Source organism: Ectopseudomonas guguanensis, assembly GCF_900104265.1.
Taxonomy (GTDB): domain Bacteria; phylum Pseudomonadota; class Gammaproteobacteria; order Pseudomonadales; family Pseudomonadaceae; genus Aquipseudomonas; species Aquipseudomonas guguanensis.
On the sequence record NZ_FNJJ01000007.1, the window covers coordinates 177,474 to 233,801 of the forward strand.

53 protein-coding genes (2 of these 53 running past the window's edge) are annotated in these 56,328 nt (G+C 63.8%); 39 read left to right on the forward strand and 14 right to left on the reverse strand.

All coding sequences use genetic code 11. From position 1 onward, the window contains the following. Together BLS61_RS12200 and BLS61_RS12205 are read left to right on the forward strand one after the other, a co-directional pair. On the forward strand, nt 1-320 hold the 3' end of the coding sequence (locus BLS61_RS12200) for a DUF4340 domain-containing protein (protein WP_090431184.1). 673 nt of this gene lie to the left of the window's left edge; only the last 320 of its 993 coding nucleotides appear in the window; the start codon falls outside the window, past its left edge; the stop codon is at nt 318-320. A gap of 229 nt (nt 321-549) precedes the next feature. Next, entirely contained in the window at nt 550-759 is a 210-nt protein-coding gene (locus BLS61_RS12205) for a cold-shock protein (RefSeq protein WP_013716441.1), read from the forward strand. Nucleotides 760-1,328: 569 nt separating this feature from the next. Here BLS61_RS12205 and BLS61_RS12210 read toward each other — a convergent pair. From BLS61_RS12210 to dapE, 3 genes are read right to left on the reverse strand one after another with little or no spacing between them, the layout of a single operon-like run. Next, complete coding sequence (locus BLS61_RS12210; protein WP_090431186.1) at nt 1,329-1,700, reverse strand: hypothetical protein; 372 nt, start codon at nt 1,698-1,700, stop codon at nt 1,329-1,331. A gap of 5 nt (nt 1,701-1,705) precedes the next feature. Further along, nucleotides 1,706-2,518, reverse strand: coding sequence for a putative RNA methyltransferase (locus BLS61_RS12215; protein WP_090431188.1), 813 nt, complete (start codon nt 2,516-2,518; stop codon nt 1,706-1,708). After that, a complete protein-coding gene (dapE, locus tag BLS61_RS12220; protein ID WP_090431190.1) occupies nt 2,515-3,657 on the reverse strand; it encodes a succinyl-diaminopimelate desuccinylase in 1,143 nt (380 codons plus the stop codon). Before dapE ends, BLS61_RS12215 begins: the two co-directional genes overlap by 4 nt. A 197-nt stretch (nt 3,658-3,854) precedes the next feature. Here dapE and tcdA point away from each other — a divergent pair, with 197 nt between their 5' ends. From tcdA to BLS61_RS12235, 3 genes are all read left to right on the forward strand, one after another. Next, entirely contained in the window at nt 3,855-4,664 is an 810-nt protein-coding gene (gene tcdA, locus BLS61_RS12225) for a tRNA cyclic N6-threonylcarbamoyladenosine(37) synthase TcdA (RefSeq protein WP_090431192.1), read from the forward strand. Nucleotides 4,665-4,812: 148 nt separating this feature from the next. Continuing rightward, nucleotides 4,813-5,607 carry a substrate-binding periplasmic protein gene (locus tag BLS61_RS12230; protein WP_090431194.1) on the forward strand — a complete coding sequence of 265 codons (795 nt, stop codon included), beginning with the start codon at nt 4,813-4,815 and terminating at the stop codon, nt 5,605-5,607. A gap of 37 nt (nt 5,608-5,644) precedes the next feature. Then, nucleotides 5,645-6,115 (forward strand): YehS family protein, encoded by a 471-nt coding sequence (locus BLS61_RS12235; RefSeq protein WP_090431196.1) that lies wholly within the window; start codon nt 5,645-5,647, stop codon nt 6,113-6,115. Between the two features lie 223 nt (nt 6,116-6,338). Here the strand turns inward: BLS61_RS12235 and BLS61_RS12240 are convergent, their stop codons facing one another. The 4 genes from BLS61_RS12240 to BLS61_RS12255 all read right to left on the reverse strand — a co-directional run bounded on the left by BLS61_RS12240 (nt 6,339) and on the right by BLS61_RS12255 (nt 9,571). Beyond that, nucleotides 6,339-6,746, reverse strand: coding sequence for a SufE family protein (locus BLS61_RS12240; RefSeq protein WP_090431198.1), 408 nt, complete (start codon nt 6,744-6,746; stop codon nt 6,339-6,341). Between the two features lie 118 nt (nt 6,747-6,864). Next, nucleotides 6,865-8,070 carry an aminotransferase class V-fold PLP-dependent enzyme gene (locus BLS61_RS12245; protein ID WP_090431199.1) on the reverse strand — a complete coding sequence of 402 codons (1,206 nt, stop codon included), beginning with the start codon at nt 8,068-8,070 and terminating at the stop codon, nt 6,865-6,867. A gap of 79 nt (nt 8,071-8,149) precedes the next feature. Then, nucleotides 8,150-9,184 carry a 2,3,4,5-tetrahydropyridine-2,6-dicarboxylate N-succinyltransferase gene (dapD, locus tag BLS61_RS12250; RefSeq protein ID WP_090431201.1) on the reverse strand — a complete coding sequence of 345 codons (1,035 nt, stop codon included), beginning with the start codon at nt 9,182-9,184 and terminating at the stop codon, nt 8,150-8,152. 36 nt (nt 9,185-9,220) lie between these two features. After that, nucleotides 9,221-9,571: an ArsC family reductase gene (locus BLS61_RS12255; protein ID WP_090431203.1), complete on the reverse strand. Its 351-nt coding sequence runs from the start codon at nt 9,569-9,571 to the stop codon at nt 9,221-9,223. 239 nt (nt 9,572-9,810) lie between these two features. Here BLS61_RS12255 and BLS61_RS12260 point away from each other — a divergent pair, with 239 nt between their 5' ends. After that, entirely contained in the window at nt 9,811-10,473 is a 663-nt protein-coding gene (locus tag BLS61_RS12260) for a polysaccharide lyase family 7 protein (RefSeq protein WP_244157944.1), read from the forward strand. Nucleotides 10,474-10,506: 33 nt separating this feature from the next. Here BLS61_RS12260 and dapC read toward each other — a convergent pair whose 3' ends face one another. After that, entirely contained in the window at nt 10,507-11,703 is a 1,197-nt protein-coding gene (dapC, locus tag BLS61_RS12265; RefSeq protein ID WP_090431207.1) for a succinyldiaminopimelate transaminase, read from the reverse strand. Nucleotides 11,704-11,902: 199 nt separating this feature from the next. Between dapC and BLS61_RS12270 the strand changes: the two genes are divergently transcribed. Then, nucleotides 11,903-13,795 (forward strand): methyl-accepting chemotaxis protein, encoded by a 1,893-nt coding sequence (locus tag BLS61_RS12270; RefSeq protein ID WP_090431209.1) that lies wholly within the window; start codon nt 11,903-11,905, stop codon nt 13,793-13,795. Nucleotides 13,796-13,834: 39 nt separating this feature from the next. Here the strand turns inward: BLS61_RS12270 and BLS61_RS12275 are convergent, their stop codons facing one another. Continuing rightward, on the reverse strand, nt 13,835-16,531 hold the full coding sequence (locus tag BLS61_RS12275; protein WP_090431212.1) for a [protein-PII] uridylyltransferase: 2,697 nt from the start codon (nt 16,529-16,531) through the stop codon (nt 13,835-13,837). Between the two features lie 88 nt (nt 16,532-16,619). Next, on the reverse strand, nt 16,620-17,402 hold the full coding sequence (gene map / locus BLS61_RS12280; protein WP_090431214.1) for a type I methionyl aminopeptidase: 783 nt from the start codon (nt 17,400-17,402) through the stop codon (nt 16,620-16,622). A 272-nt stretch (nt 17,403-17,674) separates the two neighbouring features. On the opposite strand from map, the gene rpsB reads away from it, so the two are divergent. The 23 genes from rpsB to ispD all read left to right on the forward strand — a co-directional run bounded on the left by rpsB (nt 17,675) and on the right by ispD (nt 43,739). Then, nucleotides 17,675-18,418: a 30S ribosomal protein S2 gene (gene rpsB, locus BLS61_RS12285; protein ID WP_003244198.1), complete on the forward strand. Its 744-nt coding sequence runs from the start codon at nt 17,675-17,677 to the stop codon at nt 18,416-18,418. A 111-nt stretch (nt 18,419-18,529) separates the two neighbouring features. Beyond that, nucleotides 18,530-19,393 carry a translation elongation factor Ts gene (gene tsf, locus BLS61_RS12290; RefSeq protein ID WP_090431217.1) on the forward strand — a complete coding sequence of 288 codons (864 nt, stop codon included), beginning with the start codon at nt 18,530-18,532 and terminating at the stop codon, nt 19,391-19,393. A gap of 183 nt (nt 19,394-19,576) precedes the next feature. Continuing rightward, nucleotides 19,577-20,320, forward strand: coding sequence for a UMP kinase (gene pyrH, locus BLS61_RS12295; protein ID WP_004424012.1), 744 nt, complete (start codon nt 19,577-19,579; stop codon nt 20,318-20,320). After that, entirely contained in the window at nt 20,317-20,874 is a 558-nt protein-coding gene (gene frr / locus BLS61_RS12300) for a ribosome recycling factor (RefSeq protein ID WP_024308909.1), read from the forward strand. The genes pyrH and frr overlap by 4 nt, the downstream gene beginning before the upstream one ends. 17 nt (nt 20,875-20,891) lie before the next feature. Beyond that, nucleotides 20,892-21,638 (forward strand): polyprenyl diphosphate synthase, encoded by a 747-nt coding sequence (gene uppS, locus BLS61_RS12305; protein ID WP_090431219.1) that lies wholly within the window; start codon nt 20,892-20,894, stop codon nt 21,636-21,638. Beyond that, nucleotides 21,638-22,453 (forward strand): phosphatidate cytidylyltransferase, encoded by an 816-nt coding sequence (locus tag BLS61_RS12310; protein WP_090431220.1) that lies wholly within the window; start codon nt 21,638-21,640, stop codon nt 22,451-22,453. Before uppS ends, BLS61_RS12310 begins: the two co-directional genes overlap by 1 nt. After that, nucleotides 22,450-23,634, forward strand: coding sequence for a 1-deoxy-D-xylulose-5-phosphate reductoisomerase (gene ispC, locus BLS61_RS12315; RefSeq protein ID WP_090431222.1), 1,185 nt, complete (start codon nt 22,450-22,452; stop codon nt 23,632-23,634). Before BLS61_RS12310 ends, ispC begins: the two co-directional genes overlap by 4 nt. A 54-nt stretch (nt 23,635-23,688) precedes the next feature. After that, nucleotides 23,689-25,041 carry a sigma E protease regulator RseP gene (rseP, locus tag BLS61_RS12320; RefSeq protein ID WP_090431224.1) on the forward strand — a complete coding sequence of 451 codons (1,353 nt, stop codon included), beginning with the start codon at nt 23,689-23,691 and terminating at the stop codon, nt 25,039-25,041. Nucleotides 25,042-25,126: 85 nt separating this feature from the next. Further along, on the forward strand, nt 25,127-27,487 hold the full coding sequence (bamA, locus tag BLS61_RS12325) for an outer membrane protein assembly factor BamA (RefSeq protein ID WP_090431226.1): 2,361 nt from the start codon (nt 25,127-25,129) through the stop codon (nt 27,485-27,487). Nucleotides 27,488-27,532: 45 nt separating this feature from the next. After that, nucleotides 27,533-28,036 (forward strand): OmpH/Skp family outer membrane protein, encoded by a 504-nt coding sequence (locus BLS61_RS12330; RefSeq protein ID WP_024308903.1) that lies wholly within the window; start codon nt 27,533-27,535, stop codon nt 28,034-28,036. Then, entirely contained in the window at nt 28,033-29,094 is a 1,062-nt protein-coding gene (lpxD, locus tag BLS61_RS12335) for a UDP-3-O-(3-hydroxymyristoyl)glucosamine N-acyltransferase (RefSeq protein ID WP_090431228.1), read from the forward strand. The genes BLS61_RS12330 and lpxD overlap by 4 nt, the downstream gene beginning before the upstream one ends. 47 nt (nt 29,095-29,141) lie before the next feature. Further along, on the forward strand, nt 29,142-29,582 hold the full coding sequence (gene fabZ, locus BLS61_RS12340) for a 3-hydroxyacyl-ACP dehydratase FabZ (RefSeq protein WP_003244215.1): 441 nt from the start codon (nt 29,142-29,144) through the stop codon (nt 29,580-29,582). Continuing rightward, nucleotides 29,579-30,355: an acyl-ACP--UDP-N-acetylglucosamine O-acyltransferase gene (gene lpxA / locus BLS61_RS12345; protein WP_090431230.1), complete on the forward strand. Its 777-nt coding sequence runs from the start codon at nt 29,579-29,581 to the stop codon at nt 30,353-30,355. Before fabZ ends, lpxA begins: the two co-directional genes overlap by 4 nt. Before the next feature lie 5 nt (nt 30,356-30,360). After that, nucleotides 30,361-31,494, forward strand: coding sequence for a lipid-A-disaccharide synthase (gene lpxB / locus BLS61_RS12350; protein ID WP_090431232.1), 1,134 nt, complete (start codon nt 30,361-30,363; stop codon nt 31,492-31,494). Further along, nucleotides 31,494-32,120: a ribonuclease HII gene (gene rnhB, locus BLS61_RS12355; protein ID WP_090431234.1), complete on the forward strand. Its 627-nt coding sequence runs from the start codon at nt 31,494-31,496 to the stop codon at nt 32,118-32,120. The genes lpxB and rnhB overlap by 1 nt, the downstream gene beginning before the upstream one ends. Before the next feature lie 71 nt (nt 32,121-32,191). Further along, nucleotides 32,192-35,722 carry a DNA polymerase III subunit alpha gene (dnaE, locus tag BLS61_RS12360; protein WP_090431236.1) on the forward strand — a complete coding sequence of 1,177 codons (3,531 nt, stop codon included), beginning with the start codon at nt 32,192-32,194 and terminating at the stop codon, nt 35,720-35,722. Between the two features lie 126 nt (nt 35,723-35,848). Next, nucleotides 35,849-36,799: an acetyl-CoA carboxylase carboxyltransferase subunit alpha gene (locus tag BLS61_RS12365; protein ID WP_090431238.1), complete on the forward strand. Its 951-nt coding sequence runs from the start codon at nt 35,849-35,851 to the stop codon at nt 36,797-36,799. A 141-nt stretch (nt 36,800-36,940) separates the two neighbouring features. Then, the gene (gene tilS, locus BLS61_RS12370) at nt 36,941-38,263 is read left to right on the forward strand and encodes a tRNA lysidine(34) synthetase TilS (RefSeq protein WP_090431240.1); all 1,323 of its coding nucleotides are present in this window, start codon (nt 36,941-36,943) and stop codon (nt 38,261-38,263) included. Nucleotides 38,264-38,413: 150 nt separating this feature from the next. Then, entirely contained in the window at nt 38,414-40,045 is a 1,632-nt protein-coding gene (gene pyrG / locus BLS61_RS12375; protein WP_090431242.1) for a CTP synthase, read from the forward strand. A 3-nt stretch (nt 40,046-40,048) separates the two neighbouring features. Next, a complete protein-coding gene (gene kdsA, locus BLS61_RS12380) occupies nt 40,049-40,894 on the forward strand; it encodes a 3-deoxy-8-phosphooctulonate synthase (protein WP_090431244.1) in 846 nt (281 codons plus the stop codon). A 288-nt stretch (nt 40,895-41,182) separates the two neighbouring features. Continuing rightward, complete coding sequence (gene eno, locus BLS61_RS12385) at nt 41,183-42,472, forward strand: phosphopyruvate hydratase (protein ID WP_003244233.1); 1,290 nt, start codon at nt 41,183-41,185, stop codon at nt 42,470-42,472. Between the two features lie 284 nt (nt 42,473-42,756). Beyond that, nucleotides 42,757-43,035, forward strand: a complete 279-nt coding sequence (locus BLS61_RS12390; RefSeq protein WP_003244235.1) for a septum formation initiator family protein — start codon at nt 42,757-42,759, stop codon at nt 43,033-43,035. After that, nucleotides 43,032-43,739, forward strand: a complete 708-nt coding sequence (ispD, locus tag BLS61_RS12395) for a 2-C-methyl-D-erythritol 4-phosphate cytidylyltransferase (protein WP_090431246.1) — start codon at nt 43,032-43,034, stop codon at nt 43,737-43,739. The genes BLS61_RS12390 and ispD overlap by 4 nt, the downstream gene beginning before the upstream one ends. A gap of 2 nt (nt 43,740-43,741) precedes the next feature. Here ispD and BLS61_RS12400 read toward each other — a convergent pair whose 3' ends face one another. Then, on the reverse strand, nt 43,742-44,056 hold the full coding sequence (locus BLS61_RS12400; RefSeq protein WP_090431247.1) for an HPF/RaiA family ribosome-associated protein: 315 nt from the start codon (nt 44,054-44,056) through the stop codon (nt 43,742-43,744). Between the two features lie 88 nt (nt 44,057-44,144). After that, complete coding sequence (locus BLS61_RS12405; RefSeq protein ID WP_090431249.1) at nt 44,145-45,059, reverse strand: LysR substrate-binding domain-containing protein; 915 nt, start codon at nt 45,057-45,059, stop codon at nt 44,145-44,147. Between the two features lie 134 nt (nt 45,060-45,193). On the opposite strand from BLS61_RS12405, the gene BLS61_RS12410 reads away from it, so the two are divergent. From BLS61_RS12410 to rpoS, 9 genes are all read left to right on the forward strand, one after another. Next, complete coding sequence (locus BLS61_RS12410; RefSeq protein ID WP_024308891.1) at nt 45,194-46,306, forward strand: S-(hydroxymethyl)glutathione dehydrogenase/class III alcohol dehydrogenase; 1,113 nt, start codon at nt 45,194-45,196, stop codon at nt 46,304-46,306. Between the two features lie 112 nt (nt 46,307-46,418). Then, nucleotides 46,419-47,261, forward strand: a complete 843-nt coding sequence (gene fghA / locus BLS61_RS12415; RefSeq protein ID WP_090431252.1) for an S-formylglutathione hydrolase — start codon at nt 46,419-46,421, stop codon at nt 47,259-47,261. Nucleotides 47,262-47,435: 174 nt separating this feature from the next. Next, complete coding sequence (ispF, locus tag BLS61_RS12420) at nt 47,436-47,909, forward strand: 2-C-methyl-D-erythritol 2,4-cyclodiphosphate synthase (protein WP_090431254.1); 474 nt, start codon at nt 47,436-47,438, stop codon at nt 47,907-47,909. Further along, a complete protein-coding gene (gene truD, locus BLS61_RS12425) occupies nt 47,906-48,964 on the forward strand; it encodes a tRNA pseudouridine(13) synthase TruD (RefSeq protein ID WP_090431256.1) in 1,059 nt (352 codons plus the stop codon). The genes ispF and truD overlap by 4 nt, the downstream gene beginning before the upstream one ends. Then, nucleotides 48,952-49,701 (forward strand): 5'/3'-nucleotidase SurE, encoded by a 750-nt coding sequence (gene surE / locus BLS61_RS12430; protein WP_090431257.1) that lies wholly within the window; start codon nt 48,952-48,954, stop codon nt 49,699-49,701. Before truD ends, surE begins: the two co-directional genes overlap by 13 nt. Next, nucleotides 49,701-50,375 carry a protein-L-isoaspartate(D-aspartate) O-methyltransferase gene (locus tag BLS61_RS12435; protein ID WP_090431259.1) on the forward strand — a complete coding sequence of 225 codons (675 nt, stop codon included), beginning with the start codon at nt 49,701-49,703 and terminating at the stop codon, nt 50,373-50,375. Before surE ends, BLS61_RS12435 begins: the two co-directional genes overlap by 1 nt. 25 nt (nt 50,376-50,400) lie before the next feature. Then, nucleotides 50,401-51,339 (forward strand): polyprenyl-phosphate transporter, encoded by a 939-nt coding sequence (locus BLS61_RS12440; RefSeq protein ID WP_090431261.1) that lies wholly within the window; start codon nt 50,401-50,403, stop codon nt 51,337-51,339. Between the two features lie 48 nt (nt 51,340-51,387). Beyond that, the gene (locus tag BLS61_RS12445) at nt 51,388-52,269 is read left to right on the forward strand and encodes a peptidoglycan DD-metalloendopeptidase family protein (RefSeq protein ID WP_090431263.1); all 882 of its coding nucleotides are present in this window, start codon (nt 51,388-51,390) and stop codon (nt 52,267-52,269) included. A gap of 101 nt (nt 52,270-52,370) precedes the next feature. Next, a complete protein-coding gene (rpoS, locus tag BLS61_RS12450) occupies nt 52,371-53,378 on the forward strand; it encodes an RNA polymerase sigma factor RpoS (protein ID WP_090431265.1) in 1,008 nt (335 codons plus the stop codon). 483 nt (nt 53,379-53,861) lie between these two features. Here the strand turns inward: rpoS and fdxA are convergent, their stop codons facing one another. Next, entirely contained in the window at nt 53,862-54,185 is a 324-nt protein-coding gene (fdxA, locus tag BLS61_RS12455) for a ferredoxin FdxA (protein ID WP_012019164.1), read from the reverse strand. 139 nt (nt 54,186-54,324) lie between these two features. Beyond that, nucleotides 54,325-56,328, reverse strand: the 3' portion of a protein-coding gene (gene mutS, locus BLS61_RS12460; protein ID WP_090431267.1) for a DNA mismatch repair protein MutS. Its footprint extends 564 nt past the window's final position; 2,004 of the gene's 2,568 nt are visible here — the last part of the coding sequence; its start codon lies beyond the right edge, outside the window — the gene reads right to left on this strand; the stop codon is at nt 54,325-54,327.

The following is a 56,328-nucleotide window of genomic DNA, read 5'->3' on the forward strand; positions in this document are numbered from 1 at the left end:
AGAAACTCAGCTTCGAGGGTGCAGCCAATAGCGTTGCGCTGGTGTTCTCCAACCTGCAGTTCGCCGATGCCGCGCCGCTGGCGCAGGTGGGTTTCAAGCAGTCGCCGATGCTGCAGTTCAGCCTTGCCGGTTTCGATGGACAGAGGCTCGAGGGCGCGCTCTACAAGCAGGGTGAGCAGTATTGGCTGGTGCTTGGCGAGCATGAAGGTTTCGCGGTGGGCGAGGTCAGTGCACGCAGCGACTGGGCCTACCGGCTGGAGCCCGAACAGGTTCAGCGGCTGGCGAAGAAGTTGCGCGATCTGTTGGCCAAAAGCTCGTAAAACAGGCTCTAAGCCGGGTATTTTCCGGGTTCGTGTCGCTTCTCAAAAAGTGCTTTTCAGTCACAATCCATGCTTTATACTCGGCCTTCGGCTGCTGCAAGAACGCGGATCGCTTGACCTGCTCCAAGCTCGATTGCCGGGGGTGGCGAATGCTGAGAAGAACGTTTTTACCGAGCCGTCAAAGCGCCTTCGGGACAATAAAAACATAGCGAGTTTGGAGAAGTTGGTAATGGCAGATCGTGAGACCGGAACCGTCAAATGGTTCAATGATTCCAAGGGTTACGGGTTCATTCAGCGCGAAAGCGGCCCGGACGTATTCGTTCACTACCGCGCCATCCGCGGCGAAGGCCACCGCACCCTGGTCGAAGGCCAGAAGGTCGAGTTCGGCGTGACTCAGGGCCAGAAAGGCCTGCAGGCGGAAGACGTCTCGGCGCTCTGAACGCCAAGCTCGCACTACCACGAGGCCCGTCGATGACGGGCCTTGTTGTTTGTGGGCGCTGTATTTAGTAGGGCGGGTGAAACCCGCCGAAAGGCATGGCGGGTTGCACCCGCCCTACGCTTGAAGGCGCGGTGCGCACGGCGCACCCTAGGTCGACGTAGCGGTTCTGTAGCCCGGATGCAATCCGGGGAAATGCGTGGGCCAGGCCCCGGATTTCATCCGGCTACGGACGACTACCACGAGGCCCGTCGATGACGGGCCTTGTTGTTTGTGGCGCTGTATTTAGTAGGGCGGGTGAAACCCGCCGAAATGCATGGCGGGTTGCACCCGCCCTACGCTTGAAGGCGCGGTGCGCACGGCGCACCCTAGGTCGACGTAGCGGTTCCGTAGCCCGGATGCAATCCGGGGACATGCGTCGGCCAGGCCCCGGATTTCATCCGGGCTACGGGCGAAAATGATGACCTCACGCAGCCTTGCGTAGGAGCCCCGCCTCGGGGCGAAGCTTGTTGGCCTGATTCGCGGCGGGGCGCCGCTCCTACAGATTTGGCGCTTGCGCCAAGTGGCCGCTTTTATTCAGTACGCCAGACGATCTCGGTTTCGCCATCGGCATCGACCTTGATCCAGCGGTCGGCTTCTTCTTCGCTCTCATCCTCGACCCAGGTGCCGGGGGCGCAGCGGATCTGCACGCCAAGCGCGGCATGCGCGGCGCGGGCGCAGGCCAGATCGTCGGCCCAGGGCGTGGCGTCGCTTTCCAGGTACAGGCTGTGCCATTTGCCCACGGCTTTTGGTAGCCAGGTCACCGGCACGTCACCGGCCTTGCACTTGAAGGTCTGGCCCTTTTGCTGCCATTCGCTGCACGGGCCGAGGGCTTCACCCAGCCATTGCGCCACGGCGTCGCGTTCGGCGTCTTTGAGGTAGATCTCGATGTCCGGTTGGCGCATTGGGTTCATTCCTGAGTTTTGACGATCCAATCGTAGCGGATGGCGACGGTAACTTCGAAGGGCGCGGCGATCACTGCATCGCGGCGTTCGGCGCTGGCGCGCCAGCCGTGCGGGGTCATGGCCAGCAGGTCGGCGCGGGCCTGGGCGTCGGTCAGCTGCAGCGCAAACTGCAGGGTTTCGCTATGCGCCAGGTGCATGCCCGGCGGAATCAGCGCCAGGTGCTTCTCGTCGTCGTAGTCGCGCACTTCGTCATACAGCTTCTGCCGCAGCTCCATCAGGTGCACGCGGGTCGGACCCATGCGCAGCAGGCCGCCGCCAGGGGCGAGCAGGCGCTTGGCCTCGGCCCAGTCCAGCGGGCTGAATACGCTGGCCAGCAGCTCGCAGCTGGCGTCTGCCAGCGGCACGCGGGCCATGCTCGCCACCAGCCAGCTCAGCTGCGGCGCGCGCTTGCAGGCGCGTTTGACCGCCTCGCGGGAGATGTCCAGGGCGTAACCATCGGCGTGGGGCAGGGCGCGGGCGATCTGCTCGGTGTAGTAGCCCTCGCCACAGCCGATATCCAGCCAGCGCGCCGGTTTGTACTCGGCCGCCAGTGCCGCCAGGCGCACGGCCAGCGGCGCGTAGTGACCGCCTTCGAGAAAGCGTCGGCGCGCCTCGACCATGGCGGCGTTGTCGCCGGGGTCGCGGCTGTTCTTGTGCTGCACCGGCAGCAGGTTGTAGTACCCCTGGCGTGCGCGGTCGAAGCTGTGCCGGTTGGCGCAGACCAGGCCGCTGCCGTTGGGCTCGAGCGGCGTCTGGCAGATGGGACAGATCAGGCTCATGCGAGGAGTTTTACCATCGTCTGATAGTAAACCTCGGTCAGCAGGTCCAGATCGCTGGCCAGCACGCGCTCGTTGATCTGGTGGATGGTGGCGTTGACCGGGCCGAGCTCGACCACCTGGGTGCCCAGGGTGGCGATGAAGCGACCGTCGGAGGTGCCGCCGCTGGTGGACGGCCTGGTGTCGCGACCGGTGACGTGCTTGATGCTGGCGGCGACGGCGTCGAGCAGTTCGCCCGGCTGGGTGAGGAAGGGCAGGCCGGACAGCGCCCATTCCAGGTGGTAGTCCAGGCCGTGCTTGTCGAGGATGGCGGTGACGCGCTGCTGCAGGCCCTCGACGGTGGATTCGGTGGAGAAGCGGAAGTTGAACACCGCCTTCAGTTCGCCGGGGATGACGTTGGTGGCACCGGTGCCGGCGTTGAGGTTGGACACCTGGAAGCTGGTCGGCGGGAAGTAGTCGTTGCCGTGGTCCCAGTGCTCGGCGGCCAGTTCGGCCAGGGCCGGGGCGGCCAGGTGAATCGGGTTCTTCGCCAGGTGCGGGTAGGCCACGTGGCCCTGCTTGCCGTACACGGTCAGGGTGCAGCCGAGGGAGCCGCGGCGGCCGTTCTTCACCACGTCACCGAGCAGAGTGGTGCTCGACGGTTCGCCGACGATGCACCAGTCCAGGCGCTCGCCTCGTTCGCGCAGGCGCTCGACCACGGCCTTGGTACCGTGCTGGGCCGGGCCTTCCTCGTCGCTGGTGATCAGGAAGCTGATGGCCCCCTTGTGGTTCGGGTAGTCGGCGACGAAGCGCTCCACCGCGATGATCATGCTCGCCAGGCTGCCTTTCATGTCCGCCGCGCCACGGCCGCAGAGCATGCCTTCGTCATCGACGCGTACGTCGAACGGCTGGTATTGCCAGGCTTCCAGCGGGCCGGTGGGCACCACGTCGGTGTGGCCGGCGAAGCACAGTACCGGACCGTCGCCACCGCGTTTGGCCCAGAAGTTCTCCACCTCTTCGATGCGCATGCGCTCCACCTCGAAACCGCAGGCGGCCAGGCGGCGCATCATCAGTTCCTGACAGCCTTCGTCGACCGGGGTGACGGACGGGCGGCGGATCAGGTCGAAGGCGAGTTCCAGGGTCGGGGTGAGGGTGGCGGTCATTGCGGCTCCGGTACGGCGGCTGGCGTGAAGGCTGGCCATCTTAAAGCAAAAGTCGTTACCGATCAGGTCATCAGACGCGCCGCGTGGCGCATTCACCACCATGCAGCCTGTTCTCCGGCCCGACGGCTGACCTGTATCGCAGGCTTGGGTGGGCAGGGTGCTATCTCTATAATGCGCGCCTTCCTGCAGGGGGTGAGATGAACACAGACGATCAGCGATTCGGCGGCATAGCCCGGCTTTACGGCCAGGAGGGCTATCAGCGCCTGGCTGCGGCGCACGTGGCGGTGGTCGGCATCGGCGGTGTCGGCTCCTGGGCGGCCGAGGCCCTGGCGCGCAGCGGTGTAGGCGAGATATCGCTGTTCGATCTGGATGACGTGTGCATCACCAATACCAATCGCCAGGTACACGCGGTCGAAGGGGCGGTGGGCAAGGCCAAGGTTGACGAGATGGCTGCGCGTATCCGCGCCATCAACCCGGCCTGTGTGGTGCATGCGGTGGCCGATTTCGTCACCCGCGAGACCATGGCCGAGTACATCACCGAACAGCTCGACGGCGTGATCGACTGCATCGACAGCGTGCCGGCCAAGGCCGCGCTGATCGCCTGGTGCAAGCGGCGCAAGATCCAGATCGTCACCACCGGCGGTGCCGGTGGCCAGGTCGACCCGACGCAGATTCAGGTCACCGACCTGAACAAGACCTTCAACGACCCACTGGCGGCCAAGGTGCGCTCGATGTTGCGCCGGGACTACGGCTTCTCCCGCACGCCGGGGCGCACCTACAGCGTGCCCTGCGTGTTCTCCACCGAGCAGCTGCGCTATCCCAAGCCTGACGGCACGGTGTGCCAGGCCAAGGGCTTCGTCGGTGAAGGGGTGAAGCTCGACTGCGCCGGCGGCTTCGGCGCGGTGATGATGGTCACTGCCAGCTTCGGCATGGCCGCTGCGGCCAAGCTGGTGGACAAGCTGGTAGCGGGCGCCCGTCGCCCCGCGGAGCGTCAGGCGAAAACCTGAGAAACGCCCATGCGCGCAGCATTTGACTATGCTGGGCGAAGGCAGAGGTTGCAGTAATCGACAGGGACGCGTCGAACATGATCCGTATCAGAGGTGATTTGTGTCGTACCTGTTTTTCTGCGTCTCGCTGAGAAGACGCTGGGCACGGATGCTCGCCTCCCTGACGCTGCCCGTTCTGCTGGCAGCCCTGACGCCCGCTCAGGCCGAACCGCAGACTTTGCGTATCGGTACCGGCGACTGGGCTCCCTATGTCGACACGGAACGCAGCGACGGCGGTGCTCTGGCGCGGCTGATCAGCGCGGTTTTTGCCGAAGCCGACTACCGCGTCGAGTTCATCTTCCACCCCTGGGACCGCAACGTGCGAATGCTGCAACAGGGCCAGCTGCACGCGATCATGCCCTACAGCTGCGGGCCGAGCCGGCTCAATTACGGTATCTGCAGCGACCCGCTGGTGCGCGGCGAGATCGTGCTGTTCCACCGCCGCGACCAGGCATTCGACTGGACGAAGGTCGAAGACCTGCTCAAATACCGCATCGGCACCACGCTCGGCTATTCCTACGGCCAGGCCTTCGACGAGGCGCTGCAGGCCGGCCGGCTGAATGTCGTGCAGAGCGGCAAGGAGGACACCAGCTTTCGCCTGCTGGAGCTGGGACGCATTGACCTGCACCCACAGGATCGTGCGGTGGGCTATGCCATGCTGCGGCGCCTGTTCCCGCAAGATGGCGGCAACATCGTTCACCATCCGCGGCAACTGAATACCGAGCCGCTACGCTTGCTGTTCCGCAAGAACGACCCGGAGAGCGCCAGGCTGCTGCACCTGTTCAACGCCAGGCTGCGCGATTTCGCCGAGCGTGGCGACCTGAAGCGTCTGCAGCAGGCGCTCAATTCCGGTAACGCCGATGACTGGAAACCCAGCACCTCGGCCCGTGCCGTGCGAGACTGAGCGGCATCTGCCGACCTTCTCCCTCAAGAGTTTTCCCATGCTTAATAACGATGTGCTGCGCAGCCTGCGCTATCTGCTGGATGTCGGCGATGGCACGCTGGAGGCGTTCTGCCAACTGGCGGACTATCCCGTCGAACCGGGGCTGATCTCGGCCTGCCTGCTGCGTGAGGACGAGCCCGGTTATCGCGCCTGCAGCGATGTGCTGTTGGCGCATGTACTCGAGGGCCTGGTGTTCTACAAGCGCGGCAAGGATGACAGCCGGCCACGCCTGCCGGTGGGAAGGCGCCTGAGCAACAACCTGATCCTGAAGAAGCTGCGCGTGGCCCTCGAGCTGCGTGATGAGGATATCCAGGCGATTCTGCAATCGGCCGACCTGCCGATGACCAAGACCGAACTGGGGGCCTTGTTCCGCGCGCCGGGCCACAAGCACTACCGTGAGTGTGGCGACCAGATTCTGCGCAACTTCCTGCGCGGCTTGACGCTGCGCGAGCGGGGCAAGAGCGACTAGTGGCGTGACACTGCCGAAATGGTGAGGATCGTTCGTGATCTTCGTAGGGTGGGTTAGCGGCGCCAAACCTCACACTATCAGACATCGCCATCGTCGTGCGCCGCGTAACCCACCAGAGGTCATCCCTGCGTTGTACCCATGGTGGGGTACGGCGCAGCGTGTCCTGCGGGCTTCATCTCTATCGGCAGCAGGCGCCTGACCCACCCTGCGGTGATCCGGCACTTCAGGATTCAGCCAGTTCGCGCATACGTTGCAACACGGCATTGAGGCCGTTGCTGCGAGATGGCGACAGTTGTCTCTGCAGTCCCAGTTGCTCGAACCAGTCGACCAGATCGACGCTGGCGAGCTCGGCACGAGGCAGGCCCTCCACTCGGACCAGCAGCACGGCCAGCAAGCCACGCAGCAGGCGGGCATCGCTGCCAGCGCGAAAGTGCAGACGCCCGTCGCGGCGCTCGGCAACGAGCCAGACCAGGCTTTCGCAGCCGTGCACACGGTTTTCATCTATGCGTTCGGCATCGCTCAGGGGCTCCAGGCGCTCGCCCCATTGCATCAGCAGGCGCGCACGCTGTTCCCAGCCGGAGCAGGCGGTAAAGGCTTCCAGTGCTTCCTGAGCGGCGACTGGCAGGCTCATGGCGAGAGGCTCTCGGAGCATGTAGGAGCGACTTCAGCCGCGAAGGTCCGGGCGCCGATATTCGCGGCTGAAACGGAATGCCGCCCAGCCGCTCCTACGAAGGGCCGTTGGTGGCGTTTCATCGCAACAGCTCCAGGGCGTTATCCAGGGCGCTGAAAAACCGCTGCAGATCCTCGCCATCGTTGTACAGCCCGAGCGAGACTCGAATCGCACCGCTCAGCCCCAGGCCTTTCATCAGTGGCATGGCGCAGTGGTGACCGGCCCGTACGGCGATGCCCTGTTCGGTCAGCAGGTGCGCCAGGTCGGCGTTATGCACGCCGTCGATGCAGAAGCTGGCCAGTGCCAACTGTGGTTTGCCAAGCAGACGCACGCCGTCACGTGCCAGCAGGCCGGCCAGCAGTTCGGCATGCAGGGCTGCTTCATGCCGGGCCACGGCTGCGTGATCCAGGGCGCTCAGCCAATCCAGCGCAGCGCCCAGCGCTATCACGGCGGACACGGCCGGTGTGCCGGCCTCGAAGCCCAGCGGAGCAGGGCGGAAGCGCGCTTGCTGGTAGTCGGCGTCGAGCACCATCTCGCCGCCGAATTGCCAATGCTGCAGCCGGCGCAGCACTTCGCCGCGCCCGTAAAGCAGGCCGACGCCATCGGGGCCGTAGAACTTGTGCGACGAGCACACGTAGAAGTCGCAGCCCAGCGCCTGCATGTCATGACGACCATGCACCGCACCCTGTGCCCCATCCACCACAGTGAACGCGCCTTGCGCACGGGCCAGTGCCAGCAGTTCGGCGAGCGGTTGCCAGCGCCCGAGCACGTTGGACAGCTGCGAAACCGCCAGCAGGCGAGTGCGTGGGCCGATCAGTCGGGCGGCCTGGTCCAGGTCGACCGTGCCCGCATCATTCAGCGGCAGGACCACCAGCTCCAGACCATGGCGCCTGGCCAGTTGCTGCCAGGGCAGCAGGTTGGCGTGGTGTTCCAGCGCGCTGATGACGATCTGCTCGCCCGGCTGCAGCAGGTACTCCAGGCCATAGGCCAGCAGGTTGAGTGATTCGGTGCTGCCGCGGGTGAAGATGATCTCCTCGGCGCTTGCCGCATTCAGCCACTGCGCGGCCTTGCTGCGTGTCGCCTCGAAGGCGCGGGTGGCGCGTTCGCCCGGCAGGTGCTGGGCGCGATGCACGTTGGCCACACCGCCGGCGTAGTAGCCGAGCAGGGCGTCGAGCACCGCCTGCGGTTTCTGCGCGGTGGCGGCGCTGTCCAGGTAGGTCTGGCCTTCGGCTTGGAGGGCAAGAATGCCGGGAAAGTCGGCGCGCCAGGGGGAGATCAGTGACATGAGGAGCCTATCCCGTAGGGTGCGCCATGCGCACCAGGTCGCATGGCTGAGCGGTGCGCACGGCGCACCCTACGTGGGATTAGTTGTGGGCGTGCAGGGCTTCGTTAAGCTCGATGGCCGACTTGTGGGTCTTGCATTCCACGGCGCCGGTCAGCGAGTTGCGACGGAACAGCAGGTCCGGCTGGCCAGCCAGGTCGCGCGCCTTGGCCACCTTGACCAGGGCGTTGCCCTCGTCGAGCAGGTTCACCTTGGTGCCGGCGGTGATGTACAGGCCGGCTTCGACGGTGTTGCGGTCGCCCAGCGGGATGCCGATGCCGGCGTTGGCGCCGATCAGGCAGCCTTCGCCGACGCTGATGACGATGTTGCCGCCACCGGACAGGGTGCCCATGGTCGAACAGCCGCCGCCCAGGTCCGAACCCTTGCCGACGAATACGCCCGCGGAAACGCGGCCTTCGATCATGCCCGGGCCTTCGGTGCCGCCATTGAAGTTGACGAAGCCTTCGTGCATCACCGTGGTGCCTTCACCGATGTAGGCACCCAGGCGCACGCGGGCGCTGTCAGCGATGCGCACACCGGCCGGTACCACGTAGTCGGTCATTTTCGGGAACTTGTCCACCGAGAACACTTCCAGCAGCTCGCCCTTCAGGCGCGCTTCCAGTTGGCGCTCGGCCAGCTCGGCGAGGTCGACGGCGCCCTGGCTGGTCCAGGCTACGTTGGGCAGCAGCGGGAAGATGCCGGCCAGGCTCAGGCCGTGCGGCTTGACCAGACGATGCGACAGCAGGTGCAGCTTGAGGTAGGCCTCCGGGGTGCTGGTCAGCGCGCTGTCTTCGGCCAGGAAGGTGGCGACCAGCGGATTGTGGCTTTCGGCCAGGCGGGTCAGCAGCGCCGATTGCGCGGCGTCCACGCCTTTCAGGGCTTCGGCCAGGTCGGCGGCTTGCGCGTTGGTGAAGGCGATGGCCTGGTTGCCACCCTGGTAGCCGAGTTTCTCGGCTGCCTTGGCCACGAGTTCGCTGGCCGGGTTGAGCAGCGGCAGGGCGTAGAAGACTTCCAGCCAGTTGCCCTGGCGGTTCTGGGTACCAACGCCAAAGGCGATGCTGAAGAGGGAGGTGCTCATAGATGGGTTCCTTGCAACGAAATCGGGTGAGGTGGATCAGGCCAGCGCGGCTTGGTAGTTGTCCGGTTTGAAGCCGACCAGGGTCCTGTCGCCCAGATCGAGTATCGGGCGCTTGATCATCGAGGGCTGGGCCAGCATCAGCTCGATGGCCCTGGCCTGGTCGAGATCGGCTTTCTGTGCGTCATCGAGCTTGCGGAAGGTGGTGCCGGCGCGGTTGAGAATGGTCTCCCAGCCGTGCTCGTCGCACCATTTCTGCAGGCTCGCGCGGTCGATGCCGGCCGTCTTGTAATCGTGGAAGTCGTAGGCGATGCCCTGCTCGTCAAGCCAGCTGCGGGCTTTCTTCATGGTGTCGCAGGCCTTGATGCCGTAGAGGTGGATCGCGCTCAAGTGATGCTCCGGTTCATCGGTTGTGGTCGCAGAGAAGGGCGATTATGCCACGACATTGTGCTGGGCGAGGGTTTCCCACCGAGCCGTTGCCGTCCGTCGCCGGGTAGTCAAGAAAGGCGCGCCGCTACCGTTAAGCCTGATAGTCGAATTCGCTTCGCCGGGTTGGTGGGGCGCTCTCCGTTGGCTTGCACGTTTTACCTGGATGCAAGGTGCGCAAGCTGCCTCTGGTTGTCATCAGCATGATCGATCTGAATACCTGGAATCTGACCATTCCCGAGCAAGTCCCTGCCCGCACCATCGAAACCCGCCTGGTAAAAGCCGACTATCGCAGCCCGTACTTCCAGCGTTCCGGACAGACGCTGATATTCTGGGCGCCGGTGACCGGTACCAGCACTGCCAACAGCCCCTACCCACGCACCGAGCTGCGTGAAACCTTTGCCGATGGCAAGTTGCGCAACTGGCTGTACAAGGAGGGCAGCCATCACCTGTCGGCGTCCCTGGCGGTCACCCAGGTGCCGTCCAGCGGCAAGGTGGTGATCGGCCAGGTGCATTCCAAGGACAATCCCACCCCCTTCATCAAGCTGCAGTACCAGTTCGAGCGGGGTGTCGGCTATGTGAACCTGGAGCTGCGCAGAAAGCCGGGCGACATCAAGAGCCCCGTGGTGATGACCTACCGCAGCATGCCGCTCGACACCCGCTTCAACTATGCGATCGACATTTCCCGCAACGGCGACCTGCGGGTGACGATAGACGGCCTGACCTACACGGACAGGATCGACCCGGCCTGGGCCGACAAGCGTTTCTACTTCAAGGCCGGCGTCTACACCCTGGATAACCAGGGGCCGTCCAGCGAAGGCGGCCGCGCGGTATTCCACCAGCTGCGCGCGACCCACGGCAAATAATGAGGGGGCGGCCGCTCACTCGGCCGCGTGCACTCAGGCGTTCTCGATGAAGCGGCGAATGCGCTCGGCGGCCTCGATGCATTCGCCAAGCGGCGCGACCAGCGCCATGCGCACGCGGCCAGCGCCGGGGTTGACGCCATTGACCTCGCGCGACAGGTACGAGCCCGGCACCACGGTCACGTGTTCGGCGGCGAACAGGTCGCGGGTGAACAGGGTGTCGTCACCCGGCGTACGTGCCCACAGGTAGAAGCCGCCGTCCGGGCGCTGCACGTCCATGACCGGCGCCAGAATCTTCAGCACGGCGTCGAACTTCTCGCGGTACAGATCGCGGTTGGCGCGCACGTGCGCCTCGTCGTTCCAGGCCGCGACGCTGGCCAGCTGGGTTTGTACCGGCATGGCGCAACCGTGGTAGGTGCGGTACAGCAAGAATTGCTTGAGGATCTCGGCGTCGCCGGCGACGAAGCCCGAGCGCAGGCCCGGCAGGTTGGAGCGCTTGGACAGGCTGTGGAACACCACGCAGCGTTTGAAATCGCTGCGCCCCAGCTCGGCGCAGGCGCTGAGCAGGCCGGGTGGCGGTGCGTCCTCGTCGAAGTACAGCTCGCTGTAGCACTCGTCGGCGGCGATGACGAAGTCATGCTCGTCGGCCAGGGCGATCAGCTTCTTCAGCGTTGTCACCGGGATCAGCGCGCCGGTGGGGTTGCCCGGCGAGCAGAGGAACAGGATCTGGCAGCGCTGCCAGACTTCTGCCGGCACCGCGTCGAAGTCCGGGTTGAAGCCGTGATCTTCCAGGCAGGGCAGGTAATGCGGCTCGGCACCGGCAAGGAACGCAGCACCCTCGTAGATCTGATAGAAGGGGTTGGGGCTGACCACCAGGCCCCTGGCGTTACGCTCGACCACCGTCTGGGTAAAGGCGAACAGCGCCTCGCGCGTGCCATTGACCGGCAGCACGTGGCGCGCGGCGTCCAGCCAGCCGGTCGGTACGCCGAAGCGACGCTCGCACCAGGCCGTGATGCTCTGGCGCAGCTCGGGCAGACCCAGGGTGGTTGGATACACCGCCAGCTTGTCGAGGTTGGCGGTCAGCGCCTGGCCGACGAAGTCCGGCGAGCGATGCTTGGGTTCGCCGATCGACAGGGCGATGGGCGAGCGGTCGGCGGCAGGTTGCACGCCGCCGAGCAGGGCGCGGAGTTTTTCGAACGGGTAGGGCTGCAGCTGGGCGAGGGCGTGGTTCATGATGATCCGACGGGTCCTTTGTGAGGCGGCGACAAAGCTCGCGACACTAGCACGGCAGGGCCTGCGGGGAAATTCCCTGTCCGTCCGTTTTCCATCCGTTTAGGTCGCCAAACCGATGCCGCTGCGGCTCAAGACGGCATCCTTGCAGCCGATAACCGCGGGTCACACTTTCATCCCCCTCTTTCGGCGAGCTTCCTCAATGCGCACCCTCAAGTTCAGTCACAAGATCATGCTGGCTGCTTCCCTGGTGGTCATCGCGGCTTTTGCGTCGTTCGCGCTGTACAACGATTATCTGCAGCGCAACGCGATCCGCGACAACCTGACGAACTACCTCAACGACGTCGGCCAGGTGTCCACCGGCAACATTCAGCACTGGCTCGATGGGCGCATGCAGTTGCTGGACAACCTGGCCGAGTCGGTGCAGGACGACAGTTCGGCCGAATCACTGCGCCGCAACCTGCAGCACCGCAGCATCGCCTCGGCCTTTCTCTATGCCTACTTCGGCCAGGCCGACGGCACCTATACCCAGTTTCCGCCCAGCGAGCTGCCGGCCGGCTACGATCCGCGTCAGCGCCCCTGGTACAAGAGCGCCCAGGGCAGCAGCGGTCCGGGCCTGACCGCACCCTATCTGGCGGCCGACCCACGTGACGGTCTGCTGATCACCATCACTCGACCGGTCAGCGTCGGCGGTACGCTGCGGGGCGTGGTCGGCGGCGACCTGAAGCTGCAGACGATCGACGACATTCTCAATTCCTTCGACCTCGGCGGCATGGGCTACGCCTTCCTGGTCGACGAGCAGGGCAAGGTGCTGGTGCATCCGGACAAGAGCCTGGTGCTCAAGACCCTTGCCGATCTGTTCCCCGGCGGCGCACCGCGTCTGCAGTCCGGCCTGCAGGGCGCCTCGTCCAGCGATGGCAGCGCCCGTCTGGTCACCTTCCTGCCGGTGCAGGGGCTGGCCGGGGTGCGCTGGTACGTCGGCCTGTCCGTCGACCAGGGCAAGGCCTTCGCTGCGCTGCACGAGTTTCGCGTCTCGGCGCTGATGGTCACGATCATCGGCGTGATCGCCATCCTCATCCTGCTCGGTGCGCTGATCCGCATTCTGCTGCGCCCGCTGCACCTGATGAGCCACGCCATGGGCGGCATCGCCGAAGGCGAGGGGGATCTGACCCAGCGCCTGACGATCGCTTCCGGCGACGAGTTCGGTGAGCTGGCCGGAGCCTTCAACCGCTTCGTCGAGCGTATTCACGAGTCCATCCGCGAAGTGGCCTCGGCGACCCGTGAGGTGCATGCGCGGGTGAGTACCGTGGTGCAGGCGTCCAACGCCTCCATGGGCAACTCCAGCGAACAGGCGGCGCGTACCGACAGCGTTGCGGCGGCGATCAACGAGCTCGGTGCAGCCGCCCAGGAGATCGCGCGCAATGCCGCCGATGCCTCGGTGCAGGCCAGTGACGCACGCCGCGACGCCGAGGAGGGCCAGGGCATGGTGGAGCGCACCCTGGGTTCGATGGGCGAGCTGTCGGAAAAGATTCAGGCGTCCGGCCGGCATATCGAACTGCTCAGCGAGAAGAGCAACGACATCGGCCAGATTCTCGACGTGATCAAGGGCATTTCCGAGCAGACCAACCTGCTGGCGCTCAACGCCGCCATCGAAGCCGCACGTGCCGGTGAGGCCGGGCGCGGTTTCGCCGTGGTCGCCGATGAGGTGCGCAACCTGGCTCAGCGTACGCAGAGCTCGGCGCTGGAAATTCAGCAGATGATCGAGCAGTTGCAGGCGGGCGCCCGTGACGCCGTGGCGACCATGGCCGAGAGCCGCCGCTTCAGCGATGACAGCGTGCGTATCGGTGGGCAGGCCGGCGAGAACCTGCGTGGCGTGACCCGGCGCATCGGCGAGATCGACGGCATGAACCAGTCGGTGGCCACTGCCACCGAGGAGCAGACCTCGGTGATCGAGAGCCTGAACATGGACATCATCGAAATCAACACGCTGAACCAGGACGGCGTGCGCAACCTGCAGGCCAGCCTCAGCGCTTGTACCGAGCTGGATCAGCAGGTCGGGCGCCTCAAGCAACTGGTGGACAGCTTCAGGATCTGACCCTGCCCGGGGATGCGGCGCCCGCCGCATCCTTGCGGCTCAGAAGGTGATCTGCGTCGTGCTCGGGGCGCTTGGCTCGGCGAGCTTGGCGATGATCGCCTCCTGCAGGCGGGCGCAGAACTCGGGGTCGGACAACGGTTGGCCATTGGCGTCGGTGATGAAGAACACATCTTCGACGCGCTCGCCGAGGGTGGCGATCTTGGCGTTCTGCAGCGACAGATCGTATTCGAGGAAGATGCGTCCGATGCGTGCCAGCAGGCCGGGGCGATCCGGGGCGGTCAGCTCGAGGATGGTCACCGGCCGCTGCGCGTCATTGTGAATGGTCACCTGCGGGGCGAAGGCGAAGTGCTTGAGCTGGCGCGGCACCCGGCGCTGGATGATGGTCGGGTAGTCGTCGGGGTTCTTCAGCGCTTCGATCAGGCCTTCGCGAATCTGCTGGATGCGCGCCGGGTTGTCGCCGATCGAGCCGCCGTCGGCATCCAGTACCACGTAGGTGTCCAGGGTGAACTGGCTGGTGGAGGTGATGATCCGTGCATCGTGAATGTTCAGGTTGAGCTGGCTCATCGCCGCCACTGTCACGGCGAAGAAGTCGTGCTGGTCCGGCGCATAGATGAAGATCTGCGTGCCGCCCTCGAATTCGCGCTGGGTGGTTTCCTTCATCAGCACCAGCGGGCCGCCATCGTCGGGATGCTGAAGGATGGCATCGGTGTGCCAGGCCACGTCGTTGGCGGTATGGCGCAGAAAGTAGTCGTCGCCGAGCTGGCTCCACAGCTGTTCGGCGTCGTCCGGATCGGTGCCACCGCGCACCAGGATGTCCAGTGCCGCACTCTGCGTCTGGCGAATCTGCTCTTCGCGATCCAGCGGGTTTTCCAGGCCGCGGCGCAGGGCACGCTTGGTCTCGGTGTAGAGCTGGCGCAGCAGGCTGGCACGCCAGGAGTTCCACAGGCTGGGGTTGGTGGCGTTGATGTCGGCCACGGTCAGCACGTAGAGGTAGTCCAGATGGGTCTGGTCGCCGACGAACTGGGCGAAATCGTGGATCACCTGCGGGTCGGAGAGGTCCTTGCGCTGCGCGGTGGTGGACATCACCAGGTGGTGCTGCACCAGCCAGACGATCAGCGCGCTGTCCCAGGCCGGCAACTGGTGGCGGCGGGCGAAGGCTTCGGCATCCACTGCGCCGAGCTCGGAGTGGTCGCCGCCGCGGCCCTTGCCGATGTCATGGTAGAGACCGGCGAGGTAGATCAGCTCGGGCTTGGGCAGTCTGTCGATGAGCTTGCTGGCCAGCGGGAACTTCTCGGCCAGCTCCGGCCAGCGGAACTTGCGCAGGTGCTTGATCAGGTTGAGGGTGTGCGCATCGACCGTATAGATGTGGAACAGGTCGTGCTGCATCTGCCCGACGATATGGCCGAACTCCGGCAGGTAGCGGCCGAGAATGCCGTAGCGGTTCATCCGACGCAGGTTGCGGTGGATGCCTTCCTTGCACTTGAACAGCTCGATGAACAGGCTGGTGTTGCGGATGTCCTTGCGAAAGTCATCGTCGATCAGGTGGCGGCCGTCGCGCAGCAGGCGGATGCTGTCGGCGCGCACGCCCTTGATCTCGGGGTTCTGCGCCATCAGCACGAAAACTTCGAGGAGGGCGAACGGCGTGCGCTTGAAGACGTTGGGATGGGTCACCTCGATATAGCCGTCGCGCACCTGGAAGCGGCTGTTGAGCGGCGTGGCCGGCCCGCTTTCGCCAGCGCGCAGGATGACTTCCTCGAAATGCTGGTTGATCAGGTCCGACAGCTCGGAAATGCCCATCACCACGCGGTAGTACTTCTGCATGAAGTGCTCGATGCCGCGCTTGCCGTCGCCGTCCTGATAGCCGAACAGGGCGGCGATCCTGGCCTGGTAGTCGAACAGCAGGCGGTCCTCGGCGCGTCCGGCGAGCATGTGCAGGGCGTAGCGCACCTTCCACAGGAACTCCTGGCTGGAGGAGAGCAGGGCGTACTCGCTTTCCAGCAGGAAGCCCTGGCCGACCAGGGCCTGCAGGTTGAGCGTGTCGAACTGACGGCGGGCGACCCAGAGCACGGTCTGGATGTCGCGAAGGCCGCCGGGCGAGCCCTTGACGTTGGGCTCGAGGTTGTATTCGGTGTCGTTGTACTTGGCGTGGCGCGCCCTGCGCTCCTCGCGCTTGGCTTGGTAGAAATCCTTGCTCGGCCACATGGCCTCGGTGCTGGTGACCTGCTGCATGCGCTGGCGCAGGCGTTCCGGGCCGGCGATGGTGCGGCTTTCCATCAGGTTGGTGATCACCGTCAGGTCGGCGCGTGCCTCTTCGGCGCATTCCTCGACCGAACGTACGCTCTGGCCCACTTCCAGGCCGATGTCCCAGAGCAGGGTGAGAAAGCCTTCGATGGGCTCGCGGAAGATTTCGTGATCGTCGCTGCCCAGCAGGATCAGCAGGTCGATATCCGAGTAGGGATGCAGCTCGCCGCGGCCGTAACCGCCGACGGCGAGCAGGGCGATGTCGGCGTCCTCGCTCCAGGCGAAGCGCTTCCAGGCTTCCTGCAGGATCTGGTCGACGAACCAGGCGCGATCCTCGACCAGGCGACGAATGCCGCGGCCAGCGCGAAAGCGCGCATCCAGCACCTCACGCGCGCTGCGAATGGCCTTCTTGAATGCCGCGATGGGGCTGGATTTGAGCGCCAGCTCGGCCTGGAACTGACCACGGTCAAACAGTTCGGGGTCCATCTGCGGCATTCAGTTGCCTTCCTCTTAAAGGTTCGTAGGGTGCGCCGGGCGCACCACAAGCTTCAATGGTGCGCACGGCGCACCCTGCGGAGCGCGGTCATGCCGAAGTGCGCGGCAGGGTGTCGTCGCTGCGCAGGGTCAGGATCTCGTAGCCGTCGGCGGTGACCAGCACGGTGTGTTCCCATTGCGCGGAAAGCTTGCGGTCCTTGGTGATGGCGGTCCAGCCGTCGCCGAGCAGACGGGTTTCCGGGCGGCCCTGATTGATCATCGGTTCGATGGTGAAGGTCATGCCTTCCTTGAGTTCCATGCCGGTGCCGGCCTTGCCGTAGTGCAGCACCTGCGGCTCTTCATGGAACACGGCGCCGATGCCATGGCCGCAGTATTCGCGGACCACGGAAAAGCCGTTCTTCTCGGCGTGCTTCTGAATCACCTCGCCGATGTCGCCCAGGCGGGTGCCCGGCTTGACCAGTTCGATACCTTTATACATGCACTCCTGAGTCACCTTGGCCAGGCGTTCGGCCCACTCGGCGACCTTGCCGACCATGAACATCTTGCTGGTATCGCCGTGGTAGCCGTCCTTGATCACGGTGACGTCGATGTTCAGCACGTCGCCGTCCTTGAGCGGCTTGTCGTTGGGGATGCCATGACACACCACGTGGTTGATCGAGGTGCAGATCGACTTGGGGAAGCCCTTGTAGTTGAGCGGGGCGGGAATGGCTTTCTGCACGTTGACGATATAGTCGTGGCAGATACGGTCCAGCTCGTCGGTGGTGACGCCCGGCTTGACGTGTTCGCCGATCATCTCCAGCACCTCGGCGGCCAGGCGGCCGGCGACGCGCATTTTCTCGATTTCTTCGGGGGATTTGATGGTGACGGTCATGACAGGCTCTCGCGGGCGTACAGATAAAAGGAGGCCATATTAGCAGCTACGGGCTTTGGGCTACAGGTTGCGGGCCTGGGCTCAGCTTGCAGCGTGAAGCTTGTAGCTTGCGGCCGCTTTCTGTGATATAAAACGCGCCGCTTTACGGGCACTGAGCCCGAAAGCTCAAACCCACACACGTATCGACACGGTTTCCTGGGTGCCTTTCGACAGGTTCGAGGGTTGGAAACTGGGATGCGTGGAGGCCTAACCCGACTTATCAAGGAACTATCATGTCCCAAGTCAACATGCGCGATATGCTGAAGGCCGGTGTGCACTTCGGCCACCAGACCCGTTACTGGAACCCGAAAATGGGCAAGTACATTTTCGGTGCGCGCAACAAAATTCACATCATCAACCTGGAAAAAACCCTGCCGATGTTCAACGACGCCCTGTCGTTCGTTGAAAAGCTGGCTGCTGGCAAGAACAAGATCCTGTTCGTCGGCACCAAGCGTTCCGCTGGCAAGATCGTTCGCGAAGAAGCTGCCCGTTGCGGCTCGCCGTTCGTCGATCACCGCTGGCTGGGCGGCATGCTGACCAACTACAAGACCATCCGTGCTTCGATCAAGCGCCTGCGCGAGCTGGAAACCCAGTCCCAGGACGGCACCTTCGCCAAGCTGACCAAGAAAGAAGCCCTGATGCGCTCCCGCGATCTGGAAAAACTGGATCGCAGCCTGGGCGGTATCAAGGACATGGGCGGTCTGCCGGACGCGCTGTTCGTGATCGACGTCGACCACGAGCGCATCGCCATCACCGAAGCCAACAAGCTGGGCATCCCGGTCATCGGCGTTGTCGATACCAACAGCAGCCCGGAAGGCGTTGACTACATCATCCCGGGTAACGACGACGCCATCCGCGCCATCCAGCTGTACATGGGTGCCATGGCCGACGCCGTGATCCGTGGTCGCAGCAACGCTGGCGGTGCGACTGAAGAGTTCGTCGAAGAAGCTCCGGCTGCCGAGAGCGCCGAAGGCTAAGCGGTAACGCCAAGCATTTAGCGTTATGCGCTGTGCAAGAAGGGGGCTAAGCCCCCTTTTTGCCACTCAAAGATTTGATTTGGTTGAAGACCTACCGAGAGGATTTTCAAGATGGCAGAGATTACTGCAGCCCTGGTTAAAGAACTGCGCGAGCGTACCGGCCAAGGCATGATGGAGTGCAAGAAGGCCCTGGTAGCCGCTGGTGGCGACATCGAGAAAGCCATTGATGACATGCGCGCTTCCGGTGCCATCAAGGCTGCCAAGAAGGCCGGCAACATCGCCGCCGAAGGCTCCATCGCCGTTCGCGTCGAAGGCGGCCGTGGCGTGATCATCGAAGTCAACTCGCAGACCGACTTCCTGGCCCTGCAGGACGACTTCAAGGCCTTCGTCAAGGAAAGCATCGACGAAGCCTTCGAGAAGAACCTGACCGACGCTGCTCCGCTGATCGCTTCCCGCGAGTCGGCTCGTGAAGCTCTGGTTGCCAAGTGCGGCGAGAACGTCAACATCCGTCGCCTGACCGCCGTTTCCGGCGATACCGTCGGTGCCTACCTGCACGGCCACCGCATCGGTGTTCTGGTTGTCCTGAAAGGCGGCAACGACGAACTGGCCAAGCACGTTGCCATGCACGTGGCAGCGAGCAACCCGGCCGTGGTATCGCCGGACCAGGTTTCCGAAGAGCTGGTTGCCAAGGAAAAGGAAATCTTCCTGCAGCTGAACGCCGAGAAGATCGCCGGCAAGCCGGAAAACATCGTCGAGAACATGGTCAAGGGCCGTATCGCCAAGTTCCTGGCTGAAGCCAGCCTGGTCGAGCAAGCCTTCATCATGGATCCGGAAGTCAAGGTCGGTGACCTGGTCAAGAAAGCCGGTGCTGAAGTCGTCTCCTTCGTGCGTTACGAAGTGGGCGAAGGCATCGAGAAGGTCGAGACCGACTTCGCTGCCGAAGTCGCCGCTCAGGTTGCTGCCAGCAAGCAGTAATCGGCGGTTCGGCCAGTTGTCCCCGAGAGGCTGCCCGCTTGCGCGTGCAGCCTCTTTGCCGAATAAGGGGGGCAAAAGCAGTAGCGGCCCTGCACGCAGCGGTCGTTGGCACCTTGAAAGTGCCGGATAATCGCGATGCCTGGCATCGCCACAGAATTCATATCGCCGCAGGAGAGACTTGCAATGGCTCAGCAGACGACGGGTCGCCAACCTCGCTATAAACGCATTCTGCTCAAACTTAGCGGCGAAGCCCTGATGGGTTCAGAAGATTTCGGCATCGATCCCAAGGTGCTCGATCGCATGGCGCTGGAAGTAGGCCAACTGGTCGGCATCGGCGTGCAGGTCGGCCTGGTGATCGGTGGCGGCAACCTGTTCCGTGGCGCGGCGCTGTCCGCTGCCGGCATGGATCGCGTCACCGGTGACCACATGGGCATGCTGGCCACGGTGATGAACGCCCTGGCCATGCGCGATGCGCTGGAGCGCTCGAACATCCCGGCCATCGTCATGTCGGCGATTTCCATGGTCGGCGTGACCGACCATTACGACCGCCGAAAGGCCATGCGCCACCTGAAGACGGGTGAAGTGGTGATCTTCGCCGCCGGCACCGGCAACCCGTTCTTCACCACCGATTCGGCTGCCTGCCTGCGCGCCATCGAGATCGATGCCGACGTGGTTCTGAAGGCGACCAAGGTCGATGGCGTGTACACTGCCGACCCGTTCAAGGACCCGCATGCCGAGAAATTCGAGCGGCTGACCTATGACGAAGTGCTCGATCGCAAGCTGGGCGTGATGGATCTGACCGCCATCTGCCTGTGCCGCGATCACAACATGCCGCTGCGGGTCTTCAACATGAACAAGCCCGGCGCCCTGCTGAACGTTGTAGTGGGCGGCGCTGAAGGAACTCTGATCGAGGAGGATGCACAATGATCAACGACATCAAGAAAGACGCTCAGGAACGCATGAGCAAGTCCCTGGAAGCCCTGGGGCGCAACCTGGCTTCCATTCGTACCGGTCGTGCTCATCCGAGCATTCTCGACAGCATCAAGGTCCCGGCCTGGGGCAGCGACATGCCGCTGAACCAGGTTGCCGCGATCACCGTCGAGGACGCGCGCACCCTGAAGATCGTCGCTCACGACAAGAACCTCAGTGCCGCCATCGAGAAGGCCATCCTGACTTCCGACCTGGGTCTGAATCCGTCCAGTGCCGGCACCACCATTCGTGTGCCAATGCCGGCCCTGACCGAGGAAACCCGCAAGGGCTACACCAAGCAGGCGCGTGGCGTGGCCGAAGATGCCAAGGTCGCCGTGCGCAACGTGCGTCGTGATGCCCTGGCCGAGCTGAAGAAGTTGTCCAAGGCCAAGGAAATCAGCGAGGACGAAGAGCGTCGCGCCGCTGACGAGCTGCAGAAGATCACCGACAAGTTCATTGCCGAGGTGGACAAGGCCCTCGAGGTCAAGGAAGCGGACCTGATGGCCGTTTGACGGCTGGGCGCTCATACATGGACAAGAACAAGCAGGGGGCGGTGCCGAGGCATGTCGCCATCATCATGGATGGCAACAACCGCTGGGCGAAGAAGCGCCTGTTGCCGGGTGTGGCGGGGCACAAGGCCGGGGTCGACGCGGTTCGCGCGGTGATCGAGGTCTGTGCCGAGTCGGGCGTCGAGGTGCTGACCCTGTTCGCCTTCTCCAGTGAAAACTGGCAGCGCCCGGCCGAAGAAGTCGGCGCGCTGATGGAGCTGTTCCTCGGCGCGCTGCGTCGTGAGGCGAAGAAGCTGCTGGACAACGACATCAGCCTGCGCATCATCGGTGATCGCTCGCGTTTCCACCCCGAGTTGCAGGCTGCCATGCGCGAAGCCGAGCTGCTGACCGCCGGCAGTCGCCGCTTCACCCTGCAGATCGCCGCCAATTATGGCGGTCAGTGGGATATCGCCCAGGCTGCTCAGCGCCTGGCGCGTGAGGTGCAGGCCGGGCATCTGCAGCCCGAGGACATCACCCCGCACTTGCTACAGGGTTGTCTGGCCACCGGTGATCTGCCTTTGCCCGACCTGTGCATTCGCACCGGGGGCGAGCACCGCATCAGCAATTTCCTGCTCTGGCAGTTGGCATACAGCGAACTGTACTTCTCCGACCTCTACTGGCCGGACTTCAAGCACGAGGCCATGCGCAAGGCGCTGGCCGATTTCGCTACCCGCCAGCGTCGCTTCGGCAAGACCAGCGAGCAGGTGGAAGCCGAGGCGCGTTCCTAATGCTCAAGCAACGAATCATCACGGCGCTGGTGCTGTTGCCCATCGCCCTGGGTGGGTTTTTCCTGCTCGACGGTGGCGCCTTTGCGCTGTTCATCGGTGCGGTGGTCACGCTCGGGGCCTGGGAGTGGGCGCGACTGGCCGGGTTCGAATCGCAGGCGTTGCGTGTGGCCTATGCCGCTGCCGTCGCCGCGTTGCTCGGTTTGCTGTATCTGGTTCCGGCCGTCGCGCCGGCGCTGCTGGTGGCGGCGCTGCTCTGGTGGCTGGTCGCGACCCTGCTCGTGCTCGGCTATCCCGACAGCAGTCGCTACTGGGGCGGGTTGCCCGGCAAGCTGCTGATCGGTCTGCTGATTCTTCTGCCGGCTTGGCAGGGGCTGGTGCTGCTCAAGCAATGGCCGCAGGCCAACGCGCTGATCATTGCAGTGATGGTGCTGGTCTGGGGCGCGGACATCGGTGCCTACTTCTCCGGCAAGACCTTCGGCAAGCGCAAGCTGGCGCCCAAGGTCAGCCCGGGCAAGAGCTGGGAAGGGCTGTATGGCGGCCTTGCCGCCAGTCTGCTGATCACCCTGCTGGTGGGGCTGCAGCAGGGCTGGTCGGCCTCCGGGCTGCTGCTGGCCATGGCCGGTGCGGCTGTGGTGGTGCTGATTTCCGTGGTTGGCGATCTGACCGAGAGCATGTTCAAGCGCCAGTCCGGGATCAAGGACAGCAGTAACCTGCTGCCGGGCCACGGTGGCGTGCTGGATCGCATCGACAGCCTGACGGCCGCCATTCCCGTGTTCGCCGCCTTGCTCTGGCTGTCGGGCTGGGGTTCGCTGTGAGCGCAGTGCAGCAGATCACCGTGCTGGGGGCGACCGGTTCCATAGGGCTCAGCACGCTGGATGTGATCGCTCGTCATCCAGAGCGCTACAAGGTGTTCGCCCTGACCGGTTTTTCCCGCCTGGCGCAGTTGCAGGCGTTGTGCCTGCAGCACCGGCCGCGCTTCGCGGTCGTGCCGGACGCCGACTCGGCTCGGGCGCTGCAGGGCGAGCTGCGCGCAGCCGGGCTCGCCACCGAGGTGCTGGTGGGCGAAGAGGGGTTGTGCGCGGTGTCTGCCGATGCGCAGGTCGATTGCGTGATGGCTGCCATCGTCGGGGCGGCGGGGCTCAAGCCGACGCTGGCGGCGGTGCAGGCCGGCAAGAAGGTGCTGTTGGCCAACAAGGAGGCGCTGGTGATGTCCGGCGCTCTGTTCATGCAGGCAGTCAGGCAGAGCGGGGCGCTGCTGTTGCCGATCGATAGCGAGCACAACGCCATCTTCCAGTGCCTGCCCGGCGACTACTCGCGCGGTCTGCAGGCAGTCGGCGTGCGCCGCGTGCTGCTCACCGCTTCCGGCGGTCCCTTTCGCGAAACACCGCTGGCCGAGCTGGAGCGCGTCACGCCGGAGCAGGCTTGCGCCCATCCGAACTGGTCGATGGGTCGCAAGATCTCCGTGGACTCTGCCAGCATGATGAACAAGGGCCTGGAACTGATCGAGGCCTGCTGGTTGTTCGACGCCCGTCCCGAGCAGATCGAGGTGGTCATTCACCGCCAGAGCGTGATCCATTCGCTGGTCGATTATGTCGACGGTTCGGTCCTGGCCCAAATGGGCAACCCGGACATGCGCACGCCCATCGCCCATGCCCTGGCCTGGCCGGAGCGCATCGATTCGGGAGTATCGCCCCTGGATCTGTTTGCCATCGGTCGCCTGGATTTCGAGCGCCCCGACGAGCAGCGCTTTCCCTGTCTGCGCCTGGCGCGCGAGGCCGCACAGGCCGGCGGCAGTGCACCGGCGATGCTCAACGCGGCCAATGAGGTGGCGGTCGAGGCTTTCCTGCAGCGGCGCATCCGTTTCACCGATATCGCGCGTATGATTGAGTCCGTGCTGAACGCGCTGCCGGTCCGTGCGGTCGAAGCGCTCGACACGGTATTCGAGGCGGATACGCGTGCGCGAGAGTTGGCCGGGCAGTGGCTCGCGAGCCGTTGATCAACGCTGTGCAGGGTCGTTGCGTATCGGCGCCTGAACACCTGGAGAAGTGAAATGAGTGGGCTGTACATGCTGGTTGGCACCCTGATCGCCCTGGGTGTCCTGGTGACCTTTCACGAATACGGGCATTTCTGGGTGGCCCGGCGCTGCGGCGTCAAGGTGCTGCGTTTCTCCGTCGGCTTCGGTACGCCGCTGGTGCGCTGGCATGATCGCCACGGCACCGAATTCGTCGTGGCCGCCATTCCCCTGGGTGGCTACGTCAAGATGCTCGATGAGCGCGAGGGCGATGTTCCGCCCGAGCAGCTCGAGCAGTCCTTCAATCGCAAGAGCGTGCATCAGCGTATCGCCATCGTTGCCGCAGGCCCCCTGGCCAACTTCCTTCTGGCCCTGCTGTTCTTCTGGTTCGTCGCCATGCTTGGCAGTCAGCAGGTGCGCCCGGTCATCGGCGCGGTGCAGGAAGGTAGCTTGGCCGACGTGGCGGGGCTGCGCGCGGGGCAGGAGATCGTTGCGGTCAATGGCGAGGCCACCAGTGGCTGGGCGGCGGTCAACCTGCAGCTGGTAAGGCGTCTGGGCGAGAGCGGTGTACTCGACCTGCGAGTGACCGAGCCGGGCTCCACGCTGGAAACACCCAAGCAGGTGCAACTGGACAACTGGCTGCGTGGCGTCGACGAGCCCGATCCCATCGGTTCGCTGGGTATTCGTCCCTGGCGTCCGGCTCTGGAGCCGGTGCTGGCCGAGATCGACCCCAAGGGGCCAGCTTACGCCGCAGGGCTGCGTACGGGCGACAGGCTGCTGGCGCTCGATGGCGAGTCGCTGGCCGACTGGCAGGATCTGGTCGACCGCGTGCGGGCGCTGCCGGGCGAGGCGGTCACGCTGCGCTTCGAGCGCGACGGGCAGGCGCAGGACCTGCAACTGACCCTGGCATCGCGCGGGGAGGGCGAGGCGCGCAGTGGCTATCTGGGAGCGGGCGTTCAGGGCGTCGAATGGCCGCCGGAGATGCTTCGCGAGGTGCGCTACGGGCCCATCGAAGGCATTGCCGAAGGCATGCGTCAGACCTGGGCGATGAGCCTGCTGACCCTCGATTCGCTGAAGAAAATGCTGTTCGGGGAGCTCTCGGTAAAAAACTTGAGTGGGCCGATAACCATTGCTAAAGTGGCGGGCGCTTCGGCTGAGTCAGGGCTCGGGGATTTCCTGAAATTCCTTGCATATCTGAGTATTAGCCTGGGGGTTCTCAATCTGCTGCCCATCCCCGTACTGGATGGTGGGCATCTGCTGTTTTATCTGGTCGAGTGGGTGCGTGGTCGCCCCTTGTCTGAGCGGGTTCAGGGTTGGGGGATGCAGATCGGCATCAGTCTGGTCATCGGGGTCATGTTGCTCGCCCTGGTCAACGACCTCAGCCGCCTGTGAGCATTACTGAATACGTTCTTGAGATTTTGAAGAAGTGTCGCTTGTGCGGCAGTTTTTATCGTCAGTTGGAATAAGAAAGGACTTCATGAAACGTCTGCTGCTACCTGCGGTGCTGTCCGCATTGATGATCGCCGAAGTTCACGCCGAGTCCTTCACCATCTCCGATATACGCGTCAACGGCCTGCAGCGGGTATCCGCAGGTAGCGTGTTCGGCGCGCTGCCGCTCAACGTCGGCGAACAGGTCGATGATCGCCAGCTGGTCGATGCCACTCGCTCCCTGTTCCGCACCGGCTTCTTCCAGGATATCCAGCTCGGTCGCGATGGCGACGTGCTGGTGGTTACCGTGGTCGAGCGTCCTTCCATCTCCGGCATCGAGATCGAAGGCAACAAGGCCATCACTACCGAGGATCTGCTCAAGGGCCTGAACCAGTCCGGCCTGGCCGAGGGCGAGATCTTCCAGCGTGCGACGCTCGAAGGCGTGCGCAACGAGCTGCAGCGCCAGTACGTGGCGCAGGGCCGTTACTCCGCTGAGATCCAGGCCGAGGTGATTCCCCAGCCGCGTAACCGCGTGGCGCTGAAGATCACCATCAACGAGGGTACCGTTGCTGCCATTTCCCACATCAACGTGGTGGGCAACACCGTATTCTCCGACGAAGACCTGGTCGATCTGTTCGAACTGAAGACCACCAACTGGCTGTCGTTCTTCAAGAACGACGACAAGTACGCGCGCGAAAAGCTGTCCGGCGACCTGGAGCGTCTGCGCTCCTACTATCTGGATCGCGGCTACATCAACATGGATATCAGCTCCACCCAGGTATCCATCACCCCGGACAAGAAGCACGTCTACATCACCGTCAACGTCGAAGAGGGCGAGAAGTACAGCGTTCGCGACGTGAAGCTGTCCGGTGACCTCAAGGTGCCGGAAGAAGACGTGCGTGCACTGCTGCTGGTCAAGGAAGGGCAGGTCTTCTCGCGCAAGATCATGACCACCACCAGCGAGCTGATCACTCGTCGCCTGGGTAACGAGGGCTACACCTTCGCCAACGTCAACGGCGTGCCGGAAGCGCACGACGAGGACAACACCGTATCGATCACCTTCTTCGTCGATCCGGGCAAGCGCGCCTACGTCAACCGCATCAACTTCCGCGGCAACACCAAGTCCGAAGACGAAGTGCTGCGTCGCGAGATGCGCCAGATGGAAGGCGGCTGGGCCTCGACCTATCTGATCGACCAGTCCAAGACCCGCCTCGAGCGCCTTGGCTTCTTCAAGGAAGTCAACGTCGAAACCCCGCAGGTGCCGGGCACCGATGACCAGATCGACGTCAACTACAGCGTCGAAGAGCAGCCGTCCGGCTCGATCACCGCCAGCGTCGGTTTCGCCCAGAACGCCGGCCTGATCCTGGGTGGCTCGATCAGTCAGAACAACTTCCTGGGTACCGGTAACCGCGTCAGCATCGGCCTGACCCGCAGCGAATACCAGACCCGCTACAGCTTCGGCTTCGTCGACCCCTACTGGACCGTCGATGGCGTCAGCCTGGGTTACAACGCCTTCTACCGTACCACCGACTACGACGAGCTCGATGTCGACGTATCCAGCTACTCGGTGGACAGCCTGGGTGCCGGTATCAATATCGGTTATCCGATCAGCGAGACCGCGCGCCTGACCTACGGTCTGACCGTGCAGCAGGACACCATCGATACCGGTCGCTATACCGTCGACGAGATCTTCGATTTCATCGAGGCCGAGGGTGACAACTACCTGAACTTCAAGGGCTCGATCGGCTGGTCCGAGTCGACCCTGAACCGCGGCGTGCTGGCCAACCGTGGCCATTCGCAGAGCCTGGTGCTGGAAACCACCATCCCGGGTAGCGACCTGTCGTTCTACAAGCTCGACTACCGCGGCCAGGTGTTCAAGCCGATCAGCGACAATTACACCCTGCGCTTCCATACCCAGCTGGGCTATGGCGACAGCTACGGCAGCACCGCGGAGCTGCCGTTCTACGAACACTATTACGCAGGTGGCTTCAACTCGGTACGTGGCTTCAAGGACAGCAGCCTGGGTCCGCGCAGTACGCCGAGCTCCGGCAACAAGCCGGGCACGCTCCGCGACCCGGATCAGGATCCGCTGCCGTTCGGTGGCAACGTGCTGGTGCAGGGCGGCGTCGAGATGCTTTTCCCGCTGCCGTTCGTCAAGGATCAGCGTTCGCTGCGTACCGCACTGTTCTGGGACGTGGGTAACGTGTTCGACACCAACTGCTCGTCCAGTCAGAAGAAGCTCAGCGACAGCTGCGACATCGATTTCAGCAACTTGGCCAGCTCCGTGGGTGTCGGCCTGACCTGGATCACCGCGCTGGGCCCGCTGAGCTTCAGCCTGGCCATGCCGATCAAGAAGCCGGATGATGCCGATACTCAGGTCTTCCAGTTCTCCCTGGGTCAGACCTTCTAAAAAGTCATTCACCGAAAGCCAACAGTTTTGTTGCAGGAGTGCATTGTGCGTAAGTTGACTCAACTGGTTCTGTTCACCGCCGCCCTGATCGCCACTCCGGCGTTCGCCGAGATGAAGGTGGCCGTGCTGAACTATCAGATGGCCCTGCTCGAGTCGGATGCGGCCAAGCGCTACGCGGTCGATGCCGAGAAGAAGTTCGGCCCGCAGCTGAACAAGCTCAAGGCCCTGGAGAGCGACGCCAAGCGCATTCAGGATCGTATGGTCAAGGAAGGCGAGAAGATGCAGCAGGCCGAGCGCGAGCGCCTCGAACTCGAATTCAAGCAGAAGGCCCGTGACTTCCAGTTCCAGTCCAAGGAGCTGAACGAAGCCAAGGCCATCGCCGACCGCGAAATGCTGGCCAAGCTCAAGCCGAACCTGGACAAGGCCGTGGAGGAAGTGATCAAGAACGGTAACTTCGACCTGGTGCTCGAGCGCGGTGCGGTGATCGATGTCAAGCCTCAGTACGACATCACCCGCCAGGTCATCGAGCGCATGAATCAGATGCGCTGAGCATGACTGCGACAATTACCCTCGGCCAGTTGGCCGAGCGCCTGGGCGCCACCTTGCGTGGCGCCGAAGCTAGGGTCATCACGGGCCTGGCCACCTTGCAGGAGGCCAGGCCCGAACAGTTGAGCTTCCTGGCCAATGCCCAGTACCGCAAGTACCTGGCCCAGACCCAGGCCGGTGCCGTGTTGCTGACCGCGGCTGATGCCGAAGGCTACGCCGGCGATGCCCTGATCGTTGCCAATCCCTACCTGGCCTACGCCCAGCTCTCGCACCTGTTCGATCGCAAGCCCAAGGCCGCAGCCGGCATTCATGCCACCGCCCAGGTGGCCGAGGATGCCTGGATCGACCCGAGCGCCAGTGTCGGCCCCTATGCCGTGATCGAAAGTGGCGCCCGTATCGGCGCCGAGGTCAGTATCGGCGCGCATTGCGTGGTCGGTGCGCGCAGCGTGATCGGTGACGGAGGCTGGCTGGCACCGCGAGTGACGCTGTACCACGACGTGCAGATCGGCAAACGCGTGGTCATTCAATCCGGCGCGGTGATCGGTGGCGAAGGCTTCGGTTTCGCCAACGAGAAGGGCGTCTGGCAGAAGATCGCGCAGATAGGCGGAGTGACCATTGGCGATGACGTCGAGATCGGCGCCAATACCACCATCGATCGGGGTGCGCTCTCCGACACCCTGATCGGCAATGGCGTGAAGCTGGACAACCAGATCATGATCGCGCACAACGTCCAGGTTGGCGACAACACCGCCATGGCCGGCTGCTGCGGGATTTCCGGCAGCACCAAGATCGGCAGGAACTGCATGATCGCCGGCGGCGTCGGCATGGTTGGCCATATCGAGGTGTGCGACAACGTGTTCGTTACCGGCATGACCATGGTGACCCGTTCGATCACCGAGCCGGGCGCCTATTCTTCCGGTACCGCCATGCAGCCGGCGGGTGAATGGAAGAAGAGCGCAGCGCGTATTCGTCAGTTGGACGAGATGGCCAGGCGTTTGCGTGAGCTGGAAAAACAGCTGGCCGCCGTGACCCAGACGGCAAACGTCTCATCTGATGCCTGAGCACGGCGTGACCGTGCTCTTTTCTTTTCTTACAGGCTTAACCGGACATGATGGACATCAACGAAATTCGTGAATATTTGCCGCACCGCTATCCTTTCCTGCTGGTGGATCGTGTGGTGGACCTGGACGTCGAAGGCAAGCAGATTCGCGCCTATAAGAATGTCAGCATCAATGAGCCGTTCTTCAACGGTCACTTCCCCGAGCATCCGATCATGCCAGGCGTGCTGATCATCGAGGCCATGGCCCAGGCCGCCGGTATCCTCGGTTTCAAGATGATGGGTGTGAAGCCGGCCGACGGCACGCTTTACTACTTCGTCGGCTCGGACAAGCTGCGTTTTCGTTCGCCGGTGCTGCCGGGCGATCAGCTAACGCTGGAAGCCAAGTACCTGAGCGACCGTCGCAGCATCTGGAAATTCGAGTGCCGCGCCACCGTCGATGGCAAGGAAGTCTGCTCCGCTGAAATCATTTGTGCGGAACGCAAACTATGAGTTCGATTGACCCCCGCGCCATCATCGACCCCAGTGCCAGATTGGCCGACGACGTTGTCGTCGGCCCGTGGAGCATTGTCGGGCCCGATGTGGAAATAGGCGAGGGTACGGTCATCGGCCCGCATGTGGTGCTCAAGGGGCCGACCGTGATCGGCAAGCACAACCGCATCTACCAGTTCTCTTCGGTAGGTGAGGACACCCCTGATCTGAAATACAAGGGCGAAGCCACGCGCCTGGTGATCGGCGATCACAACACCATTCGTGAAGGTGTCACCATCCACCGTGGTACCGTGCAGGATCGCAGCGAAACCACCATTGGTGACCACAACCTGATCATGGCCTATGCCCATATCGGCCATGACAGCGTGATCGGCAATCACTGCATTCTGGTCAACAACACGGCGCTGGCCGGGCATGTCTGGGTCGACGACTGGGCGATCCTCTCCGGTTATACCTTGGTGCATCAGTTCTGCCGCATCGGTGCGCACAGCTTTTCCGGCATGGGCACCGCCATCGGCAAGGACGTACCGGCATTCGTCACCGTGTTCGGCAACCCGGCCGAAGCACGCAGCATGAATTTCGAAGGCATGCGCCGCCGTGGCTTCTCGGCCGAGGCCATCGCCGCCTTGCGCAAGGCCTACAAGCTGGTCTATCGCCAGGGGCTGACCGTCGAGCAGGCGCTGACCGAGCTGGCCGAATCCGCTGCGCAGTTCCCGGAGGTGGCGATCTTCCGCGACTCCATCCAGGCCTCTACCCGCGGCATCACGCGCTGATCCCTATGAGCAGACCCCTTCGCGTCGCACTGGTCGCCGGTGAGGCGTCCGGTGACATTCTCGGTTCCGGCCTGATGCAGGCCATCAAGGCGCGCCATCCGGATGCCGAATTCATCGGTGTCGGCGGTGCGCGCATGGAAGCCGAAGGCCTGAAATCCTACTTCCCCATGGAGCGCCTGGCGGTCATGGGCCTGGTCGAGGTGCTCGGCCGTCTGTTCGAACTGCTCGGCCGCCGCCGGCAGCTGGCCCGCGATCTGATCGCAGCGCAGCCGGACGTGTTCATCGGTATCGATGCCCCGGATTTCAATCTGGGCCTGGAGCTCAAGCTGCGCCGCGCCGGGATCAAGACGGTGCACTACGTCAGCCCGTCGGTCTGGGCCTGGCGGCAGAAGCGCGTGCTGAAGATTCGCGAGGCCTGTGATCTGATGCTGACTCTGTTCCCTTTCGAGGCGCAGTTCTACGACGCCCATCAGGTGCCGGTGCGTTTCGTCGGCCATCCGCTGGCCGATGCCATACCGCAACAGGCCGACCGCGCCGCCGCCCGCGAAGCGCTGGACCTGCCGCAGGACGAGCCGGTGGTGGCCCTGATGCCGGGCAGCCGAGGCGGGGAGGTGGCGCGTCTCGGCGAGCTGTTTCTCGACGCGGCCATTCGCCTGCGCTCACTTCGCCCGGGTGTTCGCTTCCTCCTGCCTTGCGCCACCCCGGAACGTCGCGAGCAACTGGAGCAGATGCTGGCCGGGCGTGATCTGCCGCTGACCCTGCTCAATGGCCGCTCCCACGAGGCGCTGGCCGCCTGCGATGCGGTGCTGATCGCCTCAGGTACCGCGACCCTGGAGGCGCTGCTGTACAAGCGCCCGATGGTGGTGGCCTACCGCGTGGCGCCGCTGACTTATCGCATCCTCAAGCGCCTGGTCAAAAGCCCCTATATCTCGCTGCCCAATCTGCTGGCCGAGCGTCTGCTGGTGCCCGAGCTGATCCAGGAGGCGGCGACCGCCGAGGCCCTGGCCCAGGCCGTGGCGCCGCTGATCGACGGTGGTCAGGTACAGACCGAAGGCTTCGACGTGATTCACCGTGCGCTGCGTCGCGACGCCTCGGTGTCGGCGGCGGACGCCGTGCTCAAGCTGGCGGGGCGCGACTGATGCAGCTGGGCCTCGACTTCACCCTGGTCGAAGAGCTGGTCGCCGGCGTCGACGAAGTCGGCCGTGGCCCGCTCTGCGGCGCGGTGGTCACGGCGGCGGTGATTCTCGATCCCCTGCGGCCGATCATCGGTCTGAACGATTCGAAGAAGCTCACCGAGGCGCGTCGCGAAGTGCTGTTCGACGAAATTCGCGAGAAGGCCCTGGCCTGGTGCATCGCCCGCGCCGAGGTGGAGGAGATCGACCGCCTGAACATCCTGCATGCCACCATGCTGGCCATGCAGCGCGCTGTCGAAGGCCTGAGCGTGACGCCGAAACTGGCGCTGATCGATGGCAACCGCTGCCCCAGGCTGGCGGTACCCAGTGCACCGGTGGTCAAGGGTGACAGTCGAGTACCGGCGATCGCCGCGGCTTCGATTCTGGCCAAGGTCAGCCGCGACCGCGAGATGCTCGAGATGGATCGCCGCTATCCCGGCTACGGCATCGCCGGTCACAAGGGTTATCCGACGCCCGTTCATCTCGAGGCGCTGCAGCGCCTGGGGCCGACCCCCATCCATCGGCGCTCCTTCGCCCCGGTGCGGGCGCTGCTCGAGCCGGTAGCCGTCGATTGCATCGCCGCCACGGTCTGAACCTCTGGCCCTAAGTCAGACCCGCTTAGGCTACAATCCGCGCTTTGTCGTTTTCACCTGCAAGGCCGCCCATGACCCAAGCTTTCGTCCACCTGCGTCTGCACACCGAATACTCCCTGGTCGATGGCCTGGTGCGGGTCAAACCGCTGATCAAGGCCGTGGCCGGGGCCGGCATGCCGGCGGTTGCGGTCACCGACATGAGCAACATGTGCTCGCTGGTGAAGTTCTACAAGACGGCCATGGGCGCCGGGGTCAAGCCGATCTGCGGCGCCGATATCTGGATGGCCAGCGCCGAGGAAGACGGCCCGCTGACGCGCCTGACCCTGCTGGCGATGAACCCCAAGGGCTATCGCAACCTCACCGAGCTGATTTCCCGCGGCTGGGCCGAGGGGCAGAGCAACGACCTGGTGATCATCCAGCGTGAGTGGGTCAAGGACGCGGCCGAAGGCCTGATCGCGCTGTCCGGCGCGCGCGAAGGCGAAGTCGGCCTGGCGTTGCTGGCCGGTGACGAAGCCCTGGCGGAAACGCGCCTGCGCGAGTGGATGGCGGTGTTCCCGGATCGCTTCTATCTGGAGGTGCAGCGCACCAGCCGTGTCGGCGACGAGGAATACCTGCACGCCGCGGTGGCCCTGGCCGACCGCGTCGAGGCGCCGCTGGTGGCGACCAACGACGTGCGCTTCATCAAGCAGGACGACTTCGAGGCGCACGAAACCCGCGTCTGCATCGGCGAGGGCCGTACCCTGGATGACCCGCGCCGGCCGCGGCATTACTCCGACCAGCAGTACCTCAAGACCCCGGCGGAAATGTGGGAGCTGTTCTCCGATTTGCCGGAAGCCCTGGAAAACACCGTCGAGATCGCCAAGCGCTGCAATATCGATGTGCAGCTGGGCAAGTATTTCCTGCCGGACTTCCCCACGCCCAACGGCATGGGCATCGACGACTACCTGCGTCATGCCTCCTTCGAGGGCCTGGAGGAGCGCCTGCAGGTCCTGCTGCCCAAGGACACGCCGGATTACGAGGCGAAGAAGCAGGTCTACGTCGACCGCCTCAACTTCGAGCTGGACATCATCATCCAGATGGGTTTCCCCGGTTACTTCCTGATCGTGATGGACTTCATCCAGTGGGCCAAGAACAACGGCGTGCCGGTCGGTCCGGGCCGTGGTTCGGGTGCCGGCTCGCTGGTGGCCTATGTGCTGAAGATCACCGACCTGGATCCCCTGGCCTACGATCTGCTGTTCGAGCGTTTCCTCAACCCCGAGCGGATTTCCATGCCCGACTTCGACGTCGACTTCTGCATGGACGGCCGCGACCGGGTGATCGACTACGTGGCCGAGAAATACGGGCGTAACGCGGTCAGCCAGATCATCACCTTCGGCTCGATGGCGGCCAAGGCGGTGGTGCGCGACGTGGCGCGGGCGCAGGGCAAGTCCTACGGCCTGGCCGATCGCCTGTCGAAGATGATCCCCTTCGAAGTGGGCATGACCCTGGAGAAGGCCTACGAGATGGAGGAGCCGCTGCGCGAGTTCCTCAAGAACGACGAGGAAGCCCAGGAAATCTGGGACATGTCGCTCAAGCTCGAAGGCATCGTGCGCGGCACCGGCAAGCACGCCGGGGGCGTGGTGATCGCACCGACCAAGCTCACCGACTTCTCGCCGATCGCCTGTGACGAGGAGGGCGGCGGCCTGGTGACCCAGTTCGACAAGGACGATGTCGAGCAGGCCGGCCTGGTCAAGTTCGACTTCCTCGGCCTGCGCACCCTGACCATCATCAAGTGGGCGATGGAAACCATCCACCGCATCCAGAAGCGCGACGGCGCCTCGGACGAGGAACTGGTCAACATCGACTTCATCCCGCTGGATGACAAGAAAACCTACGACATGCTGCAGAAGGCGGAGACTACCGCGGTCTTCCAGCTCGAATCACGCGGCATGAAGGAGCTGATCAAGAAGCTCAAGCCCGACTGCCTGGAAGACATGATCGCACTGGTGGCGCTGTTCCGCCCCGGCCCGCTGCAGTCCGGCATGGTGGATGACTTCATCAACCGCAAGCACGGCCGCGCCGAGCTGTCCTATCCGCACCCGGATTACCAGTACGCCGGCCTGGAGCCGGTGCTCAAGCCCACCTATGGCGTCATCCTGTACCAGGAACAGGTGATGCAGATCGCTCAGGTGATGGCTGGCTACACCCTCGGCGGTGCGGACATGCTGCGCCGCGCCATGGGCAAGAAGAAGCCCGAGGAGATGGCCAAGCAGCGCGGCGGCTTCATCGAAGGTTGTGCCAACAACGGCATCGATGCCGACCTGGCGGGCAACATCTTCGACCTGGTGGAAAAGTTCGCCGGTTACGGTTTCAACAAGTCGCACTCCGCCGCCTACGGCCTGGTGTCCTACCAGACCGCCTGGCTCAAGGCGCATTACCCGGCGCCGTTCATGGCCGCGGTGCTGTCGGCGGATATGCACAACACCGACAAGGTGGTGATTCTGGTGGAAGAGTGCCGCAACATGAAGTTGCGCATCGATCCGCCGGACGTCAACGTCTCCGAGTTCAAGTTCACCGTCAACGACGACGGTCGCATCGTCTACGGCCTCGGCGCGGTCAAGGGAGTGGGTGAGGGTCCGGTAGAGGCCATCGTCGAGTGCAGAGCCGAAGGCGGGCCGTTCAAGGACCTGTTCGACTTCTGCAACCGCGTCGACCTCAAGCGCATCAACAAGCGTACCCTCGAAGCGCTGATCCGCAGCGGCGCGCTGGATCGCCTCGGCCCCTACTATCAGGACGAGCTCAAGGCCTACCAGGCCAGCGTGGACAAGAACCGCGCCGTGCTGCTGGCATCCATGGAGGAGGCCGTGCAGTCCGCCGAGCAGACCGCGCGCAGCGCCGAGAGCGGCCATATGGACCTGTTCGGCGGTCTGTTCGCCGAGCCCGAGGCGGACGTCTATGCCAACCACCGCAAGGCCCGCGAGCTGCCGATCAAGGAACGCCTGAAAGGCGAGAAGGACACCCTGGGCATCTACCTGTCCGGCCACCCCATCGACGAATACGAAGGCGAGATCCGCCGTTTCGCCCGCCAGCGCATCGTCGAGCTCAAGCCCGCGCGCGATACCCAGACCATCGCCGGGATGATCGTCAACCTGCGGGTGATGAAGAACAAGAAGGGCGACAAGATGGGCTTCATTACCCTCGATGACCGCTCCGGGCGCATCGAGGCCTCGTTGTTCGCCGACGCCTTCGCCAGCAACCAGGCGCTGCTGCAGAACGATGCGCTGGTGGTGGTCGAAGGTGAAGTAAGCAACGACGACTTCTCCGGCGGTTTGCGTCTGCGCGCCAAGCGCGTGATGAGCCTGGAAGAGGCGCGTACCGGCCTGGCCGACAGCCTGCGCGTGAGGGTCGCCAGCGAAGCGCTCAAGGGCGATCGCCTGCGCTGGCTGGCCGAGTTGTGCAGCAAGCACAGGGGCGCCTGCCCGGTCACCGTCGACTACAGTGGCGAGGAGGCACGCGCCCTGCTTCAATTCGGCGATGCCTGGCGAATCGACCCGGCCGACACTTTGATTCAGGCATTGCGTGACCAGTTCGGGCGCGACAACGTCTTTTTGCACTACCGCTGATGCGAGAGGGGGCTGGCCTCCCTCTTCGCGCAGCAGACTCGACCCGCAGCGCCCCATCCCTTAAGGTAGGGCGCCACATGGATAAAGCTCCCCGGCCACTTGGCCGTCGACGCAAGACGGATGACTATGAACCCGAATTTCCTCGATTTCGAACAGCCGATCGCCGACCTGCAAGCCAAGATCGAAGAGCTACGCCTGGTTGGCAATGACAACGCGCTGAATATCGGCGACGAGATCGCCCGCCTGCAGGACAAGAGCAGCGCCCTGACCGAAAGCATCTTCGGCAACCTGACCAGCTGGCAGATCGCTCAGCTCGCGCGCCATCCGCGCCGCCCCTACACCCTGGATTACATCCAGCACATCTTCACCGAATTCGACGAGCTGCATGGCGACCGTCACTTCTCCGATGACGCCGCCATCGTCGGTGGTGTCGCCCGTCTCGGCGAGCAGCCGGTGATGGTCATCGGTCACCAGAAGGGCCGCGAAGTGCGCGAGAAGGTGCGCCGCAACTTCGGCATGCCGCGCCCGGAAGGCTATCGCAAGGCCTGCCGCCTGATGGAAATGGCCGAGCGCTTCAAGATGCCGATCCTCACCTTCATCGACACCCCCGGCGCCTACCCGGGTATCGATGCCGAGGAGCGCGGCCAGAGCGAGGCCATCGCCTGGAACCTGCGCGTGATGGCGCGCCTGAAGACGCCGATCATCGCCACCGTCATTGGTGAGGGTGGCTCCGGCGGTGCGCTGGCCATCGGCGTCTGCGATCAGCTGAACATGCTGCAGTACTCCACCTATTCGGTGATCTCACCGGAAGGTTGCGCCTCCATTCTCTGGCGTACCGCCGAGAAGGCGCCGGACGCTGCCGAGGCCATGGGTATCACCGCCGAGCGCCTGAAGGACCTGGGTATCGTCGACCAGGTGATCGCCGAGCCGCTGGGCGGCGCGCACCGTGATCCGGTCGCGGCATCCGAGTCGATCCGCCAGGAACTGACCAAGCAGCTCGCCAGCCTGCAGAAGCACGATACCGATGCGCTGCTCAAGCGCCGTTACGACCGCCTGATGAGCTACGGCATCGCCTGAGTTTCTCAACGGCTGTTGTAGGGTGCGCTGTGCGCTCCAATGGCTGTAGCGCCGGTATTCCTGGTGCGCACGGCGCACCCTACGTAATTTCATCGCACACCACCACGGGCCTTCGGGCCCGTTGTTGTTTAAGCTTGGCCGATGACCGATCTCACCATTCGCCTGCGTCAGGCCATGCAGCCGTGGCGCACGGCTCCTGCCTGGCGCATTGCCTTCTCCGGTGGCCTGGATTCCAGCGTGCTGCTGCATCTGCTCGCCGCCTGGGCGAGACGCGAGGAGCTGCCTGCGCTGTCCGCCATTCATATCCATCATGGCCTGCAGCCGGCGGCCGATGCCTGGCCGGAGCATTGCGCGAAGCTTTGCGCACGGCTGGATATTCCACTGGACATCGTCAGGGTGCAGGTGGCACCGGGGGCCAGCCTGGAACAGGCCGCGCGGCGGGCGCGATATGCGGCGTTCGCTGAGCGGCTGGGCCCAGGCGAGATTTTGCTCGGCGCCCAGCATCGCGACGACCAGGCCGAAACCCTGCTGTTTCGCCTGCTGCGCGGGGCTGGCGTGCGCGGCCTGGCGGCCATGCCGGCCAGTCGGCCGCTGGGTCGCGGCACTCTGCTTCGGCCTTTGCTCGGCTGCTCGCGGGCCGAATTGCATGCCTATGCGCAGAGCCATGGGCTTGCCTGGGTCGAGGATCCGAGCAATGCCGACGAGCGCTTCAGTCGCAATTTCCTGCGCAGGCAGGTGATGCCGTTGCTGGCCGAGCGCTGGCCGCAGGTGACGGCAAGCCTTGCGCGCAGCGCCGGCTATCTTGGCGAGGCCCAGCAGCTGCTGGAAGAGCTGGCCGAGATGGACCTGCTGGCTGCTCGTGGCGTTTGCGCTTTGCCCTGGCTGCCGTTGCCTTCCCTGGATTTGTCGGGCGTGGCCGCGCTGAGCGATGCGCGTCAGTGCAATCTGCTGCGGCATTGGCTGGCGCCCCTGAGCCGAATGCCCGACAGCGGCCATTGGGCCGGTTGGTATGACCTGCGTGATGCGGCTGTGGATGCGACGCCGATCTGGAAACTGGCCGATGGCGAGCTGCGCAGGGCGGAGGGTCGGCTCTGGTGGCTCAGCGGTGACTGGCTGAAGCCGCCGCAACCGCTGGGTTTGCTCAACGCTGCCCTTACCGATTCGGTCGAGCTCCCCGGCAATGGTCGTGTGAACCTGTCTGGCGAACTGCCTCAAGGTCACTGGCATCTGCGTTACCGCGTCGGCGGCGAGTCGCTGCAGGTGCCGGGACGTGGTCGGCGTGATCTCAAACGCTTGCTGAACGAGATGCGCGTGCCTCCATTCGTGCGCTCGCGTCTGCCGCTGTTGTTCGATGGCGATGAGCTGATGGCGGTGGCGAACCTGACGCAAGCGCCAGGAATCGAGGCGAGCGGGGTGCGTCTGCACTGGTCGCCGCCTATCGGTGATCGAGGTTTGAGCTGGTAAGGCCTTTCGGGTAGACTACGCTCCCGTCTTACTACAGCTTTTGCCGACTCCCTCAGGGAGCTTGGCGAGCTTGCCATTGTGTTGTCGATGGCGCTCCTTCGCTTTCCCCGGCGGCACTGACCGCTTAAACGCAGACTTCTAGGGTTTTTCATGACGCGCTACATCTTCGTCACGGGTGGTGTTGTTTCTTCATTGGGGAAAGGCATCGCCTCGGCTTCACTGGCGGCCATCCTGGAGGCGCGGGGCCTGAAGGTCACCATGCTCAAGCTGGACCCTTACATCAACGTCGATCCGGGCACCATGAGCCCGTTCCAGCACGGTGAGGTGTTCGTCACCCACGACGGCGCCGAGACCGACCTCGATCTGGGTCATTACGAGCGCTTCATCCGCACCACGATGACCAAGAGCAACAACTTCACCACCGGCCGCGTGTACGAAGACGTGCTGCGCAAGGAGCGCCGTGGTGACTACCTTGGCGCGACCATCCAGGTGATTCCGCACATCACCGACGAAATCAAGCGTCGCATCATCAAGGGCGCCGGCGATGCCGACGTGGCCCTGGTGGAAATCGGCGGCACCGTTGGCGACATCGAGTCGCAGCCGTTTCTCGAAGCCATCCGCCAGCTGCGCGTGGAAGTGGGCGCCAAGCGCGCCATGCTGATGCACCTGACCCTGGTGCCTTACATCGCCACCGCCGGCGAGACCAAGACCAAGCCGACCCAGCATTCGGTCAAGGAGCTGCGCTCCATCGGCCTGCAGCCGGATGTGCTGGTGTGCCGCTCCGACCACCCGATCGACGTGTCCTCGCGCCGCAAGATCGCCCTGTTCACCAACGTCGAAGAGCGTGCGGTGATCAGCCTGGAAGACGTCGACACCATCTACAAGATTCCGGGCGTGCTGCACGCTCAGGGGCTGGATGACTTCGTCGTCGAGCGTTTCGGTCTGGAGTGCGGCGGTGCCGACCTGTCCGAGTGGGATCGTGTGGTCGACGCCAAGCTCCACCCGGAAAAGGAAGTCACCATCGCCATGGTCGGCAAGTACATGGAGCTGCTCGATGCGTACAAGTCGCTGATCGAAGCGATGAGCCACGCCGGCATCCAGAACCGCACCAAGGTCAACCTGCGTTATATCGATTCCGAAGACATCGAGAACCAGGGCACCGGCCTGCTCGAAGGCGCCGATGCCATCCTGGTACCGGGCGGCTTCGGTCTGCGCGGCGTGGAAGGCAAGATCAAGACCGTACAGTACGCGCGCGAGAACAAGATCCCTTACTTGGGCATCTGCCTCGGCATGCAGGTCGCGGTCATCGAATACGCACGTAACGTGGTGGGCTGGACCGATGCCAACTCCACCGAGTTCGACATGGCCAGCCAGCACCCGGTGGTCGGCCTGATCACCGAATGGCAGGACGCTGCAGGCAGCGTCGAGCAGCGCAGCGAGAACTCCGACCTGGGCGGTACCATGCGCCTGGGGGCGCAGGACTGCCAGCTGCAGCCGGGCTCGCTGGTACACGCCTGCTATGGCAAGGATGTGATCGTCGAGCGTCACCGTCACCGTTACGAAGTGAACAACAACCTGCTGCCGCAGCTGACCGAGGCTGGTCTGAAGATCACCGGTCGTTCCGGCGATGGCGCGCTGGTCGAAGTGGTCGAGGCGCCGAACCACCCCTGGTTCGTCGCCTGCCAGTTCCACCCTGAATTCACCTCCACGCCGCGTGACGGTCATCCGCTGTTCAGCGGTTTCGTCAACGCCGCGCTGGCGCAGAAAGCGAAGAAGGTCTGACCCATGGCGCAGAAGATCATCAAGGTTCGCGATATCGAGATCGCCAACGACAAGCCGTTCGTGCTGTTCGGCGGCATCAACGTGCTCGAGTCGCGCGACCTGGCCATGCAGGCCTGCGAGGAATACGTGCGTGTGACCGAGAAGCTCGGCATCCCCTACGTGTTCAAGGCCAGCTTCGACAAGGCCAACCGTTCCTCCATCACCTCCTTCCGCGGCCCGGGCCTGGAAGAGGGCATGAAGATCTTCGAAGAGGTGAAGAAGACCTTCGACGTGCCGGTGATCACCGACGTGCACGAGCCGCATCAGGCCGCGGCCGTGGCCGAAGTGTGCGACATCATCCAGCTGCCGGCCTTCCTCTCGCGGCAGACCGATCTGGTGGTGGCCATGGCCAAGACCGGTGCGGTGATCAACATCAAGAAGGCGCAGTTCCTCGCCCCGCAGGAAATGAAGCACATCCTCACCAAGTGCGAAGAGGCCGGTAACGATCAGCTGATCCTCTGCGAGCGCGGTTCCTCCTTCGGTTACAACAACCTGGTGGTGGACATGCTCGGCTTCGGCATCATGAAGCAGTTCGAGTACCCGGTGTTCTTCGACGTGACCCACGCCCTGCAGATGCCGGGTGGTCGCGCCGACTCCGCTGGTGGTCGTCGTGCCCAGGTCACCGACCTGGCCAAGGCCGGCATGAGCCAGGGTCTGGCCGGTCTGTTCCTCGAAGCGCATCCGGACCCGGAAAACGCCAAGTGCGATGGCCCGTGCGCCCTGCGCCTGAACAAGCTGGAGCCGTTCCTCAGCCAGCTCAAGCAGCTTGACGATCTGGTGAAGAGTTTTCCGCCAATCGAGACTGCCTGAAGCCGACGCAATCCGGTAAAGTGCCGCCCGAGAAAAATCCCCCTGACCCGTGAGTCAGAGTGAGCCGTCGATCTACCCTCGGGTAGCGGCGGCCCAACGCAGCCTGCTGCTGCTGTGAGAGCCGGCTAAAAGGCTGGCGAGCTAGAGGAATGCAAGGCGAAAACAGGCGAGGAAGCGGAGTTTACTGAAGTAAATGAGCATTCCGAGCCTGTTTTTAACGCAGCAAGCCCGACGCGCAGCAGACTTTTAGCCGGTTCTTAATCGTCAACCTTTGGAGCGTTAACAACAATGGCAAAGATCGTCGACATCAAGGGTCGTGAGGTTCTCGACTCCCGTGGCAACCCCACCGTGGAAGCCGATGTAATTCTGGAAGGTGGCATTGTCGGCAGCGCGTGCGCTCCGTCCGGCGCCTCCACCGGCTCGCGCGAGGCGCTGGAGCTGCGTGACGGCGACAAGAGCCGTTACCTGGGCAAGGGCGTGCTGAAAGCCGTCGCCAACATCAACGGCCCGATTCGCGACCTGCTGCTGGGCAAGGACGCGACCGATCAGCAGGCGCTGGACCGCGCGATGATCGAGCTCGATGGTACCGAGAACAAGGCCAAGCTGGGCGCCAACGCCATCCTCGCCGTGTCCCTGGCTGCCGCCAAGGCCGCTGCCCAGGCCAAGGGCGTGCCGCTGTACGCGCACATCGCCGATCTGAACGGCACCCCGGGCGTCTACTCCATGCCGGTGCCGATGATGAACATCATCAACGGCGGCGAGCATGCCGATAACAACGTCGACATCCAGGAATTCATGGTCCAGCCGGTCGGCGCCAAGAATTTCGCCGATGCCCTGCGCATGGGCGCCGAAATCTTCCATCACCTCAAAGCCGTACTGAAGGCCCGTGGCCTGAACACTGCCGTGGGTGACGAAGGCGGCTTCGCGCCGAACCTGGCCTCCAACGAAGACGCCCTGGCCGCCATCGCCGAGGCCGTGGCCAACGCCGGCTACAAGCTGGGTGACGATGTGACCCTGGCGCTGGACTGCGCTTCCAGCGAATTCTTCAAGGACGGCAAGTACGACCTGGAAGGCGAGGGCAAGGTATTCGACGCCGCCGGTTTCGCCGACTACCTGGCTGGCCTGACCCAGCGCTACCCGATCATCTCCATCGAAGACGGCATGGACGAGTCCGACTGGGCTGGCTGGAAAGTCCTGACCGACAAGATCGGCGCCAAGGTGCAGCTGGTTGGCGACGACCTGTTTGTAACGAATACCAAAATTCTCAAGCGCGGCATCGACGAGAAGATCGGCAACTCGATCCTGATCAAGTTCAATCAGATCGGCTCGCTGACCGAGACCCTGGAAGCCATCCAGATGGCCAAGGCCGCCGGCTTCACCGCGGTGATCTCGCATCGCAGCGGCGAAACCGAAGACAGCACCATCGCCGACCTGGCCGTGGGTACTGCCGCGGGTCAGATCAAGACCGGTTCGCTGTGCCGTTCCGACCGCGTTTCCAAGTACAACCAACTGCTGCGCATCGAAGAGCAGCTGGGCGGTAAGGCGCCATACAAGGGCCGTGCCGAGTTCCGCGGCTGATTACTGCGTGGTAGAAAAGGGCGACGCAAGTCGCCCTTTTTTGTGGTGGCTTAGCGCTGGTGCGGCATGTAGGAGCGGATTTATCCGCGAATTTTCGCGGCTGAAGCCGCTCCCACAAAGGCTGCGCGATTGCGAGCATGGCCTTTTTCGTGGACGCTTCGTCGATCCTTGGGAACCATTGCACGGATGCAGGTACCGAAACCCCATGTCACTCATCAGTCGGCTTCTTTTCAAGCATGAACGCAGCCCCTACCATGCCGATGACTCAATCTGCGAGCCGCTCCATGCGTAGTCCGTATTGGCTGTTCATCGTGCTGATCCTTTTGCTGGCCGGTCTGCAGTATCGACTGTGGATAGGCGATGGCAGCCTGGCTGCGGCCAGCCGTCTGCAGCAACAGATCGCCGAGCAGCAGGGCGAGAACGAGCGCCTGCTGGAGCGCAATCGCATCCTCGAGGCCGAGGTGATGGAACTCAAGCGCGGCATGGAAACCGTGGAAGAGCGGGCGCGTCATGAGCTGGGCATGCTCAAAGAGGGCGAAACCCTCTATCTGCTGACCGAATGAGCACGAAATTCTGGCTGGTGGTTCCGGCCGCCGGCGTCGGTGCGCGAATGGCCGCCGACCGGCCCAAGCAGTACCTGCAAGTCGCCGGGCGCTGCATTATCGAACACACCCTCGACTGTTTTCTCGATCATCCCGACCTGTTGGGCGCCGTGGTGTGCCTGGCTGTGGACGATCCTTACTGGCCGCAACTGGCCTTGGCCAGTGATCCGCGGGTGAGGCGCGCGCCAGGCGGGCGTGAGCGCGCCGACTCGGTGCTGGCGGGGCTCGATGCGTTGCAGGCTGCCGGCGCGGGTGAGCAAGACTGGGTGCTGGTGCACGATGCCGCGCGGCCGAATCTGGCGCGCGAAGATCTGCAGCGGTTGCTGGCCGTTCTGGCAGACGACCCGGTCGGCGGCCTGCTGGCGGTGCCGGTGCGCGACACCCTCAAGCGTGCCGGCGCGGATGGGCGGGTGGCGCAAACCGTCGATCGCAGCAAGATCTGGCAGGCCTATACACCGCAGATGTTTCGCCTTGCGGCGCTGAGCCAGGCGCTGCGCAGCGCGCTGGCGGCCGGCGTGCCAATCACCGACGAGGCCTCCGCGCTGGAGTGGTGCGGGCAATCATCGCGGCTAGTGGAGGGGCGGGCGGATAATCTCAAGATCACCCGCCCCGAGGACCTGGCCTGGTTACGCCAGGCCTGGATCGAGCGCGACCGGCAGCGCTGAAATCAGTTGGGACGCTGCTTTTCGATATTACGCTCCAGCACCGTGCCGAGCTTGTCGATGGCACCCTCCAGAGCCTGCTCCAACTGATCGGCGTTATGGCTGACCGAGACCGGGTCTCGACCCTTGAGGCGAGCCTCCAGTTGGCAGCGCTTGTCCTGGCCGCCGCTCTTGTGGCTGTTCTCATCGTTGAAATGCACTTCGATGCGGGTCAGGTGATCCTCGAAACGCTTGAGTTTGTCGGTTACGCGGCCGCGTACTCGGTCTTCCAGGGCGGCAGAACCGTGGATGTGGTTATCGCTGTTGACCATGACTTGCATGAGGCTTTCCTTCTGTTGCCAGGGTGGAAGCGGCGTCAGCCGCTGAAAGAGTCCTGCTTTCAGTATGGCCTCGCTGATACCCCGCGGTTCAACCGTTGGCTGTGACATTCTGTTGCGGGCGGTACTCGATGCGCTCGCTCAAGCCCGCCTTGAGGTGGTCGACCAGTTGACGCACTTTCGGCGAGAGATGCCGTTGCTGTGGGTAGAGTGCCCAGACCGCCGTATTCGGCGGACGGTGTTGTTGCAGCAGGGATACCAGCGCGCCGCTGGCCAGATGCTCCAGCACGTAGTAATCGGGTAGCTGGCATAGGCCGAAGCCACGCAATGCCGCATCCAGTACCGCCTGGCCACTGTTGCAGCGCCAGTTGCCCTGCACCCGCACCTGCGTCTCCCGGCCGTTATCGACGAAGCTCCAGTGATCGCTGCTGCCGATCAGGCAGTTGTGTCGGGCCAGCTCTGACAGCGAGTGTGGTCGGCCATAACGCTGCAGGTATTCGGGCGCGGCGCACAGGTACATTTCCCGAGGCGCCAGGCGTGCGGCCATCAGGCGCGAGTCCTGCAGGCGACCCAGGCGTATGGCCAGGTCCAGACCTTCGTGCAGCAGGTCGAGCTGGCGGTTGGACAGTTCGATCTCCACGCGCAGCTGCGGATGCCGCGCCATGAAGTCGTTGACCAGCGGCACGATGAAGCGCTCGCCATAGGCCACCGCGCAAGTCATGCGCAGCAGCCCCTTGGGCTCCGCCCCGAGGTCGCCGATCGCACGCAAGGCTTCCTCGCGGGCATCCTGCAGGCGCTGGCAGTGTTGCAGGAACAACTGGCCGGCCTCGGTCAGGGCTACGCGGCGCGTGCTGCGATAGAACAGGCGGCTTTGCAGGCGATCCTCCAGGCGCGCCACCTGGCGGCTGACCTGCGAGGTGGACAGCCCCAGGCGCTCGGCAGCGGCGCTGAACTGGCCGCATTCTGCGACGGCGACGAATTCGTCGAGTCCTTCCCAGCGACTCATGCTTGCTCCGGTGTCGTTGTACGGAAGGGCATATTATCCCTGTGTGGCAATAATGTTTTGATATCCGTTGAATTATCTCTGCCTTGTCTTGTTCTAGACTGCTCGGCACTTTCGCAACGCTCAGGAGAGCTTTCATGATCAAGTCCCGTGCTGCCGTCGCTTTCGCGCCCAACGAGCCGCTGAAGATCGTCGAGATCGATGTCGAGCCGCCGAAGGCCGGTGAGGTGCTGGTGCGCATCGTCGCCACCGGCGTCTGCCATACCGACGCCTACACCCTGTCCGGGCAGGACTCCGAAGGCGTATTCCCCTGCGTGCTGGGCCACGAGGGTGGTGGCATCGTCGAGGCGGTGGGCGAGGGCGTGACTTCGGTGAAGGTCGGCGACCACGTGATCCCGCTGTACACCGCCGAATGCGGCGAGTGCAAATTCTGCAAATCGCAGAAAACCAACCTGTGCAGCTCGGTGCGTGCCACCCAGGGCAAGGGTCTGATGCCGGACGGCACCACCCGTTTCAGCTACAACGGCGAGCCGATCTACCACTACATGGGCTGCTCGACCTTCTCCGAGTACACCGTACTGCCGGAAGTCTCGGTTGCGGTTATCCCCAAGGACGCTCCGCTGGACAAGGTGTGCCTGCTCGGTTGCGGCGTGACCACCGGTATCGGTGCCGTGCTCAACACCGCCAAGGTCACCGAGGGTTCCACCGTGGCCATCTTCGGCCTGGGTGGCATCGGCCTGGCGGCGATCATCGGCGCCAAGATGGCCAAGGCCTCGCGCATCATCGGTATCGACATCAACCCGGCCAAGGAGGCCGTGGCCCGCGAGCTGGGCATCACCGACTTCGTCAACCCGAAGGAGCACAGCAAGCCCATTCAGGAAGTCATCGTCGAGATGACCGACGGTGGCGTCGATTACAGCTTCGAGTGCATCGGCAACGTGCAACTGATGCGCGCTGCGCTGGAGTGCTGCCACAAGGGTTGGGGCGAGTCGACCATCATCGGCGTGGCGCCGGCCGGTGCCGAGATCAGCACCCGTCCGTTCCAGCTGGTTACCGGTCGCGTCTGGCGTGGCAGTGCCTTCGGCGGGGTCAAGGGCCGCAGCGAGCTGCCCAGCTATGTCGAGAAGTCGCAGAAGGGCGAGATCCCGCTGGACACCTTCATCACTCACAACATGGGGCTGGACGAGATCAACGAAGCCTTCGAGCTGATGCACGAGGGCAAGAGCATCCGTACCGTCATTCATTTCTGATGATGCGCCGCACGGCTGATGGTCGTGCGGATTCTTTCGTAGGGTGCGCGGGGCCGCCGAGGCTGTGCGCACCGCTAATCCTGGTGCGCACGGCGCACCCTACGGAGTGGTCATGACCCTCGAAATCGTTTCCAGCAACAAGAGCTTTGGCGGCTGGCACAAGCGCTATCGCCATCGCTCCAGCAGCCTCAACTGCGACATGGTGTTCGCCGTCTACCTGCCGCCGCAGGCCGAGCAGGGCGCCAAGCTGCCGGTGCTGTACTGGCTGAGCGGCCTGACCTGCACCGACGAGAACTTCATGCAGAAGGCCGGCGCCCAGCGCATGGCGGCCGAGCTGGGGCTGATCATCGTCGCGCCGGACACCAGCCCGCGCGGCGAGGGCGTGGCCGACGACGCCAATGGTGCCTATGACTTCGGTCTCGGCGCAGGTTTCTACGTCAATGCCACCCAGGAGCCCTTCGCGCGTCACTACCGCATGTACGACTACGTGGTGCAGGAACTGCCGGCATTGATCGAGGCCAATTTCCCGGTTTCGGACAAGCGTGGTATCGCTGGCCATTCCATGGGCGGCCACGGCGCATTGATCTGCGCGCTGAAGAACCCGGGGCGTTATCAGTCGGTATCGGCGTTCTCGCCGATCAGCAACCCGATGAACTGCCCCTGGGGCGAGAAGGCCTTTTCCCTGTACCTGGGCGAGGAGCGTTCGCGCTGGCGCGAGTGGGATGCCAGCGTGCTGATCGCCGAAGCCAGCGAGAAACTGCCGATCCTGGTCGATCAGGGTGATCGCGACGACTTCCTCGAAGGCCAGCTCAAGCCCCAGGCATTGCAGGCTGCCGCCAAGGCCGCCGGTCATCCGCTGACCCTGCGCATGCAGCCGGGCTATGACCACAGCTACTACTTCATCGCCAGTTTTATCGACGATCACCTGCGTCATCATGCCGGAGCGTTGGCGTAGGGTGCGCTGTGCGCACCGGGGGGAACTCCAGCGCTCGGTGCGCACGGCGCACCCCACAGCAACACCCGGTGTAGCGCGGATGAAATCCGGGGGTGCGAATTTCCCGGATTTCATCCGGGCTACGAGGCAATGCGGTTAGAATCACGCCCTGACTTTTTCAGGGCGTTGTTCTTTATGCGTATCGGTCATGGCTATGACGTACATCGTTTCGGCGAAGGCGATTTCATCACCCTCGGCGGCGTACGGATTCCCCATAAGTTCGGTCTTGTCGCTCACTCCGACGGTGACGTGCTGCTGCACGCGCTGAGCGATGCCCTGCTCGGTGCGGTGGCGCTGGGCGATATCGGCAAACATTTCCCCGATACCGATCCGACCTTCAAGGGCGCCGACAGCCGCGCACTGCTGCGCCATGTGATGAGCCTGGTGCAGGGCAAGGGCTACGCGGTGGGCAATGTCGACGCCACGATCATCGCCCAGGCGCCGAAGATGGCGCCGCATATCCAGAGCATGCGCGAGCGCATCGCGGAAGATCTTGGCATCGAGCTGGATCAGGTCAACGTCAAGGCTACGACCACCGAGAAGCTGGGCTTCACCGGGCGCGAGGAAGGTATCGCGGTGCACGCCGTGGCCTTGCTGGTCAAGGCATGAACGAGCTGCAGCTGCTGGGGCCGCGCGCCCATGGCGAGGCCTGCGGGCGCGCCGTGCTCAAGGCCACGGCCGAGGACTTTCAGGTCGACGAAGTACTGGACATCCCGCTCACGGGGCAGGGCGAGCACCTGTGGCTGTGGGTGGAAAAACGCGGTCTGAATACCGAGGAAGCGGCGCGGCGCATCGCCCGTGCTGCCGGCCTGCCGCTCAAGGCGGTCAGCTACGCCGGGCTCAAGGATCGTCAGGCGCTGACCCGCCAGTGGTTCAGCCTGCACCTGCCGGGCAAGGCCGATCCCGATCTTGCCGCCGCACAGGGCGACGACCTGGCCATCCTGTGCAGCCAGCGGCACAACCGCAAGCTGCAGCGTGGCGCCCATGCCGCCAACGGTTTCACCCTGCGCCTGACGGCCCTCGAAGCGGATCGTGAAGCGTTGGAGGCGCGTCTGCAGCGCATCGCCGAGCAGGGCGTGCCCAACTACTTCGGCCTGCAGCGCTTCGGTTTCGATGGCAGCAACGTCGTGCAGGCCCGTGACTTTGCCACGCGCCAGGAACTTCCGGTGCAGCGCAACCTGCGCTCGCGCCTGCTCTCGGCGGCGCGCAGTCACCTGTTCAACCAGGTACTGGCCAGGCGCGTGGCCGCCGGCACCTGGAACCAGGCACAGATCGGCGACCTGCTGGCCTTTACCGGCAGTCGCAGTTTCTTCATGGCGGGCGAGGCCGAATGCCATGACCCGCGCCTGGCCATTCTCGACCTGCATCCCACCGGGCCGCTGTGGGGCGACGGCGTGCTGCCGACCGACGGCGCTACCCGGCAGTTGGAGCAAACGGTGGCCGATGAGGCTGCGCAACTGGTGCAATGGCTGGCCAAGGCGGACATGGCGCACGAACGGCGAATTCTGCGCCTCCCCATCGGCGGCCTGTCATGGCATTATCCCGAGCCCGATATTCTGCAACTTGCATTCGTCCTGCCGGCCGGGTGTTTCGCCACCGTGGTGGTGCGCGAATTGCTCGATCTGGTGCCAGCAGGGCAGACGGATACTCCATGCGAATTCTGATTTCCAACGACGACGGGGTGAACGCGCCCGGTATCGCCGCGTTGCACCAGGCGCTGGCCGACTACGCCGAGTGCGTGGTGATCGCCCCTGCCGAAGACAGGAGCGGTGCCAGCAGTGCGCTGACCCTCGACCGTCCGCTGCATCCGATGGCCCTGACCAACGGTTACATCAGCCTCAACGGCACGCCCACCGATTGCGTGCACCTGGGGCTCAACGGCCTGCTCGAGCAGACGCCGGACATGGTCGTCTCCGGCATCAACCTGGGCGCCAATCTGGGCGATGACGTGCTCTATTCCGGTACCGTCGCTGCGGCGCTGGAAGGCCGCTTCCTGAGCAGGCCGGCGTTCGCCTTTTCGCTGCTCTCGCGTCTTCCCGACAATCTGCCGACCGCCGCCTATTTCGCCCGCAAGCTGGTCGAAGCGCACGAGCGCCTCGACTTGCCGCTGCGCACCGTGCTCAACGTCAACGTGCCGAACCTGCCGCTGGAGCATATCCGTGGCGTGCAGCTGACTCGTCTGGGCCACCGCGCGCGCGCAGCAGCGCCGGTCAAGGTGGTCAACCCGCGCGGCAAGGAAGGCTACTGGGTCGCCGCCGCCGGCGATGTCGAGGACGGCAGCCAGGGCACCGATTTCCATGCCGTGATGCAAGGCTATGTATCGATCACGCCGCTACGGCTCGATCGCACGTTCAATGAGGCTCTCGAAACTATGGATGGCTGGTTGGAGGGCATCTTCTGATGCGTGGCCAGGATGACATGCAGCGCCGCGGGATCGGCATGACCTCGCAGCGCACCCGTGAACGATTGATCCAGCGTCTCTACGAGGAAGGGCTGTCCAACGCGCGGGTGCTGGAAGTGATCCGCCGTACGCCGCGCCATCTGTTCGTCGACGAGGCACTGGCGCACCGCGCCTATGAAGATACCGCGCTGCCCATCGGCCATAACCAGACCATCTCCCAGCCCTACATGGTCGGGCGCATGACCGAGCTGTTGCTGGCCGCCGGCCCGCTGGACAAGGTGCTGGAGATCGGCACCGGCTCCGGCTACCAGACCGCCGTGCTGGCGCAGCTGGTGGAGCGGGTGTTCTCGGTCGAACGCATTCAGGTGCTGCAGGACCGCGCCAAGGAGCGCCTGGCCGAACTCAGCCTGCGCAACGTGGTCTTTCGCTGGGGAGATGGTTGGGAAGGCTGGAATGCGCTCGGCCCCTACAACGGCATCATCGTCACGGCTGCTGCCGCACAGGTGCCGCAGGCCCTGCTCGATCAACTCGCGCCCGGCGGGCGTCTGGTCATCCCGGTCGGCAGCGGCGATGTGCAGCAGTTGCTGCTGATCGTGCGTGAAGAGGATGGTTTCTCCCGTCATGTGCTCGACGCGGTGCGCTTCGTGCCGCTACTCAACGGGCCACTGGCCTGACCGCTGTATCGCTCTGGAAGGATCCATGAAGAAATATTTCCTGCTCTACGCCAAGGGCATGGCCATGGGCGCTGCCGATGTCGTGCCCGGTGTTTCCGGCGGCACCATCGCCTTCATCAGCGGCATCTATGACGAGCTGCTGCGCTCCATCGCCAGCATTCCCGAGGCGCTCATGCTGCTGTTGCACGGCCGCATCAAGGACGCCTGGCAGATGGCCAATGCGACCTTTCTGCTGGTGCTGTTCAGCGGCATAGTGACCAGCATCCTTACGCTCGCCCGCGTCATCACTTATCTGCTGCATCATCATCCGATTCCGGTTTGGTCGTTCTTCTTCGGCCTGATTCTGGTGTCCACCTATCTGGTAGGGCGCGAAATCGGGCGGTGGAACTGGAGCCGGGGGGTGAGCTTCGTGCTCGGTCTGGCCTTGGCCTACTGGATCACCGTCGCGGCACCCATGCAGTGGGGCAGCGACCTGCCGACCCTGTTCCTGGCTGGTGCCATCGCCATTTGCGCCATGATTCTGCCGGGTATCTCGGGCAGCTTCATCCTGCTGCTGCTCGGTCTGTACTCGGTGGTGCTGGGGGCGGTGAAGGACCTCAACCTGCTGGTTCTGGCTGTTTTCGCCAGCGGCTGCCTGGTCGGCCTGCTCAGCTTCGCGCGCCTGCTCAGCTGGCTGCTGTCGCGCTGGCGGGATCTCAGCCTGGCGTTTCTCTGCGGCCTGATGCTCGGCTCGCTGAACAAGGTCTGGCCCTGGAAGGAAACGCTGACCTGGCGTATCGACAGCAAGGGCGAGCAGGTGCCGCTGTTGCAGAACAACCTGCTGCCGGGGCAATTCGCCGATATCAGCGGCCAGGATCCACAACTGTTGTTTGCCGTGGTGCTGGCAATAGGCGGTATCGTTTTGGTGCTGGGCCTGGAGTGGCTGGCAGGTCGTCGGCCGGTCGATAATGGCCGAACGGAATAATTGCGCCACAATAGGCGCCGTACTCGGAATCGTTCAGGGAGCAGTTGGGTGAGTTGCACCGTCCTTCACGTGCTAGTGCGCGCAGTCGCCGTCTTTCGCCTGCCGCTCGCCATGCTTGCCGCTTCGGCGTTGGCCGGTTGCGCCAGTTCGCCGCCAGGTGGCGTGCAGGTGGTCGATCGCGGGCACAATCAGGGGCGTGCTCCGGTCGTGCAGCGTCAGCCCGTACGCGACGGTCACTATGTCGTGCAGCGCGGCGATACCCTCTATTCCATTGCCTTTCGTTTCGGCTGGGACTGGAAGGCCCTGGCTGCCCACAATGGCTTGCGCGACCCGTACATCATTCGCGTTGGCCAGACGATCCGTTTCGACAATCGCCCGATAGGCAGCAGCCAGCCGGCGGTGGCCTCTGCGCCGCCGGTGACCACTTCGCCCGTCGTTACCCAGCCGGCACAGAACCGCCCGCCAGTTGCCGTCACGGCCCCGCCTGCCACTCAGCCTGCGCGGCCACCCGTCGCCAACACGCCGGCGACCACGCCGGTGACCCCGGTAACCCGCTCTGCCACCGGTTGGTCCTGGCCCACTCAGGGCACGGTGATCAGCCGTTTTTCCTCAAACGGTAGTTTGAATAAAGGCATTGATATCGCCGGGGAATTAGGACAGCCTGTTTTAGCTGCGTCTGACGGATCAGTGGTATACGCCGGGAGTGGTTTGCGGGGCTACGGCGAGTTGATCATCATCAAACACAGCGACACCTACGTAAGTGCTTACGGTCATAACCGCAGGTTGTTGGTACGGGAGGGGCAGCAGGTCAAAGCCGGGCAAAGCATTGCCGAAATGGGTTCCACAGGGGCCGACCGGGTGAAGCTGCACTTCGAGATTCGCCGCCAAGGTAAACCTGTCGATCCGCTGCAATATCTGCCACGTCGTTGATCCGTCGCTGACCCGTTCCATCACGTAGGAGGGACGGGCTCAGGTGTGGCCAGGACGGTTCCGCCAGAGCCTGTTGTCGAACTCAGCTAAGGACAACAACAATGGCTCTCATCAAAAAAGAAGCGCCGGAGTTTGACGTCGACGATGAGCTGCTCCTGATGGAGCCTGGCATCGTTTTCGGCGAGGTTCAGGGCGATGACGTAGAGGCACCGGCCGTACGTACCAAGGCCAAGAGCGCCACACCCTCCAAGCAGCACAAATACATCGACTACACCCGGGCGCTCGACGCCACTCAGCTTTACCTCAACGAAATCGGTTTTTCCCCACTGCTGACTCCCGAAGAGGAGGTCCACTTCGCGCGCCTGGCGCAGAAGGGCGATCCTGCCGGGCGCAAGCGCATGATCGAGAGCAACCTGCGTCTGGTGGTGAAAATCGCCCGGCGTTACGTCAATCGTGGCCTTTCCCTGCTCGATCTGATCGAGGAGGGCAACCTGGGCCTGATTCGTGCCGTCGAGAAGTTCGATCCGGAGCGGGGGTTCCGTTTTTCGACTTATGCAACCTGGTGGATTCGCCAGACCATCGAACGCGCCATCATGAACCAGACGCGAACCATCCGTCTGCCGATTCATGTGGTCAAGGAACTCAACGTCTACCTGCGTGCGGCGCGTGAACTGACCCAGAAACTCGACCACGAGCCTTCCGCGGAAGAAATTGCCAACCTGCTGGAAAAACCGGTGGGTGAGGTCAAGCGCATGCTCGGCCTCAATGAACGGGTGTCCTCGGTAGACGTCTCGCTCGGCCCGGATTCGGACAAGACCCTGCTCGACACCCTGACCGACGACCGGCCGACCGATCCCTGTGAGCTGTTGCAGGACGATGACCTGTCACAGAGCATCGACCAGTGGCTGTCGGACCTGACCGATAAACAGCGCGAAGTCGTCGTGCGTCGCTTCGGCCTGCGCGGGCACGAGAGCTGTACCCTGGAGGAAGTGGGGCAGGAGATCGGCCTGACCCGCGAGCGCGTGCGGCAGATTCAGGTCGAGGCGCTCAAGCGCCTACGCGAGATCCTGGAAAAGAACGGCCTGTCCAGCGATGCCTTGTTCCAGTAGTTCGATTTCCTGATCAGCAACCCGGCTTCGGCCGGGTTTTTTATGCGCGGTCATGTAAGTCATTGCTTACAGATGCTGTCAGTGTTCGTGCTGGATGCTTGGGGGATATCCTGCTTTCTTATCCGCTTAATCTATTAAGTTTCTGTTTTTCAATGACTTTTAAAAAGTGGCAGATTGAGTGTGAACCCTTTTCGGGCAATTCACTCGGGTTGTATTGGATGCTGCAGCGGCTAATATCGATTCCGTGCTCAGGGACAAGCACAGGTCATCAGGATGATGATCAGGACTATCGCAAGACGCGATCCATCAGGACGATGAGTTGGGAAACAAAGGGATTAGGGAATAAAAGCGGGCGGCGCAAGCCGCCCCTTTTTTTGTCTGCGATTTCCGAAGGCGAGTCTTCGCGCTCGCGCAAGCGCTGAAAGATCCCCGTGCAGAAACGAAAAGACCCGCGCTTGGCGGGTCTTCGTGTTTCTGGCGAGCCTAGCGCTCCAGATACTGCAGCTTGTCCTTCACGCCGTCCCATTCTTCGGCGTCCGGCAGTGCTTCCTTCTTCTCGGTGATGTTCGGCCAGACTTCCGCCAGGTCGGCGTTGAGCTCAATGTATTCCTGCATGTCCTCCGGTACTTCATCCTCGGAGAAGATCGCCTGAGCCGGGCACTCGGGTTCGCACAGGGCGCAATCGATGCACTCGTCCGGGTGGATCACCAGGAAATTCGGGCCTTCATAGAAGCAGTCAACCGGGCAGACTTCCACGCAGTCGGTGTATTTGCATTTGACGCAGTTGTCGGTAACGACGAAGGTCATGTCTGATTCTCTCCTCGGGCGGCGGCCTGGACCCTTTCTGCGAAGGGCTGCCAGGCGCTCGGTCTATGGCCGCGGCTCAGGCTGTAAACCGGGCGGTCGTAAAATTGCGCGCGATTCTAGCAGCTTGTTGTAGTGAGCGTTAGATCTGCGTCTTCCAGGTATATAACAGCTCCAGCGCCTTGCGGGGAGTCAGATCATCCGGGTTGATCTTGTGCAATTGCTCTATCAACGGGTGCGGCACGCTGGCGAACAGGTCGCTTTGCATCGGCACCTGCGGTTGGCCAGGCGTCTGTCGCGGCAGATCGTGCGGCAGGCTGGTGGCTTCCAGGCGCGCCAAATGCTCGCGCGCCCGGCTGATCACGCTGCCCGGCACGCCTGCCAGTTGCGCCACCGCCAGGCCGTAGCTCTGGCTCGCCGGCCCGGGCTGGACGTGGTGGAGGAAAACGATGCGCTCGTTGTGCTCGGTGGCCGAGAGGTGCACGTTGGCCACCACCGGTTCGCTTTCCGGCAGCACCGTCAGTTCGAAATAGTGGGTGGCGAACAGGGTGAAGGCGCGCAGGCGCGCCAGATGCTCGGCCGCCGACCAGGCCAGTGACAGGCCGTCGAAGGTGCTGGTTCCACGACCGACTTCGTCCATCAGCACCAGGCTGCGCTCGCTGGCGTTGTGCAGGATATTGGCAGTTTCGCTCATCTCCACCATGAAGGTGGAACGGCCGCCGGCCAGGTCGTCCGAGGAACCGATACGGGTGAAGATGCGATCGACCAGCGACAGCTCGCAGGCTGCGGCCGGGACGAAACTGCCGATATGGGCCAGCAGCACGATCAGGGCGGTCTGGCGCATGTAGGTGGATTTACCGCCCATGTTCGGCCCTGTAATGATCAGCATGCGGCGGTTGTCGTCCAGGTCCAGGTCGTTGGCCACGAAGGGCGTGGTCAGCACCTGCTCGACCACCGGGTGGCGCCCCTGGTCGATGCGCATGCACGGCTCGTCGACGAAACGTGGGCGGTTCAGGTCCAGGTTCAGCGCGCGTTCGGCCAGGTTGCTCAGCACGTCCAGTTCGGCCAGGGCCGCGGCGCTGTCCTGCAACGGGGCGAGGTGACCGATCAGGCGTTCGAGCAGCTCGTCGTAGAGCATCTTCTCGCGCGCCAGGGCGCGGCTCTTGGCCGACAGCGCCTTGTCTTCGAACTCCTTCAGTTCGGGTGTGATGAAGCGCTCGGCGCCCTTGAGCGTCTGCCGGCGGATGTAGTCGGCCGGCGCCGATTCGGCCTGCTTGGTCGGCAGCTCGATGAAATAGCCGTGCACGCGGTTGTAGCCGACCTTGAGGTTGGCCAGACCGGTGCGGGCTTTCTCGCGCGCTTCCAGATCCATGAGGAACTGGCCGGCGTTTTCGCTCATTGCCTGCAGCTCGTCAAGTTCGGCGTCATAGCCGGTCTTCAACACGCCGCCGTCGCGGATCACCGCGGGCGGGTTGTCGATGATGGCGCGGGCCAGCAGGTCGGCCAGTTCCGGGTAGGTGGCGACGGTGGTGGCCAGCTGCTGCAGGTGTGGCGTGTCCAGCGTGGTCATCGCCTGCTGCAGTTCGGGCAGCGCGGCCAGGGCGTCGCGCAGGCGTGCCAGGTCGCGTGGGCGCGCATTGCGCAGGCCGATACGGGCAAGGATGCGCTCCAGATCGCCGATTTCCTTGAGCTGCGGTTGCAGTGTCTCGAAGCGATAACCGTCGAGCAGGCAGGCGATGGCGTCCTGGCGCGCCTCGAGCACCGCGCGATCGCGCAGCGGGCGGTTCAGCCAGCGACCGAGCAGACGGCTGGCCATGGCGGTCTGGCAGCGGTCCATGACCGATTGCAGGGTGTTGTCGCGGCCGCCGGAGAGGTTGATGTCCAGCTCCAGGTTGCGGCGGCTGGCGCCGTCGAGGATGACCGTATCGTCCAGGCGCTCGTGACGCAGGCTGCGCAGGTGCGGCAGGGCGGTGCGCTGGGTCTCCTTGGCGTAACCCAGCAGGCAGCCGGCGGCGCCGATGGCCAGGGTCAGGTTCTCGCAGCCGAAGCCTTTCAGGTCCTGGGTGCCGAACTGCTGGCACAGGCTCTTGAAGGCACTGTCGCGGTCGAAATCCCAGGGTGCGCGACGGCGTGAGCCCTTGCGCTT

Excerpts from the sequence above, each read along its gene's own strand:
- tilS (WP_090431240.1), top strand. The coding sequence starts at position 36,941 with ATGACCGATCTCACCATTCGCCTGCGTCAGGCCATGCAGCCGTGGCGC.
- BLS61_RS12365 (WP_090431238.1), top strand. The coding sequence starts at position 35,849 with ATGAACCCGAATTTCCTCGATTTCGAACAGCCGATCGCCGACCTGCAA.
- BLS61_RS12410 (WP_024308891.1), top strand. The coding sequence starts at position 45,194 with ATGATCAAGTCCCGTGCTGCCGTCGCTTTCGCGCCCAACGAGCCGCTG.
- uppS (WP_090431219.1), top strand. The coding sequence starts at position 20,892 with ATGGACAAGAACAAGCAGGGGGCGGTGCCGAGGCATGTCGCCATCATC.
- BLS61_RS12230 (WP_090431194.1), top strand. The coding sequence starts at position 4,813 with ATGCTCGCCTCCCTGACGCTGCCCGTTCTGCTGGCAGCCCTGACGCCC.
- fghA (WP_090431252.1), top strand. The coding sequence starts at position 46,419 with ATGACCCTCGAAATCGTTTCCAGCAACAAGAGCTTTGGCGGCTGGCAC.
- lpxB (WP_090431232.1), top strand. The coding sequence starts at position 30,361 with ATGAGCAGACCCCTTCGCGTCGCACTGGTCGCCGGTGAGGCGTCCGGT.
- BLS61_RS12275 (WP_090431212.1), bottom strand. The coding sequence starts at position 16,531 with ATGCCGCAGATGGACCCCGAACTGTTTGACCGTGGTCAGTTCCAGGCC.
- BLS61_RS12390 (WP_003244235.1), top strand. The coding sequence starts at position 42,757 with ATGCGTAGTCCGTATTGGCTGTTCATCGTGCTGATCCTTTTGCTGGCC.
- BLS61_RS12205 (WP_013716441.1), top strand. The coding sequence starts at position 550 with ATGGCAGATCGTGAGACCGGAACCGTCAAATGGTTCAATGATTCCAAG.
- rpsB (WP_003244198.1), top strand. The coding sequence starts at position 17,675 with ATGTCCCAAGTCAACATGCGCGATATGCTGAAGGCCGGTGTGCACTTC.
- BLS61_RS12400 (WP_090431247.1), bottom strand. The coding sequence starts at position 44,056 with ATGCAAGTCATGGTCAACAGCGATAACCACATCCACGGTTCTGCCGCC.
- dapE (WP_090431190.1), bottom strand. The coding sequence starts at position 3,657 with ATGACCGCCACCCTCACCCCGACCCTGGAACTCGCCTTCGACCTGATC.
- bamA (WP_090431226.1), top strand. The coding sequence starts at position 25,127 with ATGAAACGTCTGCTGCTACCTGCGGTGCTGTCCGCATTGATGATCGCC.
- rpoS (WP_090431265.1), top strand. The coding sequence starts at position 52,371 with ATGGCTCTCATCAAAAAAGAAGCGCCGGAGTTTGACGTCGACGATGAG.
- fdxA (WP_012019164.1), bottom strand. The coding sequence starts at position 54,185 with ATGACCTTCGTCGTTACCGACAACTGCGTCAAATGCAAATACACCGAC.
- kdsA (WP_090431244.1), top strand. The coding sequence starts at position 40,049 with ATGGCGCAGAAGATCATCAAGGTTCGCGATATCGAGATCGCCAACGAC.
- BLS61_RS12270 (WP_090431209.1), top strand. The coding sequence starts at position 11,903 with ATGCGCACCCTCAAGTTCAGTCACAAGATCATGCTGGCTGCTTCCCTG.
- BLS61_RS12440 (WP_090431261.1), top strand. The coding sequence starts at position 50,401 with ATGAAGAAATATTTCCTGCTCTACGCCAAGGGCATGGCCATGGGCGCT.
- BLS61_RS12435 (WP_090431259.1), top strand. The coding sequence starts at position 49,701 with ATGCGTGGCCAGGATGACATGCAGCGCCGCGGGATCGGCATGACCTCG.
- dnaE (WP_090431236.1), top strand. The coding sequence starts at position 32,192 with ATGACCCAAGCTTTCGTCCACCTGCGTCTGCACACCGAATACTCCCTG.
- dapC (WP_090431207.1), bottom strand. The coding sequence starts at position 11,703 with ATGAACCACGCCCTCGCCCAGCTGCAGCCCTACCCGTTCGAAAAACTC.
- BLS61_RS12240 (WP_090431198.1), bottom strand. The coding sequence starts at position 6,746 with ATGAGCCTGCCAGTCGCCGCTCAGGAAGCACTGGAAGCCTTTACCGCC.
- BLS61_RS12235 (WP_090431196.1), top strand. The coding sequence starts at position 5,645 with ATGCTTAATAACGATGTGCTGCGCAGCCTGCGCTATCTGCTGGATGTC.
- BLS61_RS12260 (WP_244157944.1), top strand. The coding sequence starts at position 9,811 with ATGATCGATCTGAATACCTGGAATCTGACCATTCCCGAGCAAGTCCCT.
- BLS61_RS12245 (WP_090431199.1), bottom strand. The coding sequence starts at position 8,070 with ATGTCACTGATCTCCCCCTGGCGCGCCGACTTTCCCGGCATTCTTGCC.
- BLS61_RS12310 (WP_090431220.1), top strand. The coding sequence starts at position 21,638 with ATGCTCAAGCAACGAATCATCACGGCGCTGGTGCTGTTGCCCATCGCC.
- map (WP_090431214.1), bottom strand. The coding sequence starts at position 17,402 with ATGACCGTCACCATCAAATCCCCCGAAGAAATCGAGAAAATGCGCGTC.
- tsf (WP_090431217.1), top strand. The coding sequence starts at position 18,530 with ATGGCAGAGATTACTGCAGCCCTGGTTAAAGAACTGCGCGAGCGTACC.
- eno (WP_003244233.1), top strand. The coding sequence starts at position 41,183 with ATGGCAAAGATCGTCGACATCAAGGGTCGTGAGGTTCTCGACTCCCGT.
- lpxA (WP_090431230.1), top strand. The coding sequence starts at position 29,579 with ATGAGTTCGATTGACCCCCGCGCCATCATCGACCCCAGTGCCAGATTG.
- ispF (WP_090431254.1), top strand. The coding sequence starts at position 47,436 with ATGCGTATCGGTCATGGCTATGACGTACATCGTTTCGGCGAAGGCGAT.
- pyrG (WP_090431242.1), top strand. The coding sequence starts at position 38,414 with ATGACGCGCTACATCTTCGTCACGGGTGGTGTTGTTTCTTCATTGGGG.
- BLS61_RS12215 (WP_090431188.1), bottom strand. The coding sequence starts at position 2,518 with ATGAGCCTGATCTGTCCCATCTGCCAGACGCCGCTCGAGCCCAACGGC.
- ispD (WP_090431246.1), top strand. The coding sequence starts at position 43,032 with ATGAGCACGAAATTCTGGCTGGTGGTTCCGGCCGCCGGCGTCGGTGCG.
- truD (WP_090431256.1), top strand. The coding sequence starts at position 47,906 with ATGAACGAGCTGCAGCTGCTGGGGCCGCGCGCCCATGGCGAGGCCTGC.
- surE (WP_090431257.1), top strand. The coding sequence starts at position 48,952 with ATGCGAATTCTGATTTCCAACGACGACGGGGTGAACGCGCCCGGTATC.
- dapD (WP_090431201.1), bottom strand. The coding sequence starts at position 9,184 with ATGAGCACCTCCCTCTTCAGCATCGCCTTTGGCGTTGGTACCCAGAAC.
- rseP (WP_090431224.1), top strand. The coding sequence starts at position 23,689 with ATGAGTGGGCTGTACATGCTGGTTGGCACCCTGATCGCCCTGGGTGTC.
- BLS61_RS12210 (WP_090431186.1), bottom strand. The coding sequence starts at position 1,700 with ATGCGCCAACCGGACATCGAGATCTACCTCAAAGACGCCGAACGCGAC.
- BLS61_RS12405 (WP_090431249.1), bottom strand. The coding sequence starts at position 45,059 with ATGAGTCGCTGGGAAGGACTCGACGAATTCGTCGCCGTCGCAGAATGC.
- frr (WP_024308909.1), top strand. The coding sequence starts at position 20,317 with ATGATCAACGACATCAAGAAAGACGCTCAGGAACGCATGAGCAAGTCC.
- pyrH (WP_004424012.1), top strand. The coding sequence starts at position 19,577 with ATGGCTCAGCAGACGACGGGTCGCCAACCTCGCTATAAACGCATTCTG.
- tcdA (WP_090431192.1), top strand. The coding sequence starts at position 3,855 with ATGAACACAGACGATCAGCGATTCGGCGGCATAGCCCGGCTTTACGGC.
- rnhB (WP_090431234.1), top strand. The coding sequence starts at position 31,494 with ATGCAGCTGGGCCTCGACTTCACCCTGGTCGAAGAGCTGGTCGCCGGC.
- fabZ (WP_003244215.1), top strand. The coding sequence starts at position 29,142 with ATGATGGACATCAACGAAATTCGTGAATATTTGCCGCACCGCTATCCT.